This is a genomic window from Streptomyces cyanogenus, assembly GCF_017526105.1.
GTDB classification, from domain to species: domain Bacteria; phylum Actinomycetota; class Actinomycetes; order Streptomycetales; family Streptomycetaceae; genus Streptomyces; species Streptomyces cyanogenus.
In genome coordinates this window covers 8,023,619-8,081,289 of sequence record NZ_CP071839.1, presented here as the reverse complement: position 1 = coordinate 8,081,289, position 57,671 = coordinate 8,023,619, and the positions used below count along the sequence as shown (strand labels likewise).

Here is a 57,671-nt window from a genome sequence, read left to right as displayed (position 1 = left end):
GACCGTGGTGGCGGCGGTCGGGAAGGACGCCGGCAGGTGCAGCTCGGTGGGCGCGGTGCCGTCGCCGGAGCGCCACACGAGCAGCCCGTACTGGCCCGTGCCGACCAGTTCCGCCACGTTCGGCAGGGAGCCGGGCACCGGGTTCCAGGTGAGGGTGGCGGAGCCGTCGCGGGAGCGGTCCTCGTAGGTGAAGGCGAGGGCGGTGCCGGCCGTGGCGCCCGGGTAGAGGCGGTCCAGGAGGCGGGCGTCCTGGCGCAGGACGACGTTCCCGGAGTCGTCGAGCCGTACCGCCGACAGGTCCTCGTCGTTCCAGGCGTCCCCGGCGGTGAGCACCTTGCCGGGGTTGCCGTTCATCAGCTCGTGGTGCCGGCCGTTGTAGAGGTCCCACTGCCACTGGGTGCCGGACAGCACCGGCCCGGAGGCGGCCGGTCTCGCCCACCAACTGGCCCCCGGCAGACGGGAGTCGAGGGCCTGGTACATGGCCTTCAGGACGGTCGGGGCCTTGTCGGAGACCGTGCCGGACAGGGGGTGGCCGAACTCGCCGACCACGGCCGCGGTACCGGCGGCCGTGGCCCGGTCGCGGACGGCGGCGAAGTCGGAGGCGTACTGGCCGTCGGCCGCCTTGCCCCACATCAGGATGCCGGAGATGGCCTTCTGGTCGTAGAAGTGGGTGTTGAAGACGTAACCCGGGCCGAGCGTGCCCGCGTCGAGCAGGCCGCCCTCCTGTCTCTGGGTGGAGATGTTGGCGTTCCAGAAGAGGTTCGGTTCGACGAAGGCCGGCTTGTCCTGCCAGCCTGCGGCGTCCATGCCGGCCCGGAAGCGCGCGTAGAACGGCCAGAGCAGGTCGTGTTCCCAGGTGCGGGAGCTCTGCCCGGAGTCGTAACCGCCGGCGTACGGCTCGTTGTACGGGTCGAAGCCGGCGATCCCCGCGAACTCCGCGGCGCTCAGGTGCTGCCGCAGGTAGGCCATGGTGCTCCGGGCGGTGGCCAGGAAGGCGTCCTGCAGGCCGTGGGCGTTGTGCCAGAAGTCGTACTGGGCCTTCCGCACGGCCGCGTTCTGGGTGATGTTCTGACCCCAGAAGAGGCAGATGCCACAGGACTCCTTGGGATAACCCCCGGCGTCCACCGCCCACTCGGGGGCGCCGTCGCCGGTGTACCAGCTGCCGGTGCCGAACAGGTACCGGGAGAAGAGGTCCTGGTGGAAGTCGGGGTAGACCCGGATGCCCGCGTCCAGGAAGGCGCGCAGTTGCTCGGTGGCGGCGGCCAGGTAGGCGGTGTCCACCCGGCCGCGCACGGGCTCGGCGTACGCCCAGGAGAGCAGGAAGCGGACCGCGTTGCCGCCGCCGAGGGCGCGCAGCGCGGCCGCCGACCTGCGGGCGTCGGCGACCGAGGCGAAGGGCAGGCCGCCGTTCTCCTCCAGTTTGGTCTCGCCGGAGACGTTGTAGCCGCGCAGGACGATCTCGCGGCCCTGGCCGTCGGTGAACCGGCCGTCCCGCACGGTCAGCGCGGCGCCGTCGAACCAGAGGGAGTCGGAAGGGGTGGCGGCGGTGGCGGGCGGGACTCCCGCCACCGTCAGGGATCCGCTGAGGACGACCAGCACAGCCAGCAGACGTGCCCGGAGATTCGGCATGTCCACCACGGTCCGGCCATGTCCGGACAGCGTCAATAGCTTCTGACTCCTCAGTAAGGTGACGACTGGTCAGCTCGGCTCGCCGACGCGACGCATGAAGTTCAGCAGGTACTCCTTCCGGTTCAGCGGGTTGTGGTCCGTGCGCGGCCGTTCGGGGACCGTGCCCCGGGTCACCGGCGCGTAGTGGTCGAAGGCCGTCTCCAGCTCGCCCTCGCCCCGGGTCAGTCCCGGCAGCCGCTGCTCCAGCGTGTGCACCCGGGCGGCCGGAACGGTGCCCTCCAGCACACCGACCGCCGCGTGCGTGCCGGTGCTCTCCGGTACCGCGCCGAGCCGGGCCAGCACCGGCAGCAGCGCGCCGAGCGTGTCGGCCGGCGCCTCCAGCCGGAAGCGGTGCACCGGTTCGTGCACCAGGGTGCCTGCCCGGCGCAGCGCCTCGGTCAGGACGAGCGGGGTCAGGCCCCGGAAGTCGTAGCCGGTGCTGGACATGCTCTTGTCGAAGCCCTGGTGCGCGTGGCTCTGCCGGGGCGAGTAGCCGGAGTGGGTCATGGTGACCGTGCAGTCGGTGACCTGCCAGCCGTGCAGGCCTTGACCGAGCGTCTCCCGGACGGTGTCCTCGACGGCCTTGAAGAACGCGTACGGCATCGAGCCCAGCTCCACCTCCCGCCGGAATGCCACGCCCGCGCCGGGCGGAGCGGGGTCGACGCGCAGGCCGACGGTGGCGAGGAAGGGGTTGTCGTCCTTCTTGTTGAACTCGACGGCGTGCCCGCTGCCGACCGGGCGTTCGATGCACAGGGTCGTCGTCTCGCGGAAGGAGACGGCCAGGCCGTACTCGTCGGCGAGGGTGGCCTGGACGACCTCCTTCTGCACCTCGCCGTAGAGGGACACCGAGGTCTCCCCCCGCAGTTCGTCGTGGCGGACGCCGATGAGCGGGTCCTGCTCGGCGAGCTGGGTGAGCGCGAGGTGCAGCGAGCGCCGGTCCGTGCCGGGGCCGGGGACGACGACCGTCTCCAGGGTGGGCGGCGCGAAGTGGTGCTCGTACGACCTGTTCGGGATGCCGAGCGCGTCGCCGATCCGGATGCCGCCGAGGCCCCACACCTTGACGATCCGGTCCGCTCCGGCACTGTCCGCCCGGGTGTCCGTGCCGTGCGCGAAGACGCTCATCCCGGTCACGCGTCCTTCCTCGGGGCCCCGGCGGCCGTCCCCGAACGCGATCCGGTCGCGGACGCGCAGGGTGCCGGAGAAGAGGCGCGCGTAGGCCGCCTTCTCCCCCGCCGGGCCCCGCTCGATCTTGAAGACCGTGCCCGACAACGGGCCGTCCGGGTCGCCGCCGGCGGCGGGCAGCAGCCGTTCGATGCCGGCGACCAGGTCGGGCACACCGGCGCCGGTGATCGCGGATCCGAAGTACACCGGGTGGACGGCCGCGCTCCGGGTCTGGGCGGCGAGGGCGCGGCGGAGCCGGTCCGCGGGGACCCCGCCGTCGAGGTAGGCGGCGAGCAGACCGTCGTCCCGGTCCGCCAGCGCCTCCAGCGCGGCCGGGCCGAGGCCGGGGCGGAAACGGGCGGCACGCGTGCCGAGCCCCGCGGCCGTCCCCATCGGCACGAGCGGTACGGCGAGCCGCTGGGCCATCTGGCGGAGCACCGCCGCGTCCCGGGCGCCGCGCCGGTCGATCTTGTTGACGAAGACCAGGGTGGGGATGCGCAGCCGGCGCAGGGTGCGCATGAGCACCCGGGTCTGCGCCTGGACGCCCTCGACGGCGGAGACGACCAGGACCGCACCGTCGAGCACGCCGAGCACCCGCTCGACCTCGGCGATGAAGTCCGGGTGGCCGGGGGTGTCGATGAGGTTGACGGTGACGCCGTCGAGCGGGAACGACACGACGGCGGACTTGATGGTGATGCCGCGCCGGCGCTCCAGCGCGAGGGTGTCGGTGGTGGTGCTGCCGGCGTCGACGCTGCCGACCTCGTCGATCACTCCGGCGGTGTGCAGGAGCCGTTCGGTCAGGCTCGTCTTACCCGCGTCGACATGGGCCAGGATTCCCAGATTGAGCAGAGGCACGAAGTGTCATGTCCTTGAGAGAGTGGGCGGTTCCTTCCGGGCTGGACATGAACGGTGCGCGCATGATCGCTCCTGGTGGGTTCGGGAACTCGACCGGTGCAGTGCAGCAGAACGGCGACGGCACCACCAACGGATTAACGTTCAACCAAATGCCGTGCCGGGTGAGGCCGGGGCAGGCGAGCCGAGGAGCGGACGATGCGTGAGATTCTCGCGGTACTGGACCGGTGGTACGCGGCCCGGGTGCCGTTCGGGCTGGCCACGGTCGTCTCCGTCAGCCGCAGCGCGCCCCGCGGGCCCGGCGCCGCGCTGGCCGTCGGCCCGGACGGCGAGGTGGTCGGCAGCGTCTCCGGGGGCTGTGTGGAGGGCGCGGTGTTCGAGCTGGCCCAGGAGGTCGTCGAGACCGGCGCGGTCCGGCTGGAGACGTTCGGTTACAGCGACGAGGACGCCTTCGCGGCCGGGCTCACCTGCGGTGGCGAGATCACCGTCCTGGTCCGGCCGGTGACCCCGGCCCGGGATCCGGTGTTCGGCGCGGTCGCCGCGTCCGTCGCGGACGGCGAGCCGGTCACCGCGGCCACCGTGGTCGACGGGCCGGCGCCGCGCGGCGCCACCCTCGCGGTGTGGCCGCGGACGGCCGCCGGCAGCCTGGGCACCCGGGGGCTCGACGCGGCCGTCGCGGCCGACGCGCGCGGCGAACTCGCCCTCGGTGTGACGGGGCTGAGGCACTACGGGCCGCACGGGGAGCGGCGCGAGGACACCGTCACGGTGTTCCTGCACTCCTTCGCGCCGCCGCCGCGCATGCTGGTCTTCGGCGCCATCGACTACGCGGCGGCCGTGGCCCGGCTCGGGGACTTCCTCGGCTACCGGGTGACCGTGTGCGACGCCCGGCCGGTGTTCGCCACGCCCCGGCGGTTCCCGGAGGGCGTGGAGGTCGTCGTGGACTGGCCGCACCGGTATCTGCGCGGCACGCACACCGACGAGCGGACGGTGATCTGTGTCCTGACCCACGACCCGAAGTTCGACGTGCCGGTGCTGCGGGAGGCGCTGCGCCGCCCGGCCGCGTACATCGGGGCGATGGGCAGCCGGCGCACCCACGACGACCGGCTCCGCCGTCTGGTCGAGTCCGGCCTCACCGACGAGGAACTGTCCCGCCTGCGCTCCCCGATCGGCCTCGACCTCGGCGCCCGTACGCCGGAGGAGGTGGCGGTGTCGGTCGCGGCGGAGATCGTGGCACTGCGCTGGGGCGGCAGCGGGGCCCCGCTGAGCAGGACGAGCGGGGAGATCCATCCGCACGGGTGGTCCGGCGCCCCGGGCTTCTGAAGGGGCGTCGGCCGGGTGGGGAGAGCTCCTGGCGATGAGGGCCGGCGTGCGGGGCAGCGGCAGTGCGGCGCCGACACCCTGCCGGCCGTGACCGGCACGGGCATGTCCGGGGGCGAGGCCGCGGCCCGGCGCACGCGCGCCGCAGGACCGGTGAGCTACTCCGGGTCGCCGGCCACCCGCGCGTGCAGGTGCTGGTCGTGCCAGCCGTCCGCGTGCAGCAGGGCGCTGCGCTGGGTGCCCTCGAAGGTGAACCCGGCCTTCTCGGCGACCCGGCAGGATGCGGGGTTGGCCGTCGAGTGGCACAGGACCAGCCGGTGCAGGCCCAGGTCGGAAAGGGCCCAGCGGACGAGCCGCCGGGTCGCCGCGACCGCGAGGCCGCCGCCGCGTGCCTCGGGCAGCACCCAGTAGACGACCTCGGCGGTGCCGCCCGCCAGATCGACGTCGTTGAGTCCGGCGAGCCCGACGGCGGCGCCGCCGCGCGGGGCGACGGCCCAGATCACCCCGGTCTCGTCCCGCCGGCGCGCGTGCAGGCGCTCGATCCGGGCACGGGCCTCGGCGCGGCTGCCGACGGTGAAGAGGTTCCAGTGACTGATCGCCGGATCGCGCCCCGCGGTGTGCAGGGCGTCGGCGTCGGCGTCGTCCAGGCGCCAGGGCCGCAGTTCCAGGCCGCCGGTCAGCACCAGCACGGGCTGCGGGCCGGCGGCGAGCCGGCCGACGGGCACGACGGCGGGCATGCCGGGTCCGGGATTCACCCGGTGATCATGCCACGGCCCGGCCCCCGCGGGGGCAGGCGGTGCAGGGTCACCTCCGTGAGCGCCCCGTCCGCGACGGCCGCCGTCAGGTAGGTGCAGTGCGGCTGGCGGCGGCGGTCGGTCGGGGAGCCGGGGTTGAGCAGGCGCAGGCCGCCGGGCGCGGTGGTGTCCCAGGGGATGTGGCTGTGCCCGAAGACCAGGACGTCCAGGTCCGGGAAGCGGGCGGCGCAGCGGGCCTCGCGGCCCTGGGCGGGCCCGGTCTCGTGGACGACACCGAAGCGCAGGCCGCCCAGTTCGGCGTACGCCACCTCGGGCAGCCGGACCCGCAGCTCGGGGCCGTCGTTGTTGCCGTACACGCCGACCAGCCGGCGGCTGCGGCTCTCCAGCAGGTCGAGGGTGGCGGTGTCGACCCAGTCCCCGGCGTGGAACACCACGTCCGCGCGCGGCAGTTCGGCGAGCAGCTGCTCGGGGAGCCGCTTGGCCCGCTTGGGCAGGTGCGTGTCGGACATCAGCAGGAGGCGCACGAGGGTCAGCCTAGGCGGCCCGGGAGGTCAGGCGGCGGTATCCGCGTACGGCGCCGAGTGCGGCGGCGCCCGCGCCCAGGGCGGTGGCCGCGGGGTGCCGGACCAGGGCCTCCTGCCAGGAGCGGGCGTGCGCGCTGTCGTCGAAGGAGCCGTGCGCGCCCTGGTCGTCGGCGGGATCCCGGTCGGCGGGCGCGAAGAGGTTGTCCAGTCCGGTGGGCGGGATGCGGTCGGTCTGCTGGGAGTCGAAGCCGGTGCGGGCCAGGTAGCGGTCGAGGAGCGCCGGGACGAGCCGGTTGGCCCAGATGGTGGCCACGGTGGTGGCGCCGATGTAGTACTGCTTGCGGCCGGGGTGGTCGGCGGCGTACGCAACGCCCCGCGCCGCCACCTCGGGCTGGTAGATCGGCGGGACCGGCATGGGGTGCTTGGACAGGCGGGAGCGGACCCACTCGAACTGCGGGGTGTTGACCGCGGGCATCTGGGCGACGGTGACGTGCACGTGGCTGCCCCGGTGCAGCAGCTCGGTGCGCAGGGAGGAGGTGAAGCCGTTGATGGCGTGCTTGGCTCCGCAGTACGCGGACTGCAGCGGGATCGAGCGCTCCCCGAGCGCGGAGCCGACCTGCACGATCGTGCCCCGGTCGCGGGGCAGCATGCGCTTCAGGGCCGAGCGGGTGCCGTTGACGAAGCCGAGGTAGGTGACCTCGGTGATCCGGCGGTACTCCTCGGGGGTGATCTCCTCGAACGGCGCGAAGACGCTGGCGAAGGCGCAGTTGATCCAGAGGTCGATCGGGCCGAACTCCTTCTCCGCGGCCTCGGCGACGGCCTCCGTCTGGGCCGGGTCGGCGACGTCGGCGGGCCGTACCAGGGGCCGTCCGCCGAGCGCCGCGACCTCGTCGGCCGCCACCGCCAGGCCGCCCTCGCCGCGCGCGACCAGGACGACGTCGGCGCCGCGCCGGGCGTACAGGCGGGCGGTGGCGCGGCCGATACCGGCGCTGGCGCCGGTGATGACGACGGTCGGGGACATGTTCATCTCCTCTGCTGCGGTCTCGGGACGCGACTGCGCAAACACGGTTCCGGCTCACTCCGTCCGGTACGGTGCCGCGCGCTCCTCCACGAGGGTCAGGCCGAGTCCGGGTGCCCCGTCGGCGCCCGGGGTGATGCTGCCGCCGCCGGGGTCGAGGACGCCGTCGAACAGGAGCCGCTCGATGCGGACGTGGTCGTGGAACCACTCCAGATGGCGCAGGTTGGGTACGGCGGCGGCGACATGGGCGTGGGCGTGGGGCGCGCAGTGCCCCGAGACGTCGATCCCGCGCGCGTGGGCGAGCGCGGCGGCGCGCAGCCAGACGGTGATGCCGCCGCACCGGGTGACATCGGCCTGGAGGCAGTCGACGGCTCCGGCGGCCAGCATGTGCTCGAAGTAGGCGAGGGTGTAGCCGTACTCGCCGGCGGTGACGTCGATCGGGGTGCGGGCGCGGACGTCGGCGAGGGTGGTCAGGTGGTCGGAGGAGACGGGCTCCTCGAACCAGGTGACGCCGTGGTCGGCGAGCGGGCCCGCCATCCGTACGGCCTGGCCTGCGGTGTAGCCGCCGTTGGCGTCGACGTACAGCTCGACGGTGTCGCCGACCGTGGCCCGCGCCCGGGCGACGCGGTCCAGGTCGCGGTCCTCCCGGGTGCCCCACGACTCCCCGATCTTGATCTTGACGCGGGGGATGCCCTCTTTCTCGGCCCAGCCCCGCAGCTGGCGCTCCTGCCGGGCGGCGTCGTAGGTGGTGAAGCCGCCGCTGCCGTAGACGGGAACGTCGTCGCGGGCGGCGCCCAGCAGGTGGACCAGGGGCAGGCCGAGCAGGCGCGCCTTGAGGTCCCACAGGGCGATGTCGACGGCGGCGATCGCCTGGGCGGCCACGCCGGGCAGTCCGGCGTTGCGCACGGCCCGGCACATCCGCTCGTTGGCGCGCGGCACGTCGTACGCGGACAGGCCGGTGACGGTGGCGGCGAGCAGCTCGCGGACGAGGTGGGCGGTGGCGGCGGGCGCGTAGGTGTAGCCGAGCCCGGTGGTGGCGCCGGCGCGGACGGTGACCAGGACGAGGGTCGTCCTGTCCCAGGCGAGGGTGCCGTCCGCCTCGGGCGTGTCGGTGGGCACGGTGTAGACGGCGGTGTCCACGGCCTCGACGGCCGGCTGGTCGCTCATGGTCACCTCCTCAGCTGCCGCAGCCCGCCCGCGACGCCCAGCGCGAGGGCGGCCACGGTGGCGGTCGTCGCCCAGCGGGCCGTACGGGACGGCTCGGCGGGCCGGTCGGCCAGCCGCTCGGGGTGGTCGGCGGGCAGGTTGCCGTCGAGGGCGAGGGCGAGGACCTCGGCGAGGTGCAGGGCGCGGCGGCCGGTGCCGCCCTGTTCGATCTGGGTGCGGCAGCTGAAGCCGTCGGCGAGGACCAGGCTGTCCGGGGCGGCGCCGCGGACGGCCGGCAGGACGCCCTGTTCGGCGACGGCCATGGACACCTCGTGGTGGCCGCGTTCGAAGCCGAAGTTCCCGGCCAGGCCGCAGCAGCCCTCGTCGAGCACCTCGGCGTCCACATGGGCCCGGCGCAGCAGTTCCCGGTCGGCGTCGAACTTCATGATGGCGTGCTGGTGGCAGTGGGTCTGTACGGTCGCCTGACGGGCGAGCTGCGGTGGCCGCCACTCGTCCGGGGCGTGGTGGACGAGGTGTTCCGCGAAGGTGCGGGTCTGTGCGGCGAGCCGCTCAACGTCCTGGTCGCCGGGCATCAGCTCGGGGGCGTCGGCTCGGAAGACGGCCGTGCACGAGGGTTCCAGACCGATGACCGGGGTGCCCGCCTCCAGGTACGGGCGCAGGACGTCGAGGGTGTGGCGCAGCACCCGCTTCGCGGTGGGCAGTTGGCCGGTGGAGATCCAGGTGAGGCCGCAGCACACCGGGCGGGTGGGGACGGCGACCCGGAAGCCGGCGTCCTCCAGGACCCGGACGGCCGACCGGGCGATGGACGGGTGGAAGTAGGTGCTGAAGGTGTCGGGCCACAGGACGACGGTGCGCGGGTCGGCCGGGTCGGGCTCCTCCCGGCCGCGTGCCCGCCACCACTGGAGGAAGGACTCCTCGGCGAACACGGGTGCCGGGCGGGCCGCGTCGACGCCGGCCAGCCGCTTGCCGGCGCGGGCCAGACCGGGCGCGTGCAGCGCGGAGTTGACCAGGGAGGGCGCGACGCGGGAGAGCCGCGCCCACAGCGGCAGCCAGCCCAGGGCGTAGTGGGCGGCGGGGCGCGGGCGGCCCGCGTAGTGGTGAGAGAGGAACTCCGCCTTGAGGGTGGCCATGTCGACGCCGGTCGGGCAGTCGGACTTGCAGCCCTTGCAGGCCAGGCAGAGGTCGAGCGCGTCGTGCACGGCGGTGGAGCGCCAGCCGTCCTTGACCGCGGAGTCGGCGTGCCCGTCGAGCATCTCGAACAGCAGCCGGGCCCGGCCGCGCGTGGAGTGTTCCTCCTCCATGGTGGCGCGGTAGGAGGGACACATGACGCCGCCGGAGTGGCTGCGGCAGTTGCCGATGCCGACGCAGCGCATCACCGCGCGGTTGAAGGAGTGCTCGTCCTCGGGGAAGCCGAAGTGGGTCGCCGGGGTGGCCGGCCGCCAGGTGGGGCCGAGCCGCAGCTGCCCGTCGACCGGGTTGGGGTGGACGATCTTGCCGGGGTTCATCCGGTTGCCGGGGTCGAAGAGCGCCTTCAGCTCGCCGAAGGCGGTGACGAGCCGCTCCCCGAACATGCGGGTGAGCAGCTCGCCGCGGGACTGGCCGTCCCCGTGCTCGCCGGACAGGGAGCCGCCGTAGGAGGCGACGAGATCGGCGGCGCGTTCCAGGAAGCGCCGGAAGTCCGCCACGCCCTCGGCGGTCCGGAGCCCGAAGGGGATGCGGGTGTGGACGCAGCCCTGCCCGAAGTGGCCGTACAGGGACGGGTGGTCGTAGCCGAACTCCTGGAACAGCTGTTTGAGGTCGCGCAGGTAGTCGCCGAGGCGTTCGGGCGGTACGGCGGAGTCCTCCCAGCCCTCCCAGGTCTCCCGGTCGTCCGGCGGCCGGGCGGTGACGCCGAGGCCGGCCTCGCGGGCCCTGAGCATCTTCTCCTCGCGCGCGGGGTCGTCGGAGAAGGCGACGTCCGCGTCCTTCTCGCTGCGGCCGAGGGCGCGCAGCAGCGCGTGTGCCTGGGCGTCGACGTCCTCCTGGCTGTCGCCGCTGTACTGCACCAGCAGCCAGCTGTCGCCCTCGGGCAGCACCGCGAGGGAGTCCAGGTAGGCGCCCTCCTCGCGCATCAGCTGGGCCATGCGCCCGTCCAGGGCCTCCAGTTGGCTGGGCGAGCAGTGCTCCAGCAGGCGGGGGACGTCGTCCGCGGCGGCGCAGATGTCGTCGTAGCCGAGGACGAGCAGGGACTTGTACGGCGGCACGGGTACGAGGTCGAGTTCGGCCCGCAGGACGGTGACCAGGGTGCCCTCGCTGCCGACGAGGGCCTTGGCGACGTCGAAGCCGTTCTCGGGCAGCAGGGAGTCGAGGTTGTAGCCGGAGACGCGGCGGGGGATCTGGGGGTAGCCGCGGCGGATGTCGGCCAGGTACTCGGTGGCGATGCGGTCGAGGCCGGCGTAGATCTCGGCGAGCCGGCCGCCGCCGGCGATGATGCGGGCGCGTTCGTCCGGCGGCGTGGGCCCGACCCAGGCGCGCTGCCCGTCGTAGGTGAGGATCTCCAGGCGCCGGACGTTGTCGACGGTCTTGCCGTAGGCCTGGGCGGAGCCACCGCAGGAGTTGTTGCCGATCATGCCGCCGAGGGCGCAGTGGCTGTGGGTGGACGGCTTGGGGCCGAACTGGAGCCGGTGGCGGGCGAGCTGGCGGTTGAGTTCGTCCAGGACGATACCGGGCTCCACCGTGCAGGTGCGCCGTTCGGGGTCGACGGAGATCACCCCGGTGCAGTACTTGCTCCAGTCGATCACCACGGCGGTGTTGGTGGACTGTCCGGCGAGGCTGGTGCCGCCGCCCCGGGAGAGGACGGGGGCGTCGAAGCGTGCGCACACCGACACCGCGCGGGCGCCCGCCTCCACGGTACGGGGCACGACGACGCCCAGCGGGACCTGCCGGTAGTTGGAACCGTCCGTGGCGTAGGCGCCGCGGCTGCCGGCGTCGAAGCGGACTTCGCCGTCCACCTCGGCCCGGAGTGCCGCTTCCAGGCCGGAGCTGTCCGGAGGGGTCATCTGCGCTCCTCTGGCTGAGTCGGGTAGACCGCCGTGCTGTGTTGTCCGGGGCCGCGAGTACCCAGACGAGCACACAGCCAAAACTGAACAGTCTGGACTGGACAGTTTCGGCTGTCGGTCATAGCCTGAGGCCATGGCCGACATCTCCGACTCCGCCGCCCGCGCCGCACGCGATCTGCGCGTGGTCTTCAGCAGGCTGCGGCGGCGCATCCGCGAGGTGGCGCAGGACGCCGACCTCAGCCCCTCGCAGGAGTCGGCTCTCACCCTGGTCGGCAAGCACGGCGCCGCCACGGCCAGCGCGCTCGCCGCCGCCGAGGGGGTGCGCCCGCAGTCCATGGCGACCACGCTGGCCGCCCTGGAGCGGCACGGGCTGATCCGGCGCGCCCCCGACCCCGACGACGGCCGCCGCCAACTGGTCACGCTGACCGACGGCGGCCGGGCCCGCATCGAGGGCAACCGGCAGGTCCGTGAGGAGTGGCTGGCCCGCGCCTTCGAGGACCGCTACTCCGAGGAGGAGCGGCAGACGGTCCTCGCGGCGCTGGAGCTGATGGAACGGCTGTCGCGGCCGTGACACCGAGCTTCTGCGCCCACACGCACAGCACTCGCCCCGGCCGGCTCGTCCTCCGCCGCCCCCATGACCGAAAGGCCTGACCGACCCATGTCGCTCACCACGCTCGACCCCCGCACCGCCCTCGTCGCGATCGACCTCCAGAGCGGCATCGTCGCCATGCCCACCCACCCGTACCCCGGTCCGGACGTCGTCGCCCGCACGGCCGGCCTGGCCGACGCCTTCCGCTCCCACGGGCTGCCCGTGGTCCTGGTCAGGGTCTCCTTCGCGCCCGACTGGGCGGACGCCGTGCCCGGCCGCACCGAGCGCGGGCCGCGCGGGCTCGCCTTCCCCGAGGGCTGGGACGTCGTCGTCGGCGAACTGTCCGGGCACGCCGGCGACATCCGGGTCACCAAGCACAACTGGAGCGCCTTCCACGGCACCGACCTGGACGTCCAGCTGCGCCGCAGGGGCGTCACGCAGATCGTGCTGACCGGGATCGCCACCAGCATCGGCGTGGAGTCCACCGCCCGCGACGCCTACGCGCACGGCTACCACGTCACGCTCGCCACGGACGCCATGGCCGACGCGGACGCCGAGGCACACGCCAACAGCGTCGAGCGGATCTTCCCGCGGCTCGGCGAGACCGGCACGACCGCCGAGACCCTGGAACTGCTCGCCAAGACCCGCGCCTGAGCGTCGGGGTCAGTCCTCACCGCGCACGATGTTGTCCTCGGTGTCCGCGCCCTGCCGCTGCGCCGAGGCGCGGTCCAGGACGGCGGGCACGCAGGTGCGTACCGCCCGGTTCCGCGAGCGGTGGGCGGCGGCCCAGCCCGTCTCGGCGGGAGGTACGGCGGGTTTCTCACTGGCATGCGCGGTCACGACGTTCATCTTCCTTCTGCGCCCCGCCCGGTGCGGGAGCCGTTCGCCGGACCCTCGAAGGGTCCGGGCTGTGGATCTGTGCCCCACCGAGTCCCCGGGCGGCCGGGCCCGCAAACACGGGCCCGGTCCGCGGCGGTTCAGGTACGGCCGCCGCCTCCGCCGCCGAAGGACCCGCTGGAACCGGGCGACCAGCGGGGACGGCGCTGGTCGTCGGCGCGCTTGCTGCGGACGTTGCCGAGCTGGTGCGGGGTCAGGCGCTCGCTGTCGTCGGCCGCGCGGGGCACCTCGTCGGGCTCACGGACCTCGCGGGTCTCGTGGACCGGCCCGGACGCCGGCAGCCTGGGCTGCTCCTCGGGGCGCGGCGGCGCCGACTCCCGCTCCCGCACCTTGATGCCCAGCCGGAAGGCCCAGATCAGTCCCGCGACGCAGACCAGCCCGGCGAGCAGGATCAGGACGTATCCGAACACCTGAGCGCCGGTGGCCGCTTGGTACATGGCAGTGTTCATGAACGCCGGGTACCCGCCCGGGCGGCGGATACGACCGGTTGTGTGCAGGGCGTGGCGCGAGCGGGCCCTCGGTCACCGGGAGTAACCTCGCCCGGGATGACCGATCTGCCAGAAGTGCCGGAAACGTTCGAGATCGTCGCACGCTACACGGCCCCCGCTCCGCGTCCCGGCCGTGCACTGCTGCGCTGGGCCACCACGACCGATCACAAGGTGATCGGCCGGCTCTACATGGTCACGGCGTTCTGCTTCTTCCTGCTGGCCGGTCTGCTGGCGCTCGGCATGCGCGCGGAACTCGCCCGGCCCGGCCTCCAGTTGCTGAGCAAGCAGGGCTACGACGAGTTCGTCACCATCCACGGCACGATCATGATGCTGCTGTTCGCCACACCGATGTTCGCCGGGTTCGCCAACGCGGTGATGCCGCTGCAGATCGGCGCCCCGGATCTGGCCCTGCCCCGGCTGAACGCCCTGTCGTACTGGATGTACCTGTTCGGCGGGCTGATGGTGGTGTCCGGCTTTCTGGTGCCGGGCGGTGCGGCGGCGTTCGGGTGGTTCGCGTACGCGCCGCTGAACAGCTCCTACTTCTCCCCCGGCGCGGGCGGCGACCTGTGGGCGATGGGCCTGGTGGTGAGCGGTGTGTCCACGACCCTGACCGCCGTCAACTTCATCACCACGATCGTGGCCCTGCGCGCGCCCGGCCTGACGATGTTCCGGATGCCCATGTTCACCTGGAACGTGCTGTTCACGTCGATCCTGATCCTGCCCGCGTTCCCCGTGCTCACCGCCGCGCTGCTGGCGCTGGAGGCGGACCGCAAGTTCGGTGCGCACGTCTTCGACGCGGCGAACGGCGGAGCGCTGCTGTGGCAGCACCTGTTCTGGTTCTTCGGGCACCCCGAGGTCTACATCGTGGCGCTGCCGTTCTTCGGGATCATCTCCGAGATCATCCCGGTGTTCTCCCGCAAGCCGCTGTTCGGCTACGTGCCCATGATCGGGGCGACGACCTCGATCACCATGCTGTCCGCGGTGGTGTGGGCGCACCATATGTTCGCCACCGGAGCGGTGTTGCTGCCCTTCTTCTCCATCATGTCGTTCCTGATCGCGGTGCCCACGGGCATCAAGTTCTTCGCGTGGATCGGGACCATGGTCAACGGTTCGGTCTCGTTCGAGACACCGATGCTGTGGTCGATGGGCTTCCTGGTGTCGTTCCTGCTGGGCGGGCTGAGCGGGGTGCTGATCGCCTCGCCGCCGCTGGACTTCCATCTCACCGACACCTACTTCATCGTGGCGCACCTGCACTACGTGCTGTTCGGCACGGTGGTGTTCGCGATGTTCGCCGGTTTCTACTTCTGGTGGCCGAAGTTCACCGGCAAGATGCTGGACGAACGGCTCGGCAAGATCCACTTCTGGCTGCTCTTCCCGGGGTTCCAGCTGACCTTCCTGGTGCAGCACTGGCTCGGCGAGCAGGGGATGCCCCGCCGGTACGCGGACTACCTCCCGGCGGACGGTTTCACCCTGCTGAACACCCTGTCCTCGGCGGGCGCGTTGCTGCTCGGCGTCTCCACGCTGCCGTTCCTGTACAACGTCTGGCGTACGGCCGTCCGCGGCGAGCGGGTCACCCTGGACGATCCCTGGGGGTGGGGGCGCGGCCTGGAGTGGGCGACGTCGTGCCCGCCCCCGCGGCACAACTTCGTGGCCCTGCCGCGCATCCGCTCGGAGTCACCCGCCTTCGACCTGCACCATCCCGAGATCGACCAGCCGCCCGGAGAGGAGCTGATCCGGTGAGGACGGAAGCGCTGCTGTTCGGCGGGGTGGCGTTGTTCTTCGGCGGCTCCGCCGCCCTGTACGGGGTGTGGTCGCAGGACGAGACCGGCACGGTCGTGCTGGTCGTGGCGTGCGCGATGGCGGCGCTGGTCGCCTTCTTCTGCCTGATCCAGTACCGGCGCCGGGGCAGCCGCGCACAGGACCGCACGGAGGCCGAGGTGGCGGACGCGGCCGGGCCGGTGGCGTTCTTCCCCGACGAGAGCGGCTGGCCGATCGTCACCGCGTTCGGCTTCGCGGTGACGGCGAGCGGCGTCGTCTTCGGGCTGTGGCTCTTCCTCATCGGTCTGGGGATTCTGGCTCGCGGGGTCTTCGGGATGGTGTTCCAGTACGCGCACCGGTGAGGGACCTGCGCGGGGCGCCCGGCCGGAACGATGTGACGGGCTCGTGGCCGCCGTCGTAGCCGCCGCTGACGGTCTGCCGGATCTCGCCGGTCGGGACCCCCTCGTCGAGCCGCTCCCGCTCCGCCGCGGTCAGCGCCCGGCACAGCCACCGGGTCACCAGGAAGGCCAGGACGGGCGCCACGATCAGCGCGGCGCGCAGCACCCAGGTGATGCCGTTGACGGAGACGCGGAAGGTCTGGGCGATGACGTCGTTGCCGCCGGCGAGCAGCAGCACGCCGTAGAACGCCGTGCCCGCCGCGCCGAGGCCGGTGCGGACGGGACGCTCGCGCGGACGGTCGCACAGGTGCTGCTCGTGCTGCCACTCCCCGGTCAGGCGCTGCTCCACGAACGGGTAGGCGTAGAGCACGGCGAACAGCAGGCCGGGCAGGACGACGGCCGGAAGCAGCACGTTCCACATGAACGTGTGCCCGGCGACGTTCGTCTCCCACGGGGGCACCAGCCGCAGCGCGCCCTCCAGGAAGCCGACGTACCAGTCGGGCTGGGAGGCGGTGGACACCTGGTCGGGGCGGTAGGGGCCGTAGTTCCAGACGGGGTTGACCTGGGCGAGGCCGGCGAGCAGCACCAGGACGCCGAAGACGGTGAGGGACAGGCCCGCGGAGGTGCCGGAGAACTGCGGGAACATCGGCTTGCCGACGGCGTTGCGGTTGGAGTGGCCGGGGCCGCGCCACTGGGTGTGCTTGAGGTGGAACACCAGGATCAGGTGCACGGTGACCAGGCCGATGAGCAGGCCGGGCAGCAGCAGGATGTGGAGCGGGTACAGCCGGGTGATGATGTCGTGGCCCGGGTACTGGCCGCCGAACGCGAAGAAGGCCACGTACGTGCCGACCACCGGGAGGGACAGCATGATGCCCTGGGCGATGCGCAGCCCGGTGCCGGAGAGCAGGTCGTCGGGGAGCGAGTAGCCGGCGAAGCCCTCGGCGAGGGAGGCCACGAACAGGGTCAGCCCGATCACCCAGTTCAGCTCGCGCGGCCGGCGGAACGCGCCGGTGAAGAAGATCCGCAGCATGTGCAGGCCGATCGCGGCGACGAAGACCAGCGCGGCCCAGTGGTGGGTCTGCCGCATCAGCAGGCCGCCACGCACGTCGAAACTGATGCGCAGGGTGGAGTCGAAGGCGGCCGACATGCGCACCCCGCGCAACGGCACATAGGACCCGGCGTACACGACCTCGCGCATCTCCGGCTGGAAGAACAGGGTGAGCCACACCCCGGTCAGGATCAGCACCAGCAGGCTGTACAGGGCCAGTTCCCCGAGCAGGAAGGACCAGTGCTCGGGGAACGCCTTGCGCATCAGCGCACCGCCCTCGGTGAGCGGCAGCCGCGCGTCCAGGGCCGCGGCGGCGCGCTCGGCGCGGCGGGCGCCGCCTTTCACCTGTCGTCCTGGGACGCGGCCGCCCGTTCCACCTCGGCCTCGACCTCGCGCCGCGACCGGCCGGTCTCCTTGGCGTACTCGCTCACCGCGGTCTGCACGTCGCGGGCCAGGTCGCGCCAGGCGCGCAGAGCGGTCTCGTAGGTGCCCGACTGGGCGCCCGTCATCCGCCGCTCGGCCGGCGGGCCGTAGGCGTCGCGCAGTTCCTCGACCATGGTGTGGGCCGCTGCGGCCGCGCGCTGCTTCTGCACCAGTTCTTCGAAGGTGTGTGCCACATCAAACGACCCTAGGCACGGACGCCGGAGCACGCCTCTCCAGCCTGTCTGAACGGCTCTCCCACGCACCCGAGTGGGGGTCAGTCGTCGGGGACGAGCTCCGCCCAGACCTGCTTGCCGCCGCTCACCGGGACCGTGCCCCAGGCCGCCGACACGGCCTCCACCAGCAGGATGCCCCGGCCGCCGGTCGCCTCCCAGCCGATGCTGGTGGGCTTCACCGGGCTGCGCGGGGAAGCGTCGGCGACGGCGAGCCGCAGCCGGTGGTTGACCAGGCTGAGGTCGAGCCGGACCTGGCCGCCGGTGTGCACCAGCGCGTTGGTGACGAGTTCCGAGACGACCAGCAGGGCCGCGTCGAGGGTGTCCGGGGACACGCCCCAGGTGCGCAGGGTGCGCCGGGTGAAGCGGCGGGCGTGCCGGACCGCCTCGGGCACCCGCCACACCGTCCAGCTCTCCCGCAGCGGCCGTACGGCCATGCCGTCGTAGCGCACCAGCAGCAGCGCCACGTCGTCGCCGCGGTGGGCGCCGGAGAGCAGGGCGTCGGCGACCAGGCCGAGGTGGGCGGGGTCGGCGGCGGACAGCCGGCGGGCCAGCCGGTCCATGCCGGCGTCCAGGTCGGTGTCGGATGACTCCACCAGGCCGTCGGTGGTCAGCGCGAGGACGGTGCCGGGCTGGAGGCGCAGCGGGGTCATCGGGAACTCGGCCTGCGCGAGTACCCCGAGCGGCGGGCCGCCCTCGGCCTGCACGATCTCCGCGGTGCCGTCGGGGTGCCGCAGCACCGGCTGCAGATGCCCGGCCCGTACGCACCAGGCGGTGCCCTGCTCCGTGTCCACGTCGACGTAGGCGCAGGTGGCGAAGAGGTCGGTCTCCATGTCCAGCAGCAGCCGGTTGGCGTGCGCGACGACCACGTCCGGGGAGTGGCCCTCGGCGGCGTAGGCGCGCAGTGCGGTGCGCATCTGCCCCATCAGGGTGGCGGCGCCCGCGTTGTGGCCCTGGACGTCGCCGATGACGAGGGCGACGTGGTTGTCGGCGAGCGGGATCACGTCGTACCAGTCGCCGCCGACCTCCAGGCCCGCGGTGGTGGGCAGGTAGCGGGCGACGGCGACCGCACCGGGCAGCCGGGGCAGGCGGCGGGGCAGCAGGGTGCGCTGGAGCATGCCGACGAGTTCGTGCTCGGCGTCGAAGGCGTGGGCGCGCAGCAGGGCCTGGCCGGCGAGACCGGCGCAGGCGGTGAGCAGGGCGCGCTCGTCGGGGGCGAACTCGTGCGGGCGGTCCCAGCCGATCAGGCAGGCGCCGGCCATGCGGCTGCCGGCGGGCAGCGGCAGCACGGCCAGGCCGCCCGGGCCGACCTCGGCGAGGGCGGGCTCCAGCGGGCTGCCGGCGGGCCAGATCCGGGGGCGGCCCTCGCGCAGCGCGGCGGCCAGGGTGGGCATGGCACGCACCGGCGCGTCGGGCCACTCGGTGCGCCATTCGTGGCGCCACACCTCGGGCCAGGCCTCGGGTTCGGGCGGGTCGAGGACGGTGACGACCAGCCGGTCGTTCTCCAGCTCGGCCAGCGCGATCCGGTCGGCCTGCAGCGGCCCCCGCAGCGCGGCCACGACGGCCTGGCCGACGTCCTTGACGGTGCCGGCGGTGGCGAGGGCGGCGGCCAGGCGCTGCACCCGGGCCACGTCGGTGACGTCGGAGCGCAGCGTGGAGGCGTCGGCGACGGTACCGACGAGACGGGCGATACGGCCCTCACCACCGGGCAGCAGCCGGCCGCGCAGCCGCACCCACTTGGGCGGGCCGGTGGGCTGCAGGATGCGGAACTCCAGCTCGCGGTCGCCGATGGACATGTGGTCGGCCTCGACCACGGACATCAGCGCGGGCAGGTCCTCGGGAACCGCGCGGCCGAGCAGGCTCTCCACGCGGCCGTCGAAGTCGTCCCGGCCGATCCCGAACAGCCGCAGGATGGCCTCGCCGACCTCGACCCGGCCGGTGTCCATGGCCAGGCTGAAGGCGTCCTCCGGCAGCTCGCCGGTCTCGCCCGCGGCGGCCGGTGCGGGTACGGCGACCGCGCCGGCGATCAGCTCCAGGCAGGCCCGGTCGTCGGTGCCGAAGCCGCCGGGGTGCTCGCCGACCGCCAGCAGGCAGCCGGCACCCGCCCGGCCGAGCGGCAGGACGGCCATGGAGAAGTCCGGGGACGGGGTGCGGCGCGCGTCCGGGCAGCCGGCCAGCTCGGCGGGGCCGAGCCACCGCGGGCGTCCCGTGCAGTGCACCTCGGCGACCGGGAAGCCGCCGGTGACCGGGTAGCAGTCCCGCAGGCCGTACAGGGTGCGGGGCAGGCCCGCCGACTCGGCCAGACAGAGCTGGGGCGGATCGTCGCCGGGCGTGTAGACCCCGGCGAAGGACGCCCCGGCGAACACGAGCGCCAGTTCGAGGAGGCGGCGGAGCCGGTCGGGGCTGTCCGGCGATGCCATGAGGGAGGCGAGGGCGACTTCGGCACGCTCCGGCGCCGTTCTCGTCCCGCTGACCGCAGCGCCCTCACTCACCACCTCGCCATTACAGCGCGTATGAGCGGCCTGCGCAGCCCCTGCGACCGCGGGCCCGGGCCTGTCTGACACTTCGTGTCGTCGCCCGGAGGGCGGCCGCGCGGCATCAGGTGCGAGCTCCGGGGGTCCCCCGGCCGGAGGCCGGCGCAGTGCCGGCTCCGGGCCCTCGTACGGGACGTGCTCCGGTCCGGGGCAGGTGCGGCGAGAGTGCGTGCATGGCGTCGCACGGCGCAGGCCGATTCGTCGGACGGGCCTAGGCGGACATGGTCCGGATGCCCCTGCTCAGGGTGGCCGTCAGCGCGGCGGCCGTGACCAGCGCGGGGAAGACCAGCGTGGCCTGGACCGGGCTCCAGCGGGCCAGCAGTGCGCCGGCCAGGGCGGGGGCGAGCGCGGCGGCCGAACCGGCGGCGAGCAGGACGCCGCCGACCACGCGTCCCTGGAGGTGATCGGGGGTGACGGCGGCCTGGTGGGCGAAGAGGGCGGCGTTCGCCGTGGGCCCGAGGAACACGGCGGCGGCCAGCGGTACGGCGGCCGCCACCGTGCCGGCCAGGAGCGCGCCGACCGCCATCAGCGCGGCGGTCGCCCAGCACAGCAACGTGATCAGGACGGGCAGCCGCAGCCGCCGCTGGAGCGCCGGGGCGGCGAGGGCGCCGAGGAGGCCGCCGAGCGCGAAGATCGCGCCGGCGAGACCGACGAGGGCCGGGGAGACGCCCGCGCGGCGCAGCGCGAGGGTCATCGCGAAGATCATGCCGGTGAAGGCCATGTTCAGGGGGGCGGCGATCACCAGCAGGGCGCGCAGGAACGGGTGCCCCACCAGGAAGCGCAGGCCCTCCACGGCGGACGCGCCGAGGGACGGGGCGCCCTCGCGCCGGGGCTGCTGAAGGGGGCTGCGGATACGGCAGACGGCGACGAGGGACAGCAGGAGGCCGAGCGTGTTGCCGAGGAAGGGCAGGGCCCGGCCGAGCCCGAACAGCAGGCCGCCCAGCGGCGGACCGGCCAGCGAGACACCGTAGGTCCGGGCCTCGTTACGGGCGACGGCGGAGGCCAGCTGGTCGGGGCGGACCAGGTTGCGGACCGAGGCGTGTTCGGCGGTGGAGAAGACGGCGGTGGCGGCGGAGCCGGCGACCACCACCGCGAGGATCACGGGCAGCCCGGCCCTGCCGGTGAGGACCGCCCAGCCGAGGAGGGCGTACCCGACGAGCCGCAGCACGTCGCAGGCGATCATCAGCCGGCGGCGGTCGGCACGGTCGGCGAGGACCCCGGCCGGCAGCCGGCACACCAGGGCGGTGACCAGCCCGACGGTCCCGACCAGCCCGGCCCGGGCCGGCGAGCCGGTCTGCTCCAGCACCAGCAGCGGCAGCGCGAGGTCCACCATGGCACCGCCCAGATCGGACAGACACTGACCGGCCCAGAGGAGAGTGAAGTCCCGGTTCCGCCACAGGCCACCCGCCCGCTCGCCGCCCGCGGCCCCGGCCGCCCCCTCGCTGACCGACGCCCGCGTCATACGGCCTCCTCCCGGCGGACGACCCCACCGGCACCGTCCGCGACCACCGCCGCCCCGTCCGGTGTCGCACCCAGCCCCGTGGGGATGACCAGCAGCTTCGTCACCGTGCCGTCGTCGGCGACGACGTCACGGACGTGTCGGAAGCCGAGGCGGTGGCACATGGCAAGGCTGGCGGTGTTCGCGGCGCCGACCATGCCGTAGGCCTCGGTGAGGCCGAGGTTGTCGGCGGCGTGGCGGAGGAGGCCGCGGACGGCTTCGCCGCCCAGCCCGCGGCCCCAGTGGGCGGGGGCGAGCGCGGTGACGAGTTCGTGGCCGTCGACGTTGCCGGTCGGCTTCACCTCGGCGTGGCCGACGTAGCCGCCCGCGTGCCACAGGCCCCAGACGTCGAAGCGGCGCTGGGGGTAGACCTCGGTGAGGACGGTGCGGAAGAGGGCGCGGATCTCCGGTTCGGGCACGAGGTCCTGACCCATCCAGCGGCACACCTGCGCGTCGCGCAGCAGGGTGACGAAGGCGTCCTCGTGTTCGGGCCGGTAGGGGAGGAACTCCAGGCGTTCGGTGCGCAGGACGGGGGTCATGGCGGGCTCCTCGGGAATGATGCGGCGCGGCGCGGGCCGAGGGCGGTGGGGCGCCGGGACGGCGGCACGTGGGGGCGGGGAGGCGGGGGCCGGGCCGGCGTGTGCGACGCCGGCCCGGCGGGTCCGTGGCGGTCAGGCGCCGGCGTTCTCCATGCGTTCGCGCAGGCTCTTGGGGCGCATGTCGGTCCAGACCTCGTCGACGTAGGCGGAGCACTCGGCCTCGGTGCCCTCCTTGCCGACGGGCTGCCAGCCGGCGGGCACCTCGATGTCGGCCGGCCAGAGCGAGTACTGCTCCTCGTCGTTGCGCAGCACCTGGTAGCGGGTGTTCTCGTCCATGTCGTGTCCCTTCGTGGTCCGTTCGGGTGGGCGGTGGTCGGTGGTCGGTGGTCGGTGGAGCCTGCGGTGGTGCGCGGGGTCCGGGCCGGCCGGTCGTCACCGGCCGCCCCGGGCGTGCCGGGCGAGGTGGCGCAGGGCCTCGGCGAACTCCTCGGCCACCCGGCGTACGGTCCCGGTGTCGTGGACGCCGGGCCGGTGGTGCCAGGTGAAGGCGAGCCGGCCGTGCTGCACCGCACCGACCACCTCCACCGGGTGCGAGCCGGGGTCGCGGGGGTCGTGGTCCTGCCCGAAGGAGCCGTGTTCGGCGCGGACCAGGCCGCCGTCGGCGGTCTCGGGGCGGGCGTCCCACTGGCCGAGGTAGTTGAACACCACCTGGCTGTGGGCGGCGCCGCCGAGGCGTTCGCGGACCTCGGGCGGGCCGAAGGTGCGCAGCGCGCCGAAGCCGATGCCGTTGCCGGGCACCGCGCGCAGCTGGCGGCGCACCGATTTCACCAGGGACCGCCAGTCGCGGTCCGGGCCGAGGTCGCCGGGGTCGGGCACCTGAAGGGCGACCGGGTACACGGTGGTGAACCAGCCGACGGTGCGGGAGAGGTCGACGCCGTCGAACAGGTCCTCGCGGCCGTGGCCCTCCAGGTCCAGGCGGACCCGGTCGCGTCCGGTCCAGCGGGCGAGCGCCAGGGCCAGGGCGGCGAGCAGTACGTCGTTGACCCGGGTGCGGTAGGCGGTGGGTGCGGAGCGCAGCAGGGCCGTGGTGTCGTCCTCGCCGAGTTCCACGCTCACCGTGGCGGCCGGGCCCGCGCCGGGCTCCGGGGCCGGTACGTCCTCGGCGTCCACCGCCTGTTCCCAGTACGGCAGTTCGTGGTCGAGTCCGCCCTCGGCGACGTGTGCGGCGAGGCCGCGGGCCCAGTCCCGGAAGCTGGTGCCGCGCTCGCCCAGGGTGACCGGGTCGCCCTGGAGGGCCTGCCGGTAGGCGGTCTCCAGGTCGTCGCGCAGGATGCGCCAGGAGACGGCGTCCACGACCAGGTGGTGGGCGACGAGGAGGAGGAACGCGGGCCGGCCGGGGTCCGCGGTGAACAGGGCCGCGCGCAGTTGCGGGCCGCGGGCCAGGTCGAAGCCCGCGTGCAGTTCGTCGGCGGCCTTCGCCATGGCCGCGTCGGCCTCCTCGGCGGACAGCCCGGTCAGGTCGTACCGGACGAGGAGCTCGTGTCCGGCGGCGGGCGGCGGGGTGAACTGGCGCCAGCCGCCGGCCTCCCGGGTGAAGCGCATGCGCAGCGCGTCGTGGTGTTCCAGCAGCGCGTCGAGGGCGGTGCGCAGGGCCCGCGGGTCGGGGGTGCCGTCGAGTTCCAGCAGCGCCGACTGGTTGAAGTGGTGGTGGGCGGCGCGGGGAGTGGTGAGGAACCACGACTGGATCGGGGTGAGCGGGACCTCGCCGGTCACCGGGCCGTGGTCGGACCGGCGGGGCGCGGTGCGGACCACGGTGGCGAGTTCGGCGACGGTCTGGTGCGTGAACAGGTCCCGGGTGGCCACGTGCAGGCCGTCGCGGCGCAGCCGCGAGACGACCTGCATGGTCAGGATGGAGTCGCCGCCGAGCGCGAAGAAGTTGTCGTCGGCGCCGACCTCATCGATGCCCAGCACGTCGGCCCAGATGCGGGCGATCCGGCGTTCGGTGTCGGTGCGCGGCGCGGTCCGCGGGCCGTCGGCGGAGCGCACCGGTCCGGGTGCGGGCAGGGCCCGCCGGTCGGTCTTGCCGTTCGGGGTGAGCGGCAGCCGGTCGAGCGGTACGAAGACGGACGGCACCATGTGCGGGGGCAGCGACCCGGCCAGGTGCAGCCGCAGTTCGCCGACGGGCAGCCCGGCGGCGGAGGGCTCGGCCGGAACGACGTAGGCGACGAGCCGGGCGGGCGCGCCGGGGCCCTCCTCCGCGCGGACGACGACGACCGCGTCCCGCACCAGGGGGCTGCGCCGCAACGCGCTCTCGATCTCGCCGGGTTCGATGCGGAAGCCGCGCAGCTTGACCTGGTCGTCGGCGCGTCCGGCGAAGCGGAGCCGGCCGTCGGCGGTCCAGCGGACCAGGTCCCCCGTGCGGTACATCCGCTCCCCCGGCGCGCCGAACGGGTCGGCGACGAACCGCTGGGCGGTGAGTCCCGGCCGGCGCAGGTAGCCGCGCGCGAGACCTGGGCCGGCGAGGTACAGCTCGCCGGTCACGCCGGGCGGTACGGGACGCAGGGCGGCGTCGAGCACGCGGACGCGGGTGAGGCCGGCGGGGCGGCCGATGGACGGGGCGCCGGTGCCCGGGGTCAGCGGGCCGGTCCAGGTGGCGACCACGGTCGCCTCGGTGGGCCCGTAGGAGTTGATCATCCGGCGGCCGGGGGCCCAGGTGTCGACCAGGTCGGCCGGGCAGGCCTCGGCGCCCACGATGAGCGTGCGCAGGGCGGGCAGGGCGGCGGCGGTCTGCGCCGGTACGGTGGCCAGCGCGGCCGGCGGGATCAGGGCGTGGCTGACGCGCCGCTCGGCGAGCACCTCCGCCAGCCGCTCCCCGACCAGCGGCCCCTCCTCTCCGGTGACCAGCGCGGCCCCGCTCAGCAGGGAGACGCACAGCTCCAGCACGGAGGCGTCGAAGCTGGGCGAGGCGAACTGCAGGACCCGGTCGCCGGGGCCGGCCGCGTACCGGGCGGCGGCCGCCGCGGCGAAGGAGGCGAGGCCCCGGTGGGTGACCACCACGCCCTTGGGGGTGCCGGTGGAGCCGGAGGTGTAGATGACGTAGGCCGGGTGGGCGGGGGTGAGGGCGGTGGGGCGGTCGGTGTCCGTGGGTGCCGTCTGCGGCCCGTCGGCGGCCCAGACCTCGGCGGGGTCGTCGAGGACGAGGTGGGCGCCCGCGTCCCGGATCATGAACTCCCGTCGCTGCGGCGGGTAGTCGGGGTCCACGGGCAGGAAGGCGCCGCCGGCCTTGGCGACCGCGAGCTGGGCCACGACGGCCGCCGCCGAGCGGGGCAGCGCCAGGGCCACCACCCGCTCCGGTCCGGCACCGTCCCCGAGGAGCCGGTGGGCGAGCCGGTTGGCGGCCCGGTCCACCTCCGCGTACGTCAGTTCCCGGTCGCCGTCCACCAGCGCCGGCGCGTCCGGGGTACGGGCGGCCTGCCGTTCGAACAGAGCGGGCAGGGTGGCCTCGGGCACCGGGCGGAAGGTGCCCCGGCCCTGGTCCGGCAGCGCCTTCAGCTCGTCGGCGGAGGCCAGCGGCAGGGCGCCGAGCGGGCGGTCCGGGTCCTCGGCGACGGCGTGCAGCAGGGTGCCGAGCTGTCCGGCCATGCGTTCCGCGGTGGCCGGGTCGAACAGGTCGGTGTTGTAGGTGAGCAGGCCGTGCAGGGCTCCGGAGCCGGTCTCGGCGAATTCCAGGGTGAGGTCGAACGCGGCCTGTTCCGACTCCGGTTCGACGTCGGTGACGTCCAGTCCGGGCAGGTCGAGGCCGGCGGCCGGGGTGTTCTGGAGGACGACCATCACCTGGAAGAGCGGGCTGCGGCTGGTGTCGCGGACCGGCTGCACCTCGTCCACCACCCGTTCGAACGGCACGTCCTGGTGGGCGAAGGCGTCGAGGACGGTCTGCCGTACGGCGGTGAGGAACCCGGTGAAGGGCTGCTCGGCCTCGGCCCGGGAGCGCAGCACCAGGGTGTTGACGAAGAACCCGACGAGGCCCTGCGTCTCGGGCCGGTCGCGGCCGGAGGTGACGGTGCCGACGGCGATGTCCTCGGCGCCCGAGACCCGGGCGAGGTAGGCCTGGGCGGCGGCGACGAGCGTGGTGAACAGGGTGGTCCCGTGCTCCCGGGCGAGCCGGGTCAGCCCCCGCACGGTCCTGGCGGGCACGGTCAGCCGGGTGGTCGCGCCGGCGCTGGTGCGCACCGGCGGCCGGGGCCGGTCGGTGGGCAGGTCCAGCGGTGCGGTGTCGGCCAGGTGCCGCTTCCAGTAGGCGAGGTGCTCCTGCGCGCCGGTCTCCCCGGCGGTGCGCTGCCAGTGCGCGTAGTCGGCGTACCGGACCGGCAGCGGCGCCAACTCGCTCTCTTGAACGCCTAGTTCAGCTCGATAGTAGTGGGCGAGGTCGCCGAGCAGGACGGAGGTTGACCAGCCGTCGGTGACGATGTGGTGCAGGGTGAGGGTGAGCACGTGCTCGTCCTCGGCCAGCCGGACCAGTCCGGTGCGCAGCAGCGGTCCCTCGCGCAGGTCGAAGGGGCGGGAGCGCTCCTCGGCGAGCAGGCGCCGCAGCGCCTGCTCCCGTTCACCTGCGGCCACCCGGGTCAGGTCGCGCACGGGCAGCGGCACGTCCTGCGGCGGGCGGACGAGCTGGACGCCGTGCCCGTCGACGCTGTCGAAGGTGGTGCGCAGCGACTCGTGCCGGGCCACCAGGGCACCGAGGGCGGCGCGCAGGGCGCGGGCGTCCAGGCTGCCGCGCAGGCGGAGGGCGAGCGCGGTGACGTACTCCGCGCCGCCCGGAGCGAACTCCTCCAGGAACCACAGGCGTTGCTGGGCGTACGACATCGGCGCGGCCCCCTCCCGGGTGACCGGGGTGATCGCCGCGCGGCCGGCGCCCTGCCGTGCGCCGAGCAGGCGGGCCAGTCCGGCCGGCGTGGGGTAGGTGAACACCGCGCGCGGGGTGACGTCGGTGTCGAAGGCCTCGGCGAGGCGGGAGGCGAGCCGGATGCTGAGGATCGAGTCGCCGCCGAGCTGGAAGAAGTCGTCCTCCACGCCGGGCGGTTCGCTGCCCAGCACCTCGCCGAACACGGCGGCCGTGCGGCGCTCGGCCTCGGTGCGGGGCTCGACCCGGGTGCCCCCCGGCAGGGCCTCGGGTGCGGGCAGGGCCGCCCGGTCGACCTTGCCGTTGCGGCTGAGCGGGAGGGCGGTGAGCGGTACGACGGCGGTGGGCACGAGGTAGTCGGGGAGGGTGCGTGCGGCGAAGGCCCGCAGCTCCTCGCCGTCCCCTCCGGCCGGTCCGACGACGTAGGCCACGAGCCGTTTGGCGCCCGGCCGGTCCTCGCGGGCCAGCACGGCCACGTCGACGACGTCCGGGTGGGCGGCGAGGGCGGCCTCGACCTCGGCGGGCTCGACCCGGAAGCCGCGGATCTTGACCTGGTCGTCGGCGCGGCCCAGGAACTCGACGGTGCCGTCCGGCCGCCGCCGGGCCAGGTCGCCGGTGCGGTACATGCGGGCGCCGGGCGGGCCGCAGGGGTCGGCGAGGAAGCGGGCCGCTGTGTCGCCGGGGCGGCCCAGGTAGCCGCGGGCGACGCCCTCGCCGGCCAGGTACAGCTCGCCCGCGCAGCCCGGCGGTACGGGGCGCAGCCGGGCGTCGAGGACGTGCACCCGCATGTCGTCCAGCGGCCGGCCGATGGGCACGGTGCCGGGTACGGCGGCCGGGTCGGTGAGGGCGCAGGAGGTGGCGAACGTGGTGGTCTCCGTGGGCCCGTAGCCGTCCACGACGGTCAGGCCGGGGCAGGCGGCCAGCACCCGGCGCACGGCCTGGGCGGGCACGACGTCGCCGCCGGTCCACACCTGCCGCAGGCCCCGGAAGCAGTCGGGGGCGTCCTGCGCGAGCAGCCGGAACAGTCCGGCGGTCAGCCACAGTGCGGTCAGCCCGCCGTCGGCGGCCAGCCGGCGCAGCAGGGCCGCGTCCACGCTCTCGCCCGGGGCCACGACCACGCAGCCGCCGGTGAGGAGCGGAGCCCACACCTCGAAGGTGGCGGCGTCGAAGGCGACCGGCGAGTGCAGCAGCACCCGGGCGCAGACGCCGTCGGAGAACCGGCTGTCGGTGGCGAGCGCCGCCACGTCCCGGTGCCGTACCGCGACCGCCTTGGGCAGGCCGGTCGAGCCGGAGGTGAACATCACGTAGGCCAGCCGGTCGGGATCGGCGGCCGGTGTCCGCCCGTCGCCGCTGCCGGTGCGGGCGGCGGCCACCTCGGCGGCGGTGAGCCGGACGGTGACGCCGGCCCGGGCGAGGAGGTCGCGGCGGCGCTCCTCGGGGGCCCGGGCGTCGACGGGGACGTAGGCGCCGCCGGCCATGAGCACCGCGAGCTGGGCGACGACGAGTTCGGCGGAGCGGTCCATCAGCAGCGCGACCCGGTCCTCGGCCGCGAGCCCGCCGGCCACCAGCCGTGCGGCGACGGCGCGGGCCCACTCGTCGAGCCCGCGGAAGGTCAGCTCGCGGTCGCCGTCGCGGACCGCGGGCGCGTCCGGAGTACGGCGGACCTGTTCCCGGAACAGGTCCACGGGACTGCGCGGGACGGCCGGCCGGGCGGTGGTGTTCCAGGCGGCCAGCAGGTCGCGGTCGGCCGGGGTGAGCAGGTCCAGGGCGGCCAGGTCGGTGTCGAACCCGTCGGCCAGGGTGGTGAGCAGGGCGGCCAGCCGGTCCGCGGCGCGTTCGGCGGTGCCGGCCTCGAACAGGTCGGGGTCGTAGGCCAGGTCGAAGCCGAGCCGTTCGGACAGGTGGGCGCGCAGGCACCACGGGAAGGTGGTGGCGTCGTCGGCGCGCACCTCCTCGACCCGGACGCCCGTGCGGGCCGTGGCCGACTCGTCCACGGGGTAGTTCTCGAAGACCACCATGCTGTCGAACAGAGCTTCGCCGGGCGGGACTTCGGCGACGGCCTGGATGCGGGGCAGGGCCAGGAAGTCGAAGCGACGGGCCTCGCTCTGCCGGTCCTGGAGGCCGCGCAGCCACGGCAGCACCGGCCCGGCGGGTATCCGGACCCGGGTCGGCACGGTGTTGATGAACATGCCGATCATGCCGTCGACGCCGGGGAGTTCGGCCGGCCGGCCGGAGACGGTGGTGCCGAACACCACGTCGTCCCGGCCGCTGTAGCGGGCCAGCAGCAGCGCCCAGGCGGCCGCCACCACGGTGTTGACGGTCAGCCCGGCGCGGGCGGCGGCCTCCCGCAGCCGGCGCGAGACGTTCGCGTCCAGCTCGTGGTGGACGGCGGCGGCGGACCGGGCGCGGTGGGCCTCGGCGGGGGTACGGTCGTACGGCAGCGGGGTGCGGGCGGTGAACCCGGCCAGCGCCTCGGCCCAGTGCCGCTCGGCCGCCGGCTCGTCCTGCTCGCGCAGCCAGTGCAGGAAGTCCGCGAAGGGCCGCCGTGCCGGGGGCGCCGGGTCGGGGCCGCCGGTCAGGGCGGCGTACCGCTCGCACACCTCGGTGAGCAGCTGCCCGGTGCTCCAGCCGTCGAGGACGATGTGGTGGGTGGACCACAGCAGCAGCACCTCGTCGCCGGGCAGGGCGGCCAGGGTGAGCCGGGTCAGCGGTGCGGCGGTGAGGTCCAGGCCGGCCGCGCGGTCATCGGCGAGCAGCCGCTCGGTGGTCTCCGCCCGCTGCGCGGGCGTCAGGGCGCGCCAGTCGAGGTGGGTGACGGGCAGTTCGGCGCGGTGGTGCACCACCTGCACCGGGTGGGGCAGGTGCTGCCAGTGGACGCTGGTGCGCAGCGCCGGGGTGCGGTCGGCGACCTGCTGCCAGGCGGCGGCGAAGGCGCGCGGGTCGCCCACGCCGGACAGCCGTACCGCCGTGCGGTCGAAGTAGGCGTGTTCGGTGTCCACCAGGCCGTGGAAGAGCATGCCGGACTGCAGCGGGGTGAGCGGCAGGACGTCCTCGACGTGCCGGCCGGTGCCGACGAGCCGGTCCAGCTGGTCCTGGGCGAGGCCGGCGAGGGGGAAGTCGGAGGGGGTACGGCCGCCCGTGCCGGGCCGGCCGCAGTGCGCCACGATGTCCCGCAGGGCGGCGAGCGTGTCCTCGGCGAGCCGGCGGACGGTGCTCTCGTCGTAGACCGCCGGCGGATAGGTCCAGCCGAGTTCGAGCCGGCCCTGCTGGACCACTCCGGTGACGTCCAGGAGGTACGGGCGGGGTTCGTCCGGGTCGGTGTCCCGGCCGGCCGGGGGCAGGGCGCCCCGGAACAGGCCGTCGGCACCGGCCGTGTCCCACTGGCCGTGGTAGTTGAAGCCGACCTGCGGGGCCGGTGTGCCGGTGAGCGGGCTGTCGGGTCGCAGGTGGCGCAGGGCGCCGTGGCTCAGGCCGTGCAGCGGCACCGCGCGCAGCTGCTCCTTGACCGAGCGGAGGGTGTCGTGCCAGCCGGCGTCCGGGGCGACGCGCAGGGCGAGCGGGAACTCGGCGGTGAACCAGCCGACGGTCCGGGAGAGGTCCACGTCCTCGAACAGGTCCTCCCGGCCGTGTCCCTCCACGCCGAGCATGACGGTGTCGCGCCCGCACCAGCGGGCCAGGGTGCGGCCGAGGGCGCTGAGCAGGACGTCGTTGACCTGGGTGCGGTAGGCCTCCGGGACCTGCCGCAGCAGGGCGTCGGTGGCCTCCTCGTCCAGCGTGACCGTGAGGGTGGCGGCGGTGCCGTGGGTGTTCGGTCCCGGGCGTCCGGCGGGCAGCTCGGCCGGGGCCGCGCCGGTGCGTGTCCAGTACGGCAGGTCGGCGTCGAGGGCGCCGGAGCGGGTGTGCCGGTCGAGGCGGGCGGCCCAGTGGCCGTAGGGGGTGCCGGTGGCGGGCAGCTCGACGGGCCGGCCGGCCGCGGCGGCCCGGTGGGCGGCCTCCAGGTCCGCCAGCAGGATGCGCCAGGACACCCCGTCGACCACCAGGTGGTGGGCGGTGACGACCAGTTGTCCCGGCCGCTGCGGGCCCCGGTCGAAGAACAGGACGCGGACGACCCGGCCCGCCAGGGGATCGAGGCCGGCCTGCGCCTCGTCGGTGAGCCGCTGGACCGCGGCCTCCAGCTCCGTGTCCTCCAGCCCGGCCGTGTCGTGGCGGGTGAAGACGCCGTCCGGCGCCTCGGGCAGCGCCTCCTGGTACCAGCCGTCGGCGGTGCGGTGGAAACGGGTGCGCAGGGCCGGGTGCCGGCGTACGACGGCGCCGACGGCCTGTGCGAGGGCCGGGTGGTCGGTGCCGGGGGCGAGTTCGAGGCGCTGGGTCATGGTGAACCGGAGCGGCCGGGCGGGGTCGCGGCCGTCCAGGTACCAGTGCTGGATCGGGGTGAGCGGCGCCTCGCCCGTCTCCTGTTCGGCAACCGGGCGCGGGGCGGACTCCTTCGCCCGGAGGGCGAGTTCGGCGACCGTCTGGTGGCGGAAGACGTCCTTGGTGGTGAGGGCGAGGCCGGCCTGCCGGGCGCGGGAGACGATCTGGATGCTCAGGATGGAATCGCCGCCGAGCGCGAAGAAGTTGTCGCGCGCGCCGACCCGTTCGACGCCGAGCACCTCGGCCCAGATCGCGGCCAGGCGTTCCTCCGTGCCGGGCCGGGGGGCGACGTACGGGGTGCTGCTGTCGGGCTGTGCGGGCGGCGCGGGCAGGGCACGCCGGTCGGTCTTGCCGCTGGTGGTGCGCGGGATGCGGGCCAGCGGCACGAACGCGGCGGGCACCATGTGGTCGGGCAGGGTACGGCGCAGCGCGAGGCGCAGCTCGTCGGCGGACGGGAGGCGTTCGCCGACGGGCACCACATAGCCGACGAGGACGAGCCGGCCGGCGTGTTCCCGTGCGGTGACCGCGGCGTCGGCGACGTCCGGGTGGTCCAGGAGGGCGGCCTCCACCTCGCCGGGCTCGATGCGGAACCCGCGTATCTTCACCTGTTCGTCCACCCGGCCAAGGAACTCCAGCAGCCCGTCCCGGTCCCAGCGGGCGCGGTCCCCGGTGCGGTACATCCGCTCCCCCGGCGCGCCGAACGGGTCGGCGAGGAAGCGGGCGGCGGTGAGGCCGGGCCGGTGCAGATAGCCGCGGGCCACCTGCGCCCCGGCCAGGTACAGCTCGCCGGGCACTCCGGGCGGCACCGGGCGCAGGGCGCCGTCGAGCACGTAGGCCCGCAGGTTGCCGCCGGGACGGCCGATGACGGGGCGGTCGGACCGGTCGGCGGGGCGGCCGTAGGCGGCGTCGACGGTGCACTCGGTGGGTCCGTACATGTTGTACACCGCCACGCCCGACTCCCGTTCGGCGCGGGCGAGTTCGCGCCAGTCGGCCGGGGAGACGGCCTCGCCGCCGACGAGCAGCAGGCGCGGGTGGTGGCGGCCGGGGGCGAGCAGGCCGGCGGCGGTGAGTTCACGCAGGAAGGACGGGGTGACGTTGACGAGGTCGAGGCGGTGTGCGGCGATCCGGGCGCAGAACGCCTCCGGGTCCAGGCGTACGTCCTCGTCGATCAGGTGGACCTCGTGGCCGAGGGCGAGAAGCAGCGGCCCCTCCCAGGAGGTGTCGAAGGAGAAGGAGGCGCTGAGTGCGGCCCGCAGCCGCAGCCCGCCGCCGGTGTGCGGGGCGAGCAGGTGCGCGCGGTGGTCGTGGCACAGGTTGACCAGCTGCCGGTGTTCGACGGCGACGCCCTTGGGGCGGCCGGTGGAGCCGGAGGTGTAGACGATGTAGGCGGTGTGTTCGGGCAGCAGGGGCCGGACGCGGTCGGCGTCGGTCGGGTCGTGGGCGGGGAGCCGGTCCCAGGGCACCTCGCCGAGGCCGGTCAGCAGGGTGTGCGGACGGGCGTCGGAGAGGAGGAAGTCCACTCGCTCCCGGGGGAGTTCGGGGTCCAGGCAGAGCAGGGTGGCGCCCGCCTTGAGGACCGCGAGCACCGCCACCACCAGGTCGGAGGTGCGCGGGAGCCGTACGGCGACCACGTCCTCGGTGCCGGTGCCCTGGGCGATGAGGTGGTGGGCCAGCCGGTTGGCGCGCTCGTTCAGCGCCCCGAGGTCCAGGGTGGTGTCCCGGGCCACCAGGGCGGTGTGGCGGGGGGTCCGGGCGGCCTGCGCCTCGAACAGGGCGGGGAAGGTGGTGTCCGGCTCGGGCAGCCGGGCGCCCTGCCCGTACCGCAGCACAAGACGCCGTTCGTCGCCGGTCATCAGCGGCAGGTGCCCCACGGCCCGCCCCGGATCCTCGGCGGCGGCCTCCAGCAGGACGCGCAGCCGGGCCGCCAGGCGTTCGGCGGTGTCGGCGTCGAAGAGCCCGGTGTTGTACTCCAGGTAGCCGGTGAGCCCACCGTCCGTCTCCGTGAAGTCGAAGGCGAGGTCGAAGGTGGCGGTGCGGACCGGCGGCGTCACCGGTTCCACCGCCAGGCCGGGCAGCCGGGGCGGCTCGCCACCGAGGTTGTGCAGGGCGACCATGACCTGGAACAGAGGGGTGCGGCTGGTGTCCCGCTCGGGCTGGAGGGCGTCCACCACCCGCTCGAAGGGCACCTCCTGGTGGGCGAACGCCTCCAGGACGGTGGTGCGCACCTCGGCCAGCAGCTCCCGGAACGGCAGTTCGGGCCGGATCCGGGCGCGCAGCACCAGCGTGTTGACGAACATGCCGACCACGTCGTGCAGCTCGGACCGCTCGCGGCCCGCGGTGACGGTACCGACGGTGACGTCCTCCTGGCCCGCCCAGCGGGCGAGCAGGATCTGGCAGGCCGTGACCAGCGTCATGTAGAGGGTGGCGTCGGCCTCCCGGCCCCGTTCGCGCAGCCGTTCGGTCAGCGCGGCGGGCAGGGTGAAGGTCACCAGGGCGCCCTCGCGGGTGCGGACGGCCGGCCGGGGCCGGTCGGTGGGCAGCTCCAGCGGAGTCACACCGTCCAGGACCCGGCGCCAGTGGGCGAGTTCGGCCTCGGCCCGCTCGGCGCGGGTGCGCTGCCAGGTGGCGTAGTCGGTGTAGCGGACGGGCAGCCGGGGCAGGTCGGGGCGGCGGTCCTCCAGGGCCGCCGCGTACAGCTCGCCCAGGTCCCGGGCCAGCACGCCGGTGGACCAGCCGTCGGTGACGATGTGGTGCGCGGCCAGCACGAGGACGTGGTCGTCGTCGGCGAACCGGGCCAGGCGGGCCCGGAACAGCGGCCCGGTGGCCAGGTCGAAGGGGGTGGTGGCCTCCCGGTCCAGCAGGGCGTCGAGGGCGGTGGTGTCCGGGAGGTCGTCCACCGGGAGGTCGACGGGGCGCGCCGGGTGGACGACCTGCCGGGCCTGGCCGTCGAGTTCGGTGAACGTGGTGCGCAGGGTCCCGTGCCGGGCGACCAGGCCGTCCAGGGCGGTGCGCAGGGCGGCGGTGTCGAGCGGGCCGCGCAGCCGCAGCACGGACAGGGTGGTGTACTCGGTGCTGCCCGGCTCGAACCGGTCGAGGAACCACAGGCGTTGCTGGGCGTACGACAGCGGCGCCGGGGCGTCCGCGGCGGCGGCCGGGATGGCGTCGGCGGTGTTCCCGCTGCGGGGTTCGCCCAGTGCGGCCGCGAGGGCGGCCACGGTGGAGTGGGTGAACAGCAGCCGGGGTGAGACGTCCGCGCCGAAGGCGGCGCGCAGCCGGGCGGTGACGCGGACGGCGAGGATGGAGTCGCCGCCGAGGGCGAAGAAGTCGTCGTCGGCGCTGACCTCGTCGGTGTCCAGGACGTCGGTCCACGCGGCAGCGACCAGCCGTTCGGCCGGGGTGCGCGGCGGGGTCCGCGGGCCGTCGGCGGCGAAGCCGTCGGGGCCGGGCGCGGGCAGTGCGCGCCGGTCGAGTTTGCCGTTGGCGGTGAGCGGTAGCGCGGCCATCGGCACATAGGCGGCCGGCACCATATGCGCGGGCAGCAACGCCTCCAGGTGGGCGCGGAGTTCGGCGGCGGGCGGAGGCGGTACGGCGCGGTCGCCGGTGCCGGTGCCGACGACGTGGGCGACGAGCCGGCGGGTCCCGGCGGTGTCCTCGTACACGCCGACGGTGGCGGCGCCCACACCGGGGTGGCGGTGCAGGGCGGCCTCGATCTCGCCGGGTTCGATGCGGTAGCCGCGGATCTTGACCTGCTGGTCGGCGCGGCCCAGGTACTCCAGGGTGCCGGCGGCCCGCCGGCGGGCCCGGTCCCCGGTGCGGTACATGCGGGTGCCGGGCCGTCCGAACGGGTCGGCGAGGAAGCGGGTCGCGGTGAGGCCGGGCCGGTTCAGGTAGCCGCGCGCCAGGCCCTCGCCGGCGACGAACAGCTCGCCGACGGCACCTGGGGGCACCGGCTGGAGGGTGTCGTCGAGGACGTAGAGCCGCAGGTCGGGGATGCCGGTTCCGATGGGGCTCGCGGTGCCGGCGCCGGCCGCCCGGCGGTCCAGCGGAGCGTGGGTGACGTGCACGGTGGTCTCGGTGATGCCGTACATGTTCACCAGGCGGGGCGCGGTGTCCGGGTGGCGGGTGTACCAGTCGGCGAGCCGGGTCACGTCCAGCGCCTCACCGCCGAAGATCACCGTGCGCAGCGCCAACCTGTTGCTGACGTCGGGGAGTTCGGCGTCGGCCCGGCTGAGGGGGTGGAAGGCGGAGGGGGTCTGGTTGAGGACGGTGACCTGTTCGTCGGCGAGCAGGCGCAGGAAGTCCTCCGGGGAGCGGGCGGTGTCCTCGGGGACGATCACCAGCCGGCCGCCGTGCAGCAGCGGGCCCCACAGCTCCCACACCGAGAAGTCGAAGGCGTAGGAGTGGAACAGCGTCCACACGTCGTCGGGGCCGAAGCCGAACCAGTGCCGGGTGCGGGTGAAGAGCCGGACCACGTTGGCGTGCGGGACGACGACACCCTTGGGCCGTCCGGTGGAGCCGGAGGTGTAGATGGCGTAGGCGGGGCTCTCGGGCAGTGCGCGGCGGGCCGGGCCGGCGGCCGGGCGCCGGGCCAGGTCGGCGCGGACGCCGGGGTCGTCCAGCAGGAGGACCGGTACGGCCGTGTCGGCCGCGGTCTGCCGGGTGGTCACCAGCGTCACCGGCCGGGCGTCGGCGAGCAGGTCCCGGACGCGTTCCGCGGGCAGCGCGGGGTCGACGGGCAGGTAGGCGGCGCCGGTCTTGAGGACGGCGAGGACGGCCACGACGAGGTCGGTGGAGCGGGGCAGCGCGAGGGCCACGAACGTCTCCGGTCCGGCGCCGACTTCGGCGAGCCGGTGCGCGAGCCGGCTCGCCCGCGTGTCCAGGGTGGCGTAGTCGAGCCGGTCGTCGCCGCAGGTGACGGCTTCGGCCCCGGGGGTGCGGGCGGCCTGGGCGGCGAAGAGGGCGTCCAGGGTTTCGGCGGGCCGGCCCTCCTCGGTGCCGTTCCAGTCGGCCAGCATCCGGCGCCGCTCCTCGGCGGTCGTCCAGGCGAGGGCGCGCACGGGCCGGTCCGGGTCGTCGGCCAGCTCGGTGAGCAGCAGGCACAGCCGGTCGGCGAGGGACCGTACCGTCGTCGCGTCGAACAGCTCCGGGTCGTAGCCGAGGTCGAAGCCGAACCGCTCGCCCTGGTAGGCCCGCAGCACGAGGGGGTAGTTGGTGGCGTCGCGGGCGGAGACGTCGGCCAGACGGATCCCGGTGCCGGCCGAACGGGCCTGGTCGAAGGGGTAGTTCTCGAAGGCGACCATGCTGTCGAACAGCGGGCTGCCGGCCGGCACGTCGCTGAGCGAGGTCAGCTCGGCGAGGGACACCGCGGCGAACCGCCGGGCCTCGGCCTGCGCCTCCTGCAGCTCCCGCAGCCAGGCGGCGGCGGTGCGGCGGCCGTCCACGCGGACCCGGGTGGGCAGGGTGTTGATGAACATGCCGACCATCGACTCGACGCCGGGCAGGTCGTCGGGGCGGCCGGAGACGGTGGTCCCGAACAGTACGTCCCGCTCGGCGCTGTAGCGGGACAGCAGCAGCGCCCAGGCGCCCTGGACCACCGTGCCGAGGGTCAGTCCGGCCGCGCGGGCGGTGCGGGCGAGCCGCGCGGACACCTCGCCGGACAGACCGGCGGTGTGCACGCGGCCGGAGCGGGTCTCGTGCCCCGGGCGCCGGACACGGTCGACGGGCAGCGGGGTCGGGGTGGCGAACCCGGCGAGGACGCCCCGCCAGTGCGCGCGGGCGGCCTCGGTGTCCTGGCCGGCCAGCCAGCGCACGTAGTCGGCGAACGGCCGGCGTACCGGGGGCGGGGTTCCCGCGCCGGTGGTGAGGGCCGCGTACTCCGCGAAGACGTCGGTGAGCACCTGGGCCAGGCTCCAGCCGTCCAGGATCAGGTGGTGGGAGGTCCACAGCAGGTGCAGCCGGTCGTCGGGCAGCCGGACCAGGGTGAGCCGCATCAGGGGTGCGGTGCCGAGGTCCAGGCCGCGTGCGAGGTCGTCGGCGCGCAGCCGGTCCAGCCGCCCGGCCCGCTCCCCCGCGTCCAGGTGGCGCCAGTCCAACTGCTCCGTCGGCACGGTGACGTGTCGGTGCACGACCTGGAGCGGTACCGGGACGTCCTCCCACACGACCGAGGTGCGCAGGGCGGGGGTACGGTCGGTCACCCGCTGCCAGGCCACGGCGAGGGCGTCGGGGTCGGTCACCCCGTCCAGCAGCAGTGCGGCCTGGTCGACGTACACGTCGTCCGGTCCGCCGACCAGCCGGTGGAAGAGCATGCCCTCCTGGAGCGGGGTCAGCGGCAGCAGGTCCTCCACGTCCCGGCCGTCCCCCGCCAGGCGGTCCACGCCGGCCTGGTCGAGGCCGGCGAGGGGGAAGTCGGAGGGGGTACGGCCGCCCGCGCCGGGCCGGGCGCAGTGCTCGGCGATGGCAGCGAGCGCGCGCACCATGCCCTCGGCCAGCTCCCGGACGGTACCCGGGCGGTGCACCTGGTCGCTGTAGTGCCAGGTGATCTCCATTTCGCCGTCGGCGACCAGCGCGGACACGTCCAGCAGGTGGTCCAGGGGCGCACCGGGGTCCGTGTCCCGGCCGGGTACGTCGGCCACGGGCGCGAAGTCCCCTCCGCCGGGCGCCTCCCACTGGCCGTGGTAGGTGAAGCACACCTGGGGCAGCGGGAGTCCGGCGAGGGCGCGGGCGGCGGGGCGGGGCGATCCGAGGTGGCCCAGCGCCTGGTAGCTCAGGCCACGGCGGGGAACGGCCCGCAGCCGCTCCTTGACGGACTTGAGCGTGGCGCCCCAGTCGGCCGGGCCTGCCGGGGTCAGGGTGACCGGGTACTGGGTGGTGAACCAGCCGACCGTGCGGGACAGTTCGGCACCCTCGACCAGGTCCTCCTCGCGGCCGTGGCCCTCCAGGGCGACGGTCACCCGGTCCGTGCCCGTCCAGTCGGCCAGCACCCGGGCCAGTGCGCTCAGCAGCACGTCGTTGATCTGGGTGCGGTAGACCCCGGGCACGCGGCGCAGCAGCGCCTCGGTGGTGGCGCGGTCCACCCGGGTGCGGACGGTGTGCACGGATCCGGCGAGCGGGGTGCCGGGCAGGTCGACGGGGAGCGGGGTGCGCGGGAGCGCGGCTTCCGCCGTCCAGTGCGGCAGGTCGTCGTCCAGGCCGCCGGCCCGGACCCGGTCGGCGAGGTCGCGCGCCCAGTCGGCGAACGGGGTGTGCTCGGGCTCCGGTCGGGGTTCCTCGCCCGCCGCGGCCTGCCGGTAGGCCTGTTCCAGGTCGGCGAGCAGCACCCGCCAGGAGACGCTGTCGACCGCCAGGTGGTGTGCGGTCAGGAAGAGTTGCGGGCGCTGCCCGCCGGTCAGCAGGGCAGCGCGGAACAGGGCTCCGGTGGCCGGGTCCAGGGCCGCGCGGGCGGCCTGGGCCGCCTCGGCGGGCGGGGTCCCGGGGCCGTGGCGGGTGAGCAGCCCGGTGGCCGGGCCGGTGCCGGGGTGCTGCCGCCAGGTGTCCCCGGTGCGGGTGAAGCGGGTGCGCAGGGCCGGGTGCCGGGCCGGCAGGGCCTCCAGTGCCCGTTCCAGCGCCCGCTCGTCCAGGTCGTACGGCAGGTCGAGCAGCATCGACATGCCGAAGTGCCGCAGCGGGCCGTGCGTGGCGAAGAACCACTCCTGGACCGGGGTGAGGGGGGCGGGTCCGTCCGCGTGCGGGCGCCGCGGGGCGGGCGGGGTCCCGGTGCGGTGGGACGCGGCGGCGGCCAGGTCCGCGACGGTCTGGTGCCGGAAGACGTCCTGGGAGCCGATACCGATGCCCGCGGCGCGCGCCCGGGAGACGGCCTGGATGCTCAGGATCGAGTCGCCGCCCAGCTCGAAGAAGTTGTCCGTGACGCCGACCCGGTCCACGCCGAGCACCTCGGCCCAGATGCCGGCCAGGGTCTCCTCGTCGGGGGTGCGCGGGGCGACGAACTCCCGCGTGCCGGCGTCGTGTTCGGGGGCCGGCAGGGCGCGGCGGTCCAGTTTGCCGCTGGTGGTCAGCGGCAGTGCGTCCAGCGGGGTGAAGGAGGACGGCACCAGCGCGTCGGGCAGCACCCGGCGCAGGGCCGAGCGCAGGCCGGCGGGGGCGGGCCGGGGTGCGCCGGGCGCGGGAACGACGTAGGCGGCGAGGCGGGAGTGGCCGTGCGGGTCGGGCACGGCGACGACCGCGGCGGCGGTGATGCCGGGCAGCGCGAGCAGGGCGGCCTCGATCTCGCCGGGCTCGATGCGGTGGCCGCGCACCTTGACCTGGTCGTCGGCGCGGCCGAGGTAGTCGAGGCAGCCGTCGGCGGTCCAGCGGGCCAGGTCCCCCGTGCGGTACATGCGGGTGCCGGGCGGCCCGTAGGGGTCGGCGAGGAAGCGGGCGGCGGTCAGGCCGGGGCGGCCGGTGTAGCCCCGGGCCAGCTGGGGGCCCGCGAGGTACAGCTCACCGCCGACACCGGGCGGCACCGGCTGAAGCCGGTCGTCCAGCACATACGCCCGCAGGCCCGGCAGGGGGCGGCCCACCAGCGGGCGGTCGCCGTCGATCCGGCAGGACAGCGCGTCGACCGTGCACTCGGTGGGGCCGTAGAAGTTGTGGGCGGTCACGTCCGGATGGGCGGCCAGCTCCCGCCACAGCGCGGGCCCGGCCGCCTCGCCGCCGAGCATGAGGACCCGGGGGTGGTGCCGGGGGTCGGTGAGCAGTCCGGCGGGCAGCAGCTGCCGCAGGTAGGAGGGGGTGACGTCGAGGAAGTCGACGCGGTGCCGGACGACGTACTCGACCAGGGCGGCCGGGTCGATCCGGGTCGCCTCGTCCACCAGGTGCAGCGGGTGGCCGTCGGCCATCAGCAGCACGCCTTCGAGGGAGGTGTCGAAGGAGAAGGACGCGGTGAGCGCGACCCGCAGCGGACCGCCGCCCGCCTCGGCGACGAAGCCGGCCCGGTGGGCGGCCAACAGGTGCGCCGCCGCGCGGTGGGACACGGCGACGCCCTTGGGCCGGCCGGTGGAGCCGGAGGTGTGGATGACGTACGCGGTGTGCTCGGGGTGCAGCGGGGCACGCCGGTCGGTGTCCGGGGCGGTCGCGGGTACGGCGCGCAGGGCGGCCTCGTCCAGGACCAGGGCCGGGCGGGTGTCGTCCAGCAGGTACCGGACGCGTTCCTCGGGCAGGGCCGGGTCGAGCGGCAGGTATCCGGCGCCGGACTTCCAGACGGCGAGGATCGCGGTGATCATGTCGGCGGTGCGCGGCAGCCGCAGCGCGACCAGCCGTTCGGGGGCCGCGCCGAGCGCGACGAGGTGGTGGGCGAGCCGGTTGGCGCGGGCGTTGAGCGTGGCGTAGTCCAGCCGTTCGCCGCCCGCGACGAGGGCGAGGGCGTCCGGGGTGCGGGCCGCGCGGCGCTCGAAGAGGGCCGGGAGGAGGGTGTCGTCCACGGACAGGTGCGGGCCGGCGCTCCAGTCGTGGACGAGGCGCCGTACCTCGTCCCCGGACAGCAGGGGCAGGGTGCCCAGCGGGCGGTCCGGGGTGTCGGCGGCCCCGTGGAGCAGGCGCAGCAGCTGTCCGGCCAGCCGCTCGGCGGTGGCCGCGTCGAACAGGTCGGTGCGGTACTCCAGCAGACCGGTCAGCGCGGTGCCGTCCGGCACGAACTCGATGCTCAGGTCGAAGGTGGCCGCCTGCCGGGGCACGGTGACCGGGCTGGTGGCGAGGGAGCGCGGGGCGGTCGCGGCGGGCGGTTCGGGGTGCAGCAGGACCATCACGTCGAACAGCGGGTTACGGCCCGCCTCCCGGGGGGCGCCCACCGCCTCCACGACCCGTTCGAACGGCGTGTCGCCGTGGGCGAAGGCGTCGCCCACCGTCCCGGCCGCCTTCGCCAGCAGGTCACGGAAGGATCCGGAGGCGTCCACCGGGGTGCGCAGCGCGACGGTGTTCACGAAGAACCCGACGGTCCGTTCCAGATCGGTGCGGGACCGGCCCGGCGTCAGTGAGCCGACGGTGATGTCGTCCTGGCCGGACCAGCGGGCCAGCAGCGCCTGGGTGGCGGCGACCAGGGCGGTGTGGAGGGTGCTGTGCTGTTCTCTGGCGAGATCGCGCAGCCGGGCGGTGAGGCGGGCCGGGACGGTGAAGGTGTGGACGGCGCCCTCCCCCGCCTCCTCGCCGCGCCGGGGCCGGTCCAGGGGCAGCTCCGGGGCGACCGAGCCCGACAACTGTTCGCGCCAGTAGTCGAGTTCGCGCTCCAGTCGGGGGCCCGAGAGCTGGGCGCGCTGCCACACCGCGAAGTCCGGGTACTGCGTGGCCGGCGCGGGCAGGTCCGGCCGGGCGCCCCGGGCGAGGGCGTCGTAGGCGGTGCACAGCTCGTCCAGGACCACGCCCATCGACCAGCCGTCCGTGACGATGTGATGGGCCGTCAGCAGAAGGACGTGCGCGGTGGCCGACTCGCGCAGCAGCAGGGCCCGGAGCAGGGGCCCCTGCCGCAGGTCGAAGGGGCGGGAGTACTCGGCCAGCAGGTCCGCGTCCAGGTCGGCGGAGTCCTGGACGGGCACCGGCACCGGTCCCGCGGGGTGCACGCGCTGCACCGGCCGGCCGTCGGTCTCCTCGAAGGTGGTGCGCAGGGCCTCGTGGCGGGCCACGACGGCGGTGAGGGCCTCGGCCAGCGCCGCGCGGTCCAGGGCGCCGGTGAGACGGACCGCGACAGCGCTGTTGTAGCGGGGGTCGCCGGGGCGCAGCCGGTCCAGGAACCACAGCCGCTGCTGGGCGAAGGACAGCGGCAGCGGGCGGTCGCGGTCGGCGCGCGGGATGCCCTGCCGGGTGGCCGGTGCCGTGCCGCCGGCCAGCCGCCGCCGCAGCGCCTCCCGCAGCTCCTCGGGCAGCGCCTCGGCACGGTCGCGCAGAGAGGGCCGGGAGGGCCGCGCGGAGCCGGAGGGGTTGGAAGGGGTCGAAGACGTCATGGTCGTCGGATCCTCACCGTTCGTGGTCGTGGCCGCCGTACGCGGCGTCTTCGGAGTCGGGGCCGTACACGTCGCCGTCGGCGTCGGGGTCGCCGTACGCCGCGTCCTCCAGTTCGCTCAGCACCTGTTCCTCGACGAGTTCCGCCAGGGCTGCGACCGTGCGGGAGAGCAGGACGTCGCGGGGGGTGAGCGTGACGCCGAACGCGTCGTTCGCGCGGGAGGCGATGAGCAGGGCGCGCATGGAGTCGCCGCCGAGCAGGAAGTAGTCGTCCTCGGCGCCCACCGCCGTCTGGAGGGTCTCCTCCCAGATGGCCGCCAGCGCCTCCTCGGCCGGTGTGCGGGGTGCCACGTACCCGGGCCGTGCCCGCTCCTCGGCCGTTGCCGGGGCGGGCAGGGCGGCCCGGTCGGTCTTGCCGTTCTCGGTGACCGGGAAGCGGTCCAGCACCGCGAACGCCGACGGCACCATGTAGCCGGGCAGCGAGCGGGCGGCCAGCGCCCGCAGCTCGTCCGGGGTGGGCGGCTGCGCGCCGGGGGCCGTGAGCAGGTGGGCGACCAGCCGCGGTCGGCCCGGTTCGTCCTCCCGCACGGTCACCACGGCGTCCAGCACACCCGGGTGGCGGACCAGGGTCGCCTCGACCTCGCCCGCCTCGATGCGGTGGCCGTGCAGCTTCAGCTGGTGGTCGGTGCGGCCCAGGTAGTGCAGTTCGCCCCCGCCGTCGCGGCGCACCAGGTCGCCGGTGCGGTACATGCGGGTGCCGGGCGGACCGAACGGGTCGGCGCGGAACCGGGCCGCGGTCAGTCCGGGCCGGCCGAGGTAGCCGCGGGCCAGCGCCGGTCCGGCGAGCCACAGTTCACCGGCGACGCCGTCGGGGACCGGTCGCAGCCGGGCGTCGAGGACGTAGGCGCCGGTGGCGGGCAGCGGGCGGCCGATGGGCGGGGCGGTGCCGTCCGCGGCCAGGGGTGCGGACCAGGTGGCGACGACGGTGGCCTCGGTGGGGCCGTAGGAGTTGACCATGCGGTGGTGCGGGGCCCAGCGGGCGACGAGTTCGGCGCCGCACGCGTCCGCGCCGACGATCAGCGTCTTCAGGTCGGGCAGCGTGCCGGGGGTGCCGGCGGGCAGGGTGGCGAGCGCGGCCGGCGGCAGCAGGGTGTGCGTGATCCGCTCGGCCCGCAGGGTGTCGGCCAGTTCGGCGCCGAGCAGCGGTCCGGGCCGGGGTACGACGAGACGGGCGCCGTGCGGCAGGGACGTGCACAGTTCCAGCACGGAGGCGTCGAAGCTGGGCGTGGCGAAGGCCAGCACCCGGTCCCCCGGCGCGACCTGGTAATGGGCGGCCTCGGCGGCGGAGAAGGCGGCGAGCCCGCGGTGGGTGACGACGACCCCCTTGGGGGTGCCGGTGGAGCCGGAGGTGTAGATGACGTAGGCCGGGTCGTCCAGGTCGAGCGGGCGGGTCCGGTCGTCGTCACCGGGCCGGTGTCCGGGTACGTCGTCCGGCGGGGCGGCGAGCAGGCCGGCGACCTCCTTGGCGTCCAGGGTGAGGGCGGGGGCGGCGTCGCGCAGCATCAACGCGATCCGCTCCTCGGGATAGGCGGGGTCGACGGGCAGGAACGCGGCGCCCGCCTTCGCCACCGCGAGCTGCGCCAGCACCATGTCCGGCGAGCGGGGCAGCAGCAGCGCGACGAGGTCGCCGGGTCCCGCGCCGCGGGCGATGAGGTGGTGCGCCAGCCGGTTGGCCCGCGCCTCGACCTCGGCGAAGGTGAGCAGCGTGCCGGGCGCGCCGAGCGCGGGTGCGGTCGGCGCGCGGTCGACGGCGGCCTCGACCAGGGCGGGCAGGGGGGCGGGGGTCACCGGGCCGAGCGCCGGGCGGGCGGGGCCGTGCAGCAGCCGGTCCCGCTCGCCGGGCGGCAGGACGTCGAGGTCGTCCAGGCGGGCGGTGCCGTCGGAGGCGGCCAGCGTGTGCAGGGTGTGCAGCAGCTGCGCGGCCAGGGACGCGGCGGTGGCCGCGTCGAAGTACCGCGGGTCGTAGCCGAGTTCGACGGCCAGCCGGTCGCCGGGCGAGACGACCACGGTGAGGGGGTAGTTGGTGGCCTCCCGGGCGTCCAGACCGCGCAGGGCGAGCCCGTGCGCGCCCGCGGTCGCGTCGCCGACCGGGTAGTTCTCGAAGACCACCAGGCTGTCGAACAGCGAGGTGTCCGAGGGCAGTTCGGTGAGGGAGTGCAGTGTGCCGAGGGGCAGGTGGTCGTGCCGGCGGTCCTCGGCGCGTGCCTCCTGTACCGCGCGCAGCCAGGCGGCGCAGGGGGCGTCGCCGTCGACCGCGGTCCGGGCGGGCAGGGTGGTGATGAACAGGCCGGTGACGGTGTCGGCGCCGGGCAGGTCGGCGGGCCGCCCGGAGACGGTGGTGCCGAAGCAGACCTCCCGCTGCCCGCTCCACCGCGCCAGCAGCAGCGCCCAGGCGCCCTGCACGAGCGTGTTGAGGGTGAGGCGGTGCCGGCGGGCGAACTCCTGCAGCCGACCGGTCTGTTCGGCGCCGAGCCGTTGGGACAGCCAGGTCCCGGAGCGGGCCGTGGCACCCGGGGCGGGCCGGCGGTCGTACGGCAGCGGGGTCGGCGCGGCGAGGCCGGCCAGGACGCCGCGCCAGTGTTCCTCGGCGGGACCGGTGTCGCGGGCGGCCAGCCAGGCGGCGTAGTCCGCGAACGGCCGGCGCTCGGGCAGCCGGGGCCGCTCGCCGCGGGCGAGGGCGGCGTGCGCGGCCATGACGTCGGACAGCACGTGGAAGACGCTCCAGCCGTCCAGCAGGACGTGGTGGAAGGTCCACACCACGCGGACCGCGTCCGGGCCGAGCCGGACCAGGGCGAGCCGCAGCAGCGGCGCGCGGTCGAGGGCGAGGCCCCGGGCCCGCTCGTCGGCGAGCAGCCGCTCCACCTCGGCCTCGTGGCGGTCCGCCGGCAGCCCGCTCCAGTCGTGCTCGGTGACCGGCAGGGGCACGGCCCGGTGGACGATCTGGAGCGGCACGGGCACACCGCGCAGGGCGACGGAGGTGCGCAGCACCGGGGTGCGGTCCACGACGTGCTGCCAGGCGGCGGCCAGGGTGCCCAGGTCGTCGGCGCCTTCCGCCACGAAGGTGATCTGCTCGACGTACAGGCCGTGTTCGGCCTCGTCCAGGCCGTGCATCACCATGCCGGTCTGGGTGGGCGTGAGCGGATACACGTCCGTGACGTCCGCGCCGTTGCCGACGAGCCGGTCGACGGCCGCCTGGTCGAGCGGCGCGAGCGGGAAGTCGGAGGGGGTACGGCCGCCCGCGCCGGGTTCGGCACAGTGCCGGACGATCGCGCGGAGTTCCTCGGTCAGCTCGGCGGCAAGACGGCCGACGGTCTCCCGCCGGTGCACCGCGCTGCTGTATGACCAGGTGAACTCCAGTCGTCCGTCGGTCACTTCACCGAGGACGTCGAGGAGGTGCGGCCGGTCGGCCGAGCGGTCCATGCCGCCGGTGAGGCCGCCGTGGGGCGCGTACAGCAGGCCGCCCGGGGCGGGGGTCCCGTCCGGCCGGCCCAGGTAGTTGAAGCAGACCGGCGGCAGACCGGGCAGCTCCCGGCCGGCCGTGGGATGCAGGAAGCGCAGTGCGCCGTAGCCGAGTCCGCCGTGCGGTACGGCCCGCAGGTTCTCCTTGACCGCCTTCAGCACGGTTCCGGTGCCGGCGTCCCGGGGCACGTCCAGGGCGACCGGGTACATGGCGGTGAACCAGCCGGCCGTACGGGCGAGGTCGGTGTCCTGGAACAGGTCCTCGCGGCCGTGGCCTTCCAGGGTCACCGCCACCCGGTCCCGGCCGGTCCACCGGGCCAGGACCCGGCCCAGTGCGCACAGCAGGACGTCGTTGACCCGGGTGCGGTACGCGTCCGGCACGTCCTGGAGCAGCCGGCGGGTCTCCTCGGCGTCGAGGCCGGCGGTCACGCTCTCCTCGTCGGCGACGGTGTTCGTGCCGCCGGGGTGGTCCACGGGCAGCGCGGTGCCGGCGTCGAGCCCCTGCCAGTGGGCGAGTTCGGCGTCGAAGCCGCCGGCCTCGGTGTGTGCGGCGAGCCTGCGGGCCCAGTCCCGGAAGGAGGTGCTCTTGGGTCCGAGGGCGGGCCGCTCGCCGTCCCGCAGCGCCCGGTAGGCCGTGTCGAGGTCCTCCAGGAGCAGTCGCCAGGACACGGCGTCCACCACCAGGTGGTGGGCGGCCAGCAGCAGGACCGGCCGGCCGCCGTCGTCCGGCCGGCACAGCGCGGCCCGCAGCAGCGGCCCCGCGGCCAGGTCGAAGCCGGCGGCGAGTGTCTCGGCCACCGCGCGCGGCTCCGCGCGGCGGTGCACCTCCAGGTGCGGGGGTTCGGCGCCGGGCGCGGTGCCGTACTGCCGCCACCGCCCGTTCCCGTCCCGCTCGAACCGCAGCCGCAGCGCGTCGTGGTGCTCCAGTACGGCGGCCAGGGCGCCCCGCAGCAGGCTCTCGTCGGGGTCCGTGGCCAGCTCGTGCGCGACCGTCTGGCTGAAGTGCGCGGGGTCGCCGGTGAGGGTGTCGAGCAGCCAGTGCTGTACGGGGGTGAGCGGGGCGTCGCCGGTCACCGGGCCCTGCTCGGCGGTGACCGCGGCCACCGGGACGCGCTCCGCGGCGGCGGCGAGTTCGGCGAGGGTCTGGTGCGTGAACAGGTGCCGGGGGGTCAGCGCGAGCCCCACGCGGCGGGCGGCCGAGACGATCCGGATGCCGAGGATGGAGTCGCCGCCGAGCGCGAAGTAGTTGTCGTCGGCGCCGACGTCGGGGACGCCGAGGACCTCCGACCAGATGGCCGCGAGGGCCTGCTCGGCCTCGGTGCGCGGCGGCCGGCCGGCCTCGCCGGTGCCGGGGGCGGACCACTCCGGCACGGGCAGCGCCCTCCGGTCGAGCTTCCCGGTGGCACCGAGCGGCAGCCGCTCCAAGGGCACGACGAGGGCCGGGACCAGGTGGTCGGGGAGGCTGCGGGCGAGGAAGGCACGAAGCTCTGCGGGGTCGGGCAGGGCGGGCGCAGCGGGCTGGGCGGCATCGGGCCAGGCGGCAGCGGGCTGGGCAGCATCCGGCCGAGCGGCGCCGGGCCGGGCGGCATCGGGCCAGGCGGCATCCGGCCGGGCAGCATCGGGCCAGGCGGCAGCGGGCCAGGCGGCATCCGGCCGGGCAGCATCGGGGCGAGCGGCATCGGACCAGGCGTCATCAGGCCGGGCGGCATCGGGCCGGGTGGCGTCGGGCCGGGCCGGTGTGCGGGGCACCGCGTAGCCGATCAGGCGGCGGTGGCCCGCGTGTTCGATCACCCGGGCCGCGGCGGCCGCCACCGCCGGGTGCCGGGCCAACGCCGCCTCCACCTCGCCGAGTTCGATGCGGAAGCCGCGCACCTTGACCTGGTCGTCGCCGCGGCCGAGGTAGACGATGTCGCCGTCGGCCGTCCAGCGGACCAGGTCGCCGGTGCGGTACATGCGGCTGCCGGGCGGGCCGAACGGGTCGGGCAGGAAGCGGCTCGCGGTCAGGCCGGGCCGGCGCAGATAGCCGCGGGCGACGCCGGTCCCGGCGAGGAACAGCTCGCCGGGCGCGCCGACGGGCACCGGGCGCATCCGCTCGTCCAGGACGTAGGCGCGGGTCCCGCCGAGGGGCCGGCCGATCGGCGGGTCGCGGTCCGGATCGGCCGGGTCGCAGGTGAAGGCGGTGGCGTAGACGGTGGCCTCGGTGGGGCCGTAGATGTTGTGCACCTGGCTGCCGGGGATCGCGGTGCGGACCCGGCGTACGGTCCGGGCGGGCAGCCCCTCCCCCGCGAGGACGACGGTGTCCGCGGTGATGCGTACGGCGTCCTCGGCGAGCAGCCGGTCCAGGGCCGAGGGCACCGCGCTCAGCAGTCCGGCGCGCCAGGGCCCGGGGCGCTCGGCGAGGGCCAGCAGGTCGCGGACGACCTCCACGCAGCCGCCGGACAGCAGGGGCGAGAAGATCTCGAAGACCGACACGTCGAAGTTGAGCGAGGTGGCGGCGACCACGTGGTGCAGGCCCCGGCCGGTGAACTCGGCCGCCGCCCAGTCGGTCAGGGCCAGCACGGAGGCGTGGCTGACGACCACGCCCTTGGGCCGGCCGGTCGAGCCGGAGGTGTGGATGACGTAGGCCGGGTGGCCGGGCAGCAGGGGGCCGTGCCGTTCGCCGTCGCCGACCGGGGTGTCCGGTAGGCCGGCGCCCGGGTCCTCGTCCAGCAGGATCCGGGTGAAGGGGCCCTGGGGCAGCCGGCCGGCGGTCTCCGTGGCGGTGATCACGGCGTCGGGCCGTACGTCGTCGAAGAGGAACGCGACGCGCTCGGCCGGGTACTGGGGGTCGACCGGCAGATAGCCGGCGCCGGTCTTCAGCACCGCGAGGAGGGCCACGAGCAGGTCGGCGGTGCGGGGCAGGCAGAGGGCGACGAAGCGCTCCGGGCCGGCGCCGGCGGCGATGAGCAGCCGCGCCAACCGGTTGGAGCGGGCGTCGAGTTCGCGGTAGGTGAGGCGGGTGTCGCCGTGCCGGACGGCCGGGGCGTCCGGGGTGCGCCCGGCCTGCCGGCGGAACGCCTCGGGCAGGGTGTCGTACGGTGCCTCGGCCTGCCGTCCGCCGAACCGGTCCACCAGGGCCCGCCCCGCGGCCGGGTCCAGCAGCGGCAGCTCGGCCAGCCGGCGGTCCGGGTCGGCGGCCATGCCGGTGAGCAGGGCGCGCAGGCTCTCGCCCAGCGCCCGCACCGTCGCGGCGTCGAAGGCGGCGGGGTCGTAGTCGAGGTGCACGTCCAGGGTGTCGCCGGGTGCCACGACCACGCTGAGCGGATAGTTGGTGGGCTCCAGGTCCCGTTCCTGTTCCATGGCGAGGCCGTGCCGGGCCAGCGCGCCCTCGTCGAACGGGTAGTTCTCGAAGACCACGATGGAGTCGAACAGGGCGGTGCCGCCGGGTACTTCGCTCCACGACTGGACCTGGGCCAGCGAGACGAAGTCGTGGCGGCGGGCCTCGGACTGGGCTGCCTGGAGGTCGCGCAGCCAGTCCAGCAGCGGGCGGCGCCCGTCGACGCGGGCCCGGGTGGGCAGGGTGTTGATGAACAGGCCCACCATCGAGGTGACGCCCGGCAGTTCGGCGGGCCGGCCGGAGACGGTCGTGCCGAACACGACGTCGGTGCCGCCGCCGTAGCGGGACAGCAGCAGCGCCCACGCGCCCTGGAGGACGGTGTTGAGGGTCAGCCCGGACCGCTGGGCGGTCTCCCGCAGCCGCGCCGAGACGTCCGCGCCGAGGCTCATGCGCACCGACCCGCAGGAGGAGGCACGGTGCGCCTCGGCGGGCCGCCGGTCCCTGGGCAGTTCGGTGGGCGCCTGGAACCCGGCGAGGGTCTCGCGCCAGTACCGTTCGGCCCGGCCTGTGTCCCGTCCGGACAGCCAGCGCAGATAGTCGGCGAAGGGCCTGCGCTCGGGGATTCGCGGGCGGCGCCCGGAGGTGAGGGCCGCGTACCGCTCGCACACCTCGTCGAAGACCTGGGCGGCGCTCCAGCCGTCGAGCAGGACGTGGTGGAAGGTCCACACCAGGCGGACCCGGTCCGCTGCCAGCCGGATCAGCGTCAGCCGCATCAGGGGCGCCGCGCCGAGGTCGATGCCGGTGCTCCGGTCCTCGGCGAGCAGCCGGTCCAGCTCCCGCGCGCAGTGCTCGGCGGGCTGTCCGGACCAGTCGTGGTGGGTGACGGGCACGGTGGCCCGGTGCCGGACGACCTGGAGCGGTTCCGGGGTCTCCTGCCAGACCAGGCCGGTGCGCAGCACCGGGTTGGCGTCGGCGGTGTGCTGCCAGGCCTCGGCGAGCGCGTGCGGGTCGGTGACGCCGGACAGCACCAGCTGCACCTGGTTGACGTAGGTGCGGCTGTCGGCGTCCAGCAGGCTGTGGAACAGCATGCCCGCCTGCATCGGGGTGAGCGGGTAGACGTCGGCGACGTCACGGCCGTCGCCGGCGATCCGGTCCACGGCGGCCTGGTCCAGGCGGGCCAGCGGGAAGTCCGACGGGGTACGGCCGCCCGCGTCGGGGCGGGCGCAGTGCGCGACGATGTCGGTGAGGGCCTGCAGCATGCCCTCGGCGAGCGCGGTGACGGTCTCCTCGCGGTGCCGTCCGGCGCCGTAGTACCAGGTGATCTCCAACTGGTCGTCCTCGACGCGGGCCACGACGTCCAGCAGGTGCGGCCGCTCGGTGCCGGGCGCCTCGGCGCCGCCCAGTCCGCCGGGAACCGCCCCGATCAGGGTGCCGCCGCCGTCGGACCAGCCGAAGCGGCCCAGGTAGTTGAAGGTGATGCCGGGCGCGGGCGCGGCGGTGAGCCGGGGGTCGCGGGCCAGGTGGCGCAGGGCGCCGTAGCCGAGTCCCCGGTCGGGCACGGCCCGCAGCTGCTCCTTCACGGACTTCAGGGCGGTGCCCCAGTCCGCCGCCGGGACGGTCAGGGCGACCGGGTGGAGGGAGGTGAACCAGCCGACCGTGCGGGACAGGTCGACGTCGTCGAACAGCTGGTCCTCACGGCCGTGCCCTTCGAGGCCGACGGCGACGGTGTCGCGTCCGGTCCAGTCGGTGAGGACCCGGCCCAGCGCGGTGAGCAGGATGTCGTCGACGCGGGTGCGGTAGACGCCGGGGACGCGGCGCAGCAGGCCGTCGGTGCGGTCGCGGTCCAGCCGTACGGTCACCTCCCGGACGTCGGCCATGGTGGTGCCGCCGTCGCCGTCCACGGGCAGCGGGTCGGCGCAGTGCCGGGCCGCCCGCTCCCAGAAGTCGAGCCGGCCGGCGAAGGTGCCGGTGCGCTCGCGCAGCCGGCGGGTCCACTCCCGTACGGAGGTGGTGCGGGCGGGCAGGCGTACCGGCTGTCCGGCGGTGGCCTGCGCGTAGGCGGTCTCCAGGTCCTCCAGCAGGATCCGCCAGGAGACGCCGTCGACCACCAGGTGGTGGGCGAGGAGGAGCAGCCGGGCGGGCCGGGTGCCGTCGGCGGTGAACAGGCGCGCGGTGAACAACGGGCCGGTCTCCAGCCGGAGTCCGGCGTGGGCCGCCGCCGTGACGGGTCCCTCCGCCTCCCGGTCGTGGACCTGCAGCAGCTCCGGGACCGGGCTGCCGGCGGCGATGTCCTGGCTCCAGGAGCCGTCGCCGCCGAGGGCGAACCGGGCGCGCAGGGCGTCGTGGTGGGTCCACAGGGCGGTGAGGGCCTGGCGCAGGGCGTCTTCGTCGACCGGGCCGGCGGCCTCGATGACGACGGACTGGTTGAAGAACCCGGGGTGCGCCGGCCGCGGGTCGAGGAACCAGTGCTGGATCGGGGTGAGGTCCGCCGGTCCGCTGACCGGTTCGGTGCCGGCCACGGCGGGCGCGGCATCGCCGCCGGCGGCGGCCAGCTCGGCGACGGTGGGGTGCCGGAAGAGATCGCGCGGGGTGAGGGTGAGCCCCGCGGCCCGGGCCCGGGAGACCACCTGGATGCTGAGGATGGAGTCGCCGCCCAGGGTGAAGAAGTTGTCGTCCACGCCGACCCGTTCGACGCCGAGCAGCTCGGCCCAGATCCCGGCGAGGATCCGCTCGGTCCCGGTGCGCGGGGCCCGGTGGGCCCGGTCGCCGCCCGCCGACCAGTCGGGGGCGGGCAGCCGCCGCCGGTCGACCTTGCCGTTGGCGGTCAGCGGCAGTTCGGGCACGGTGACGAACGCGGCGGGCACCATGTAGTCGGGCAGTCCGGCCGTCAGGTGGGCGCGCAGCTCGGCAGCGGCGGGCACGTCGGCGCCGCCGGCCGGTACCAGGTGGGCGGCGAGCCGTTTGCGGCCGGCGTCCTCGTAGAGGGAGACCACGGCCTCGGCGACGGCGGGGTGGGCGGTGAGCAGCGCCTCGATCTCGGCGGGTTCGACGCGGAAGCCGCGGATCTTGATCTGGTCGTCGGCGCGGCCGACGAAGTGCAGTTCGCCGTCGGCGCTCCAGCGCACGAGGTCGCCGGTGCGGTACATCCGGGTGCCGGGTGGCCCGAAGGGATCGGCGACATAGCGGGCGGCGGTCGCTCCGGGCCGGCCCGCGTAGCCCCGGGCCAGCCCCGCGCCGGCGATGTACAACTCTCCCGGTACGCCGGGGGGTTGGGGCTGGAGGGCGGCGTCGAGGACGTACACGCGGGTGTTGTCCAGCGGGCGGCCGATGGGCAGCACGGCGGGCAGCAGGTCGCCGGAGCGGAAGACGCGGCGGGTGGCGAAGGTGGTGGTCTCGGTGGGTCCGTAGCCGTCGACGACGGTCAGGCCGGGGCACGCGTCGAGGACCCGGCGTACGGCGGCACCCGGCACGGCCTCGCCACCGGTCCACACCTCGCGCGCGCCGCGCAGGCAGCCGGGGTCCTCCTGGGCCAGCAGGCGGAACAGCCCGGCGGTCAGCCACAGGCAGGTCACGCCCCGTTCCGTGACGGCGTGCCGGACCTGGGCGGCGTCCAGGTCGGCCGGCGGGGCGAGCACGGCGGTGCCGCCGCGCAGCAGCGGCACCCACACCTCGTAGGTGGCGGCGTCGAAGGCGTGCGGCGAGTGCACGAGGACCCGGTCGTGCCCGGCGAAGGCCCGGTCCAGGGCGAGGGCGACGACGTCCCGCTGGCGGACGGCGACGCCCTTGGGGATGCCGGTGGAGCCCGAGGTGAACATCAGGTACTGGACGTTGTCGGGGTGCACGCTGTGCGCGGGCGCGGGGCCGTCCGGACCGGGGACGTCGTCGACGCGCACCACGCGGTCGCCGGGCAGCAGCTCCCGGGCCGTCTCCGCCCGGCCGGCGTCGGTGAGCAGCAGCCCGGCGCCGGCCTCCGTCAGCGTCCGGCGCAGCCGGTCGACGGGGGCCCTGCCGTCCAGGGGCACGTACACCCCGCCGGTGCGGACGAGCGCCAGCTGCGTGACGATCAGCTCCACCGAACGGTCCATGAGCACGCCGACGGACCGTTCCGGACGGACGCCGAGCCCGGCAAGGCGCACCGCCAGCTCCTCGGCCCGCGCGTCGAGTTCGCGGTAGGTGAGGTGCCGGTCGCCGGCCTCCAGGGCCACGGCGTCGGGGGTGCGGCGGACCTGTGCGGCGAAGAGGTCCGCGACGGTGGTGCCGGGCAGGTCCGTGGCGGTGTCGTTCCAGGCGCGCAGCACCTGCTCGCGGCGGTCCGGGGCGAGCAGCGGGAGCCGGGCGGGCGGTCGCGCGGCCCCGGCGGGCAGGTGGGTGAGCAGGACGGTCAGGTACTCGGCCATCCGCTCGACGGTGCCGGCGTCGAACAGGTCGGGGTCGTAGCCGAGGCGCAGGGTCAGCTCGGGGCCCGGGTAGGCGGTGAGACCGAGCGGGTAGTTGGTGGTCTCGACGCCCTCCAGCTCGGTCAGGCGCAGCCCGTGGGCGGCGGCGAGGTCGTCGTCCACCGGGTAGTTCTCGAAGACGACGATGCTGTCGAACAGGCCGACCCGCTCGGGGAGTTCGGTGAACGCGCGCATCCGGGTGAGCGGCAGGTGGTCGAACCGCCGGTCCTCGCTCTGCTCGTGCTGGAGCGCGCGCAGCCAGTCGGTCAGGGTGCCGTCGGCGGGGACCCGGACCCGGGTGGGCAGGGTGGTGATGAACAGGCCGGTCATGGCGTCGGCGCCGGGCAGCTCGGGCGGCCGTCCGGACACGGTGGTGCCGAACACCACCTCGTCCCGGGCGGCCTGCCGGGCCAGCAGCAGCGCCCAGGCGCCCTGCACCAGGGTGTTCAGGGTCAGACCGGACGTCCGCGCCAGCTCCTCCAGCGCGCGGGTGGCGGCCGCGGGCAGCGTGGCCCGGACCGCGTGCGTGGACTCGGCGCGGTGGGCCTCGCGCGGTTCACGGTCGTACGGCAGCGGTGTGGCCTCGTCCAGGCCGGTCAGGCGGTGCCGCCAGTGCCGTTCGGCGGTGGCCGGGTCGCGCTGTCGCAGCCAGGCCACGTAGTCGGCGTACGGGGGCCGGTCCGGGAGGGCGTCGGGGCCGGTGCCCGCGTGCCGGGCGAAGACGTCCGTGAGCACCTGGAACAGGCTCCAGCCGTCCAGCAGCAGATGGTGGAAGGACCACACCACGCGCACCGCGGTGTCGGAGACGCGGGCGAGGAGCAGGCGCTGGAGCGGGGCCCGTCCGAGGTCGATGCCCTCCGCGCGGTCCCGGGCCAGCACGTCGTCCAGCCGGGCGCGGCGCTCCCGCGCCGTCAGGTCCCGCCAGTCCAGGTGGGTGACCGGGACTGCCGCGTGGCGCTGCACCACCAGCAGCGGCTCGGGCACGTCCTGCCAGACGGCCCGGCCGCGCAGCACCTCGGTGCGGTCGGTGACGTGCTGCCAGGCGGCGGCCAGGGCCCGCGGGTCGGGCACGCCGTCCAGGACGAACGTCAGCTGCTGGAAGTAAACCCCGCGGTCGTCCTGTGACAGGCCGTGGAACAGCATGCCCGCCTGGGTGGGCGTGAGCGGGTACACGTCCGCCACCGACGCCGGGTCCGGGCCCGTGATCCGGTCCACGGCGGCCTGGTCGAGCCGGGCCAGCGGGAAGTCGGACGGGGTGCGCCCGGCGGCCCCCGGACGGGTGGCGTGCCGGGCCAGGCCGGCGAGCGCGTCGGCGAAGCGCCGGGCCAGGTCGGCGACCGTGTCCCGCCGGTGCAGCCGGTCGGAGTAGAACCAGGTGAACTCCAGGCTTTCGCCCGCGAGTTGTCCGACGACCTCCAGGGCGTGCGGGCGTTCGGCCGCCGGGTCGGCGTCCAGCTCCAGCGGGCGTACGGTGCCCCGGTACAGGCCGTCCGGGTCCTCCGGCAGGCCCATGCGGCCCAGGTAGTTGAAGCTGATCTGCGCGGCCGGGGTGCGCGGGGCCTCCCCGGGCCCGGCGAGGTACCGCAGCGCGTCATGGCCCAGGCCGTGCCGGGGTACGGCGCGCAGCTGCTCCTTGACCTGCTTCAGCACGGCGTCCCAGCCGGCGTTCCCGGGAACGGCGAGGGCGACGGGGTACCGGGTGGTGAACCAGCCGACCGTGCGGCTGATGTCCAGCTCGGGGAAGAGCTCCTCGCGGCCGTGCCCCTCGATGTCGACGACCACCCGGTCCCGTCCGGTCCCAACGCACAGCGCCCGGCCGAGGGCGCTCAGCAGGACGTCGTTGGCCTGGGTGCGGTAGGTGTCGGGGAGGGTGCGCAGCAGGGCGGAGGTGTCCTCGGGGCTCAGCCGCACGGTGACCGCGCGCTGCGAGGCGTAGGTGTTGGTGCCGCCCGGCAGGTCGGCGGGGACGGCGGCCTCGGTGCCGGGCACCGCCCGGGCCCAGTGGTCCCGCTCGTCGGCGAAGCCGCCGTCGGCCGCGTGGGCGTTCAGCCGGCGGGCCCAGGCGCGCAGCGGGGAGGACTTCGGGGGCAGCGCGGCCGGGCCGTCCTCGTCGGCGCGGCGGGCCCGGTAGGCACGGTCCAGGTCGTCCAGCAGCAGCCGCCACGACACCCCGTCGACCACCAGGTGGTGGACGGCCAGGTGCAGCACGGGGGGCCGGCCGGCTCCCCGGTCGTGCAGGACGGCCCGCAGCAACGGCCCCCGGGCCAGGTCGAAGGGCCCGAAGTGCGGGGTCTCGGACTCCGGGCCGGTGTGGTGGGCCAGGTGGACGCGGGGCGCCCGCTCCTCGATGTGCCAGCGGACCCCGGGGGCGGTGCCGTCGGCGACGAAACGGGAGCGCAGCGCCTCGTGGTGGGCGACCAGGTCGTTCAGCGCGTCCTCCAGCGCCGCCGGGTCCACGTCGTCGGGCACCTGGACGGACAGTGCCTGGGCGAAGTGGCCGGCGCGCTCGGCGGCGGTGTCGAACAGCCAGTGCTGGATGGGGGTCAGGGGGGCCGGGCCGGTGGCCGCCTCCGGTGCGGGGGCGGTCTCGCGCGGGCCTCGGGCGGCGTCCGCGCAGCGGGCGAGGGCGGCGACCGTCTGGTGCCGGTAGACGTCCCGGGAGGTCAGCGGCAGTCCCTCCTGTCGGGCACGGGCCACCACCTGGATGCTGAGGATGGAGTCGCCGCCGAGTTCGAAGAAGTTGTCGTCGACGCCGATCCGTTCGGCGCGCAGCACCTCGGCCCAGATCGCGGCGAGGGCGTGTTCGGTGGGGGTGCGGGGCGAGACATGCCGTACGGCGCGGACGGCGGGGCCCGGGTCGGGGAGCCGGCCGCGGTCGAGCTTGCCGTTCGGGTTCAGCGGCAGGGCGTCGAGCACGACGACGGCCGACGGCACCATGGAGGCGGGCAGCGTACGGCCGAGTTCCCGGCGTACGGCCTCCGGTTCCACCCGCTCGCCGGCGGCCGGGACGACGTAGCCTGCGAGACGCCGGTGGCCGTCGCTGTCGGTGGTGGTCGTGGCCGCGGCCTCGGCGACGCCCGCGCAGCGGCGCAAGGCCTCCTCCACCTCGCCCAGTTCGATACGGAATCCGCGCACCTTGACCTGCTGGTCGATGCGGCCCACGTATTCGAGAATGCCGTCGGCGCGGCGGCGCACCAGGTCGCCGGTGCGGTACATGCGCTCCCCCGGCGCGCCGAACGGATCGGCGACGAACCGTGCGGCGGTCAGGCCCGGCCGGTTCAGGTAGCCGCGGGCCAGCCCGCCGCCGCCGAGGTACAACTCGCCGGTGACTCCTATCGGTTGGGGGTGCAGCGCGTGGTCGAGGACGTAGGCGCGGGTGAGCGCCACGGGCTCGCCGATGGGCGGGGCCTGGTCCGGCAGCCGGTCGCCGGCGAACCAGGCGGTGGCGTACACGGTGGCCTCGGTGGGCCCGTAGATGTTGGCGATCCGGCAGCCCGGCAGCGCGGCGCGCAGGTCGTACAGGGTCTGCGCGGGCAGCGCCTCACCGGCGAGGACGACGGTGTCCGCCGTCACGGGTGCCGTACCGCCGGCGATCAGCCGGGAGACGACGGACGGCACTCCGCTCAGCAGCCCGGCCCGCCGGGGGCCCCTGCCGTCGGCGAGGGCCGGCAGGTCGGCGACGACCTCGACGGTGCCGCCGGCCGTGGTCGGGCAGAGCAGCTCGAACACGGAGACGTCGAAGTTGAGGGAGGTGGAGGCGATCACGTGGACCGGCCCCTGCTCCCCGAACCGCTCCTCCGCCCACGCGGCCAGCGCGACGACCGTGCGGTGGGTGACCACGACCCCCTTGGGGCGGCCGGTGGAACCCGAGGTGTAGATGACGTACGCGGGATGGTCCGGCAGCAGCGGCCGGGGCCGGTCGGCGGCGGTGACGTCCGTGTCGGGCACGGCCGGGTCGGCGCAGTCCTCCAGGAGCAGCGGCTCGCAGTCCGCGGGCAGGGCGGCGGCGGTCTCCCGGGTGGCGATCACCAGGGCGGGCCGGGCGTCGGCGAGCACGAAGCGGACGCGCTCGGCGGGATGGGCCGGGTCGACGGGCAGATAGCCGGCGCCGGCGGTGAGTACGCCCCACAGCACGGGCACGAGGTCGGCGGTGCGCGGCAGGCACAGCGCGACCAGGGTCTCCGGGCCCGCGCCGCGCGCGAGGAGCAGCCGGGCCAGCC

At 75.2% G+C, this 57,671-nt stretch carries 22 protein-coding genes (2 of these 22 running past the window's edge); 5 read left to right on the top strand and 17 right to left on the bottom strand.

Features of this window, described 5'->3' with window-relative positions; all coding sequences use genetic code 11:
• Positions 1-1,629, bottom strand: the 5' portion of a protein-coding gene (locus S1361_RS35680; RefSeq protein WP_208035955.1) for a cellulase family glycosylhydrolase. The gene continues 228 nt to the left of window position 1, outside the view; 1,629 of the gene's 1,857 nt are visible here — the first part of the coding sequence; the start codon lies at positions 1,627-1,629; its stop codon lies beyond the left edge, outside the window.
• 69 nt (positions 1,630-1,698) lie between these two features.
• Positions 1,699-3,684: an elongation factor G gene (locus tag S1361_RS35675; protein ID WP_208035954.1), complete on the bottom strand. Its 1,986-nt coding sequence runs from the start codon at positions 3,682-3,684 to the stop codon at positions 1,699-1,701.
• Between the two features lie 195 nt (positions 3,685-3,879).
• On the opposite strand from S1361_RS35675, the gene S1361_RS35670 reads away from it, so the two are divergent.
• Complete coding sequence (locus tag S1361_RS35670) at positions 3,880-5,001, top strand: XdhC family protein (RefSeq protein ID WP_208035953.1); 1,122 nt, start codon at positions 3,880-3,882, stop codon at positions 4,999-5,001.
• Between the two features lie 155 nt (positions 5,002-5,156).
• Here S1361_RS35670 and S1361_RS35665 read toward each other — a convergent pair whose 3' ends face one another.
• Genes S1361_RS35665 through S1361_RS35645 form a run of 5 tightly spaced genes read right to left on the bottom strand, consistent with a single transcriptional unit; the run spans position 5,157 to position 11,500 of the window.
• Positions 5,157-5,735 carry a GNAT family N-acetyltransferase gene (locus S1361_RS35665; RefSeq protein WP_208036922.1) on the bottom strand — a complete coding sequence of 193 codons (579 nt, stop codon included), beginning with the start codon at positions 5,733-5,735 and terminating at the stop codon, positions 5,157-5,159.
• A 14-nt stretch (positions 5,736-5,749) separates the two neighbouring features.
• The gene (locus tag S1361_RS35660) at positions 5,750-6,277 is read right to left on the bottom strand and encodes a metallophosphoesterase family protein (protein WP_208035952.1); all 528 of its coding nucleotides are present in this window, start codon (positions 6,275-6,277) and stop codon (positions 5,750-5,752) included.
• A 10-nt stretch (positions 6,278-6,287) separates the two neighbouring features.
• Positions 6,288-7,298, bottom strand: a complete 1,011-nt coding sequence (locus S1361_RS35655) for an SDR family oxidoreductase (protein WP_208035951.1) — start codon at positions 7,296-7,298, stop codon at positions 6,288-6,290.
• 54 nt (positions 7,299-7,352) lie between these two features.
• On the bottom strand, positions 7,353-8,462 hold the full coding sequence (locus S1361_RS35650) for an enolase C-terminal domain-like protein (RefSeq protein ID WP_208035950.1): 1,110 nt from the start codon (positions 8,460-8,462) through the stop codon (positions 7,353-7,355).
• Positions 8,463-8,464: 2 nt separating this feature from the next.
• A complete protein-coding gene (locus S1361_RS35645; protein ID WP_208035949.1) occupies positions 8,465-11,500 on the bottom strand; it encodes an FAD-binding and (Fe-S)-binding domain-containing protein in 3,036 nt (1,011 codons plus the stop codon).
• 133 nt (positions 11,501-11,633) lie between these two features.
• Between S1361_RS35645 and S1361_RS35640 the strand changes: the two genes are divergently transcribed.
• Complete coding sequence (locus S1361_RS35640; protein WP_208035948.1) at positions 11,634-12,071, top strand: MarR family winged helix-turn-helix transcriptional regulator; 438 nt, start codon at positions 11,634-11,636, stop codon at positions 12,069-12,071.
• An 87-nt stretch (positions 12,072-12,158) separates the two neighbouring features.
• Positions 12,159-12,743, top strand: a complete 585-nt coding sequence (locus tag S1361_RS35635) for an isochorismatase family protein (protein WP_208035947.1) — start codon at positions 12,159-12,161, stop codon at positions 12,741-12,743.
• A 9-nt stretch (positions 12,744-12,752) separates the two neighbouring features.
• Here S1361_RS35635 and S1361_RS35630 read toward each other — a convergent pair whose 3' ends face one another.
• Both S1361_RS35630 and S1361_RS35625 read right to left on the bottom strand, forming a co-directional pair.
• On the bottom strand, positions 12,753-12,938 hold the full coding sequence (locus S1361_RS35630; protein WP_208035946.1) for a hypothetical protein: 186 nt from the start codon (positions 12,936-12,938) through the stop codon (positions 12,753-12,755).
• Between the two features lie 128 nt (positions 12,939-13,066).
• Positions 13,067-13,435 carry a DUF6479 family protein gene (locus tag S1361_RS35625; protein WP_425087822.1) on the bottom strand — a complete coding sequence of 123 codons (369 nt, stop codon included), beginning with the start codon at positions 13,433-13,435 and terminating at the stop codon, positions 13,067-13,069.
• Between the two features lie 96 nt (positions 13,436-13,531).
• Between S1361_RS35625 and ctaD the strand changes: the two genes are divergently transcribed.
• Positions 13,532-15,214 carry an aa3-type cytochrome oxidase subunit I gene (gene ctaD / locus S1361_RS35620; RefSeq protein WP_208035945.1) on the top strand — a complete coding sequence of 561 codons (1,683 nt, stop codon included), beginning with the start codon at positions 13,532-13,534 and terminating at the stop codon, positions 15,212-15,214.
• Positions 15,211-15,594 (top strand): aa3-type cytochrome oxidase subunit IV, encoded by a 384-nt coding sequence (gene ctaF, locus S1361_RS35615; RefSeq protein ID WP_208035944.1) that lies wholly within the window; start codon positions 15,211-15,213, stop codon positions 15,592-15,594. Before ctaD ends, ctaF begins: the two co-directional genes overlap by 4 nt.
• Here ctaF and qcrB read toward each other — a convergent pair.
• The 8 genes from qcrB to S1361_RS35570 all read right to left on the bottom strand — a co-directional run.
• Entirely contained in the window at positions 15,530-16,942 is a 1,413-nt protein-coding gene (qcrB, locus tag S1361_RS35610) for a cytochrome bc1 complex cytochrome b subunit (RefSeq protein ID WP_208036920.1), read from the bottom strand. The genes ctaF and qcrB overlap by 65 nt on opposite strands.
• A gap of 77 nt (positions 16,943-17,019) precedes the next feature.
• Positions 17,020-17,295: a hypothetical protein gene (locus S1361_RS35605; protein ID WP_208035943.1), complete on the bottom strand. Its 276-nt coding sequence runs from the start codon at positions 17,293-17,295 to the stop codon at positions 17,020-17,022.
• An 80-nt stretch (positions 17,296-17,375) separates the two neighbouring features.
• The gene (locus S1361_RS35600) at positions 17,376-19,823 is read right to left on the bottom strand and encodes a SpoIIE family protein phosphatase (RefSeq protein ID WP_208035942.1); all 2,448 of its coding nucleotides are present in this window, start codon (positions 19,821-19,823) and stop codon (positions 17,376-17,378) included.
• 253 nt (positions 19,824-20,076) lie between these two features.
• Complete coding sequence (locus S1361_RS35595; protein WP_208035941.1) at positions 20,077-21,327, bottom strand: MFS transporter; 1,251 nt, start codon at positions 21,325-21,327, stop codon at positions 20,077-20,079.
• Positions 21,324-21,902 (bottom strand): GNAT family N-acetyltransferase, encoded by a 579-nt coding sequence (locus tag S1361_RS35590; RefSeq protein ID WP_208035940.1) that lies wholly within the window; start codon positions 21,900-21,902, stop codon positions 21,324-21,326. Before S1361_RS35590 ends, S1361_RS35595 begins: the two co-directional genes overlap by 4 nt.
• A 132-nt stretch (positions 21,903-22,034) precedes the next feature.
• A complete protein-coding gene (locus S1361_RS35585) occupies positions 22,035-22,238 on the bottom strand; it encodes an MbtH family protein (protein ID WP_067045059.1) in 204 nt (67 codons plus the stop codon).
• A gap of 96 nt (positions 22,239-22,334) precedes the next feature.
• Complete coding sequence (locus S1361_RS35580) at positions 22,335-42,182, bottom strand: non-ribosomal peptide synthase/polyketide synthase (protein ID WP_208035939.1); 19,848 nt, start codon at positions 42,180-42,182, stop codon at positions 22,335-22,337.
• A gap of 13 nt (positions 42,183-42,195) precedes the next feature.
• Positions 42,196-57,671: the 3' portion of a non-ribosomal peptide synthetase gene (locus tag S1361_RS35570; protein ID WP_243769414.1), read on the bottom strand. The gene runs 3,460 nt beyond the window's last position; only the last 15,476 of its 18,936 coding nucleotides appear in the window; its start codon lies off the right edge, out of view — the gene reads right to left on this strand; the stop codon is at positions 42,196-42,198.

Bases quoted from the DNA above. Each gene is read 5' to 3' on its own strand.
- S1361_RS35670 (WP_208035953.1), top strand. From the start codon at position 3,880: ATGCGTGAGATTCTCGCGGTACTGGACCGGTGGTACGCGGCCCGGGTG.
- S1361_RS35665 (WP_208036922.1), bottom strand. From the start codon at position 5,735: ATGCCCGCCGTCGTGCCCGTCGGCCGGCTCGCCGCCGGCCCGCAGCCC.
- S1361_RS35655 (WP_208035951.1), bottom strand. From the start codon at position 7,298: ATGTCCCCGACCGTCGTCATCACCGGCGCCAGCGCCGGTATCGGCCGC.
- S1361_RS35650 (WP_208035950.1), bottom strand. From the start codon at position 8,462: ATGAGCGACCAGCCGGCCGTCGAGGCCGTGGACACCGCCGTCTACACC.
- S1361_RS35645 (WP_208035949.1), bottom strand. From the start codon at position 11,500: ATGACCCCTCCGGACAGCTCCGGCCTGGAAGCGGCACTCCGGGCCGAG.
- S1361_RS35640 (WP_208035948.1), top strand. From the start codon at position 11,634: ATGGCCGACATCTCCGACTCCGCCGCCCGCGCCGCACGCGATCTGCGC.
- S1361_RS35635 (WP_208035947.1), top strand. From the start codon at position 12,159: ATGTCGCTCACCACGCTCGACCCCCGCACCGCCCTCGTCGCGATCGAC.
- S1361_RS35630 (WP_208035946.1), bottom strand. From the start codon at position 12,938: ATGAACGTCGTGACCGCGCATGCCAGTGAGAAACCCGCCGTACCTCCC.
- S1361_RS35625 (WP_425087822.1), bottom strand. From the start codon at position 13,435: ATGAACACTGCCATGTACCAAGCGGCCACCGGCGCTCAGGTGTTCGGA.
- ctaD (WP_208035945.1), top strand. From the start codon at position 13,532: ATGACCGATCTGCCAGAAGTGCCGGAAACGTTCGAGATCGTCGCACGC.
- qcrB (WP_208036920.1), bottom strand. From the start codon at position 16,942: ATGCGCAAGGCGTTCCCCGAGCACTGGTCCTTCCTGCTCGGGGAACTG.
- S1361_RS35595 (WP_208035941.1), bottom strand. From the start codon at position 21,327: ATGACGCGGGCGTCGGTCAGCGAGGGGGCGGCCGGGGCCGCGGGCGGC.
- S1361_RS35590 (WP_208035940.1), bottom strand. From the start codon at position 21,902: ATGACCCCCGTCCTGCGCACCGAACGCCTGGAGTTCCTCCCCTACCGG.
- S1361_RS35585 (WP_067045059.1), bottom strand. From the start codon at position 22,238: ATGGACGAGAACACCCGCTACCAGGTGCTGCGCAACGACGAGGAGCAG.
- S1361_RS35580 (WP_208035939.1), bottom strand. From the start codon at position 42,182: ATGACGTCTTCGACCCCTTCCAACCCCTCCGGCTCCGCGCGGCCCTCC.